Origin of the sequence: Streptomyces sp. NPDC059567 (assembly GCF_042735655.1) — a bacterium.
In the GTDB taxonomy this organism is placed as follows: Bacteria; Actinomycetota; Actinomycetes; order Streptomycetales; family Streptomycetaceae; genus Streptomyces.
The window spans coordinates 1-49,308 of sequence record NZ_JBHWBS010000023.1 but is presented as its reverse complement, the minus strand read 5'-3'; the positions used below and the strand labels follow the sequence as shown (position 1 = coordinate 49,308).

48 protein-coding genes are annotated in these 49,308 nt (G+C 71.0%); 17 read left to right on the top strand and 31 right to left on the bottom strand.

Annotated elements, in window-relative coordinates:
- Positions 1 to 110: 110 nt before the first annotated feature.
- The gene (locus tag ACFVZW_RS13755) at positions 111 to 1,493 is read right to left on the bottom strand and encodes a glycine--tRNA ligase (protein ID WP_384520532.1); all 1,383 of its coding nucleotides are present in this window, start codon (positions 1,491 to 1,493) and stop codon (positions 111 to 113) included.
- 175 nt (positions 1,494 to 1,668) lie between these two features.
- Here ACFVZW_RS13755 and ACFVZW_RS13750 point away from each other — a divergent pair, with 175 nt between their 5' ends.
- The 4 genes from ACFVZW_RS13750 to ACFVZW_RS13735 are packed head-to-tail and all read left to right on the top strand — an operon-like array spanning position 1,669 to position 4,822.
- Positions 1,669 to 2,652 (top strand): metal ABC transporter substrate-binding protein, encoded by a 984-nt coding sequence (locus ACFVZW_RS13750; protein ID WP_384520530.1) that lies wholly within the window; start codon positions 1,669 to 1,671, stop codon positions 2,650 to 2,652.
- 23 nt (positions 2,653 to 2,675) lie between these two features.
- On the top strand, positions 2,676 to 3,437 hold the full coding sequence (locus ACFVZW_RS13745) for a metal ABC transporter ATP-binding protein (protein ID WP_384520529.1): 762 nt from the start codon (positions 2,676 to 2,678) through the stop codon (positions 3,435 to 3,437).
- 10 nt (positions 3,438 to 3,447) lie between these two features.
- A complete protein-coding gene (locus ACFVZW_RS13740; RefSeq protein ID WP_384520594.1) occupies positions 3,448 to 4,365 on the top strand; it encodes a metal ABC transporter permease in 918 nt (305 codons plus the stop codon).
- 46 nt (positions 4,366 to 4,411) lie between these two features.
- Entirely contained in the window at positions 4,412 to 4,822 is a 411-nt protein-coding gene (locus ACFVZW_RS13735) for a transcriptional repressor (RefSeq protein ID WP_361848386.1), read from the top strand.
- Between the two features lie 84 nt (positions 4,823 to 4,906).
- On the opposite strand, the gene ACFVZW_RS13730 is transcribed toward ACFVZW_RS13735, so the two are convergent.
- Positions 4,907 to 5,452 (bottom strand): YcxB family protein, encoded by a 546-nt coding sequence (locus ACFVZW_RS13730; RefSeq protein ID WP_384520527.1) that lies wholly within the window; start codon positions 5,450 to 5,452, stop codon positions 4,907 to 4,909.
- Between the two features lie 105 nt (positions 5,453 to 5,557).
- On the opposite strand from ACFVZW_RS13730, the gene ACFVZW_RS13725 reads away from it, so the two are divergent.
- Positions 5,558 to 6,598 (top strand): helix-turn-helix transcriptional regulator, encoded by a 1,041-nt coding sequence (locus tag ACFVZW_RS13725; protein WP_384520525.1) that lies wholly within the window; start codon positions 5,558 to 5,560, stop codon positions 6,596 to 6,598.
- Positions 6,599 to 6,763: 165 nt separating this feature from the next.
- The gene (locus tag ACFVZW_RS13720) at positions 6,764 to 9,481 is read left to right on the top strand and encodes a M4 family metallopeptidase (RefSeq protein WP_384520524.1); all 2,718 of its coding nucleotides are present in this window, start codon (positions 6,764 to 6,766) and stop codon (positions 9,479 to 9,481) included.
- Between the two features lie 81 nt (positions 9,482 to 9,562).
- Here ACFVZW_RS13720 and ACFVZW_RS13715 read toward each other — a convergent pair whose 3' ends face one another.
- The 4 genes from ACFVZW_RS13715 to ACFVZW_RS13700 all read right to left on the bottom strand — a co-directional run bounded on the left by ACFVZW_RS13715 (position 9,563) and on the right by ACFVZW_RS13700 (position 11,980).
- A complete protein-coding gene (locus ACFVZW_RS13715) occupies positions 9,563 to 10,387 on the bottom strand; it encodes an isoprenyl transferase (protein ID WP_384520592.1) in 825 nt (274 codons plus the stop codon).
- 19 nt (positions 10,388 to 10,406) lie between these two features.
- Positions 10,407 to 11,156, bottom strand: a complete 750-nt coding sequence (recO, locus tag ACFVZW_RS13710) for a DNA repair protein RecO (protein ID WP_352187931.1) — start codon at positions 11,154 to 11,156, stop codon at positions 10,407 to 10,409.
- A 426-nt stretch (positions 11,157 to 11,582) separates the two neighbouring features.
- Entirely contained in the window at positions 11,583 to 11,798 is a 216-nt protein-coding gene (locus ACFVZW_RS13705) for a hypothetical protein (RefSeq protein ID WP_383562527.1), read from the bottom strand.
- The gene (locus ACFVZW_RS13700) at positions 11,795 to 11,980 is read right to left on the bottom strand and encodes a hypothetical protein (protein WP_384520522.1); all 186 of its coding nucleotides are present in this window, start codon (positions 11,978 to 11,980) and stop codon (positions 11,795 to 11,797) included. The genes ACFVZW_RS13705 and ACFVZW_RS13700 overlap by 4 nt, the downstream gene beginning before the upstream one ends.
- Positions 11,981 to 12,151: 171 nt before the next feature.
- Here ACFVZW_RS13700 and ACFVZW_RS13695 point away from each other — a divergent pair, with 171 nt between their 5' ends.
- Both ACFVZW_RS13695 and ACFVZW_RS13690 read left to right on the top strand, forming a co-directional pair.
- Entirely contained in the window at positions 12,152 to 12,985 is an 834-nt protein-coding gene (locus tag ACFVZW_RS13695) for a Scr1 family TA system antitoxin-like transcriptional regulator (RefSeq protein ID WP_384520520.1), read from the top strand.
- Positions 12,967 to 13,236: a DUF397 domain-containing protein gene (locus ACFVZW_RS13690; RefSeq protein ID WP_384520518.1), complete on the top strand. Its 270-nt coding sequence runs from the start codon at positions 12,967 to 12,969 to the stop codon at positions 13,234 to 13,236. The genes ACFVZW_RS13695 and ACFVZW_RS13690 overlap by 19 nt, the downstream gene beginning before the upstream one ends.
- Here the strand turns inward: ACFVZW_RS13690 and ACFVZW_RS13685 are convergent.
- Entirely contained in the window at positions 13,217 to 13,567 is a 351-nt protein-coding gene (locus ACFVZW_RS13685) for a hypothetical protein (protein WP_384520517.1), read from the bottom strand. The two genes, ACFVZW_RS13690 and ACFVZW_RS13685, sit on opposite strands and share 20 nt — an antisense overlap.
- Before the next feature lie 313 nt (positions 13,568 to 13,880).
- On the opposite strand from ACFVZW_RS13685, the gene ACFVZW_RS13680 reads away from it, so the two are divergent.
- Entirely contained in the window at positions 13,881 to 14,702 is an 822-nt protein-coding gene (locus ACFVZW_RS13680; protein WP_384520515.1) for a hypothetical protein, read from the top strand.
- 138 nt (positions 14,703 to 14,840) lie between these two features.
- The gene (locus tag ACFVZW_RS13675) at positions 14,841 to 16,214 is read left to right on the top strand and encodes an FAD-dependent oxidoreductase (RefSeq protein WP_384520513.1); all 1,374 of its coding nucleotides are present in this window, start codon (positions 14,841 to 14,843) and stop codon (positions 16,212 to 16,214) included.
- A gap of 114 nt (positions 16,215 to 16,328) precedes the next feature.
- On the opposite strand, the gene ACFVZW_RS13670 is transcribed toward ACFVZW_RS13675, so the two are convergent.
- The 3 genes from ACFVZW_RS13670 to ACFVZW_RS13660 form a co-directional block, all read right to left on the bottom strand.
- A complete protein-coding gene (locus tag ACFVZW_RS13670) occupies positions 16,329 to 16,985 on the bottom strand; it encodes a response regulator (RefSeq protein WP_384520512.1) in 657 nt (218 codons plus the stop codon).
- Between the two features lie 4 nt (positions 16,986 to 16,989).
- Complete coding sequence (locus tag ACFVZW_RS13665; protein WP_384520510.1) at positions 16,990 to 18,159, bottom strand: sensor histidine kinase; 1,170 nt, start codon at positions 18,157 to 18,159, stop codon at positions 16,990 to 16,992.
- Positions 18,160 to 18,223: 64 nt separating this feature from the next.
- Positions 18,224 to 20,320: an MMPL family transporter gene (locus tag ACFVZW_RS13660; RefSeq protein WP_384520508.1), complete on the bottom strand. Its 2,097-nt coding sequence runs from the start codon at positions 20,318 to 20,320 to the stop codon at positions 18,224 to 18,226.
- Positions 20,321 to 20,594: 274 nt separating this feature from the next.
- On the opposite strand from ACFVZW_RS13660, the gene ACFVZW_RS13655 reads away from it, so the two are divergent.
- The gene (locus ACFVZW_RS13655; RefSeq protein WP_384520506.1) at positions 20,595 to 22,340 is read left to right on the top strand and encodes a response regulator transcription factor; all 1,746 of its coding nucleotides are present in this window, start codon (positions 20,595 to 20,597) and stop codon (positions 22,338 to 22,340) included.
- 112 nt (positions 22,341 to 22,452) lie between these two features.
- Positions 22,453 to 23,835, top strand: coding sequence for an FAD-binding oxidoreductase (locus ACFVZW_RS13650; RefSeq protein WP_384520504.1), 1,383 nt, complete (start codon positions 22,453 to 22,455; stop codon positions 23,833 to 23,835).
- Between the two features lie 67 nt (positions 23,836 to 23,902).
- Here ACFVZW_RS13650 and ACFVZW_RS13645 read toward each other — a convergent pair whose 3' ends face one another.
- Positions 23,903 to 24,595, bottom strand: coding sequence for a TerB family tellurite resistance protein (locus tag ACFVZW_RS13645; protein ID WP_329120750.1), 693 nt, complete (start codon positions 24,593 to 24,595; stop codon positions 23,903 to 23,905).
- Between the two features lie 222 nt (positions 24,596 to 24,817).
- Positions 24,818 to 26,575, bottom strand: a complete 1,758-nt coding sequence (leuA, locus tag ACFVZW_RS13640; protein WP_384520502.1) for a 2-isopropylmalate synthase — start codon at positions 26,573 to 26,575, stop codon at positions 24,818 to 24,820.
- A gap of 330 nt (positions 26,576 to 26,905) precedes the next feature.
- Here leuA and ACFVZW_RS13635 point away from each other — a divergent pair, with 330 nt between their 5' ends.
- Together ACFVZW_RS13635 and ACFVZW_RS13630 are read left to right on the top strand one after the other, a co-directional pair.
- Complete coding sequence (locus ACFVZW_RS13635; RefSeq protein WP_384520501.1) at positions 26,906 to 27,973, top strand: M4 family metallopeptidase; 1,068 nt, start codon at positions 26,906 to 26,908, stop codon at positions 27,971 to 27,973.
- Between the two features lie 180 nt (positions 27,974 to 28,153).
- Complete coding sequence (locus tag ACFVZW_RS13630; protein WP_384520590.1) at positions 28,154 to 28,441, top strand: hypothetical protein; 288 nt, start codon at positions 28,154 to 28,156, stop codon at positions 28,439 to 28,441.
- Here the strand turns inward: ACFVZW_RS13630 and ACFVZW_RS13625 are convergent.
- The 8 genes from ACFVZW_RS13625 to ACFVZW_RS13590 form a co-directional block, all read right to left on the bottom strand.
- The gene (locus ACFVZW_RS13625) at positions 28,438 to 28,728 is read right to left on the bottom strand and encodes a hypothetical protein (RefSeq protein ID WP_384520499.1); all 291 of its coding nucleotides are present in this window, start codon (positions 28,726 to 28,728) and stop codon (positions 28,438 to 28,440) included. The genes ACFVZW_RS13630 and ACFVZW_RS13625 overlap by 4 nt on opposite strands.
- A 229-nt stretch (positions 28,729 to 28,957) precedes the next feature.
- Positions 28,958 to 29,908, bottom strand: a complete 951-nt coding sequence (gene era / locus ACFVZW_RS13620; protein WP_384520498.1) for a GTPase Era — start codon at positions 29,906 to 29,908, stop codon at positions 28,958 to 28,960.
- 29 nt (positions 29,909 to 29,937) lie between these two features.
- A complete protein-coding gene (locus ACFVZW_RS13615; RefSeq protein WP_384520497.1) occupies positions 29,938 to 30,885 on the bottom strand; it encodes a WxL protein peptidoglycan domain-containing protein in 948 nt (315 codons plus the stop codon).
- Positions 30,886 to 30,952: 67 nt separating this feature from the next.
- Positions 30,953 to 32,284, bottom strand: a complete 1,332-nt coding sequence (locus ACFVZW_RS13610) for a beta-xylosidase (protein ID WP_384520495.1) — start codon at positions 32,282 to 32,284, stop codon at positions 30,953 to 30,955.
- A 194-nt stretch (positions 32,285 to 32,478) separates the two neighbouring features.
- The gene (locus ACFVZW_RS13605) at positions 32,479 to 32,952 is read right to left on the bottom strand and encodes a hypothetical protein (RefSeq protein WP_384520494.1); all 474 of its coding nucleotides are present in this window, start codon (positions 32,950 to 32,952) and stop codon (positions 32,479 to 32,481) included.
- A gap of 199 nt (positions 32,953 to 33,151) precedes the next feature.
- Positions 33,152 to 33,514, bottom strand: a complete 363-nt coding sequence (locus tag ACFVZW_RS13600; protein WP_329120733.1) for a cytidine deaminase — start codon at positions 33,512 to 33,514, stop codon at positions 33,152 to 33,154.
- A 27-nt stretch (positions 33,515 to 33,541) separates the two neighbouring features.
- Entirely contained in the window at positions 33,542 to 34,270 is a 729-nt protein-coding gene (locus tag ACFVZW_RS13595) for a hypothetical protein (protein ID WP_384520492.1), read from the bottom strand.
- A 120-nt stretch (positions 34,271 to 34,390) separates the two neighbouring features.
- Positions 34,391 to 35,278 (bottom strand): helix-turn-helix transcriptional regulator, encoded by an 888-nt coding sequence (locus ACFVZW_RS13590; protein WP_384520490.1) that lies wholly within the window; start codon positions 35,276 to 35,278, stop codon positions 34,391 to 34,393.
- A 91-nt stretch (positions 35,279 to 35,369) separates the two neighbouring features.
- On the opposite strand from ACFVZW_RS13590, the gene ACFVZW_RS13585 reads away from it, so the two are divergent.
- Positions 35,370 to 36,758 (top strand): MFS transporter, encoded by a 1,389-nt coding sequence (locus ACFVZW_RS13585; RefSeq protein WP_384520488.1) that lies wholly within the window; start codon positions 35,370 to 35,372, stop codon positions 36,756 to 36,758.
- Positions 36,759 to 36,768: 10 nt separating this feature from the next.
- On the opposite strand, the gene ACFVZW_RS13580 is transcribed toward ACFVZW_RS13585, so the two are convergent.
- The 5 genes from ACFVZW_RS13580 to ACFVZW_RS13560 all read right to left on the bottom strand — a co-directional run bounded on the left by ACFVZW_RS13580 (position 36,769) and on the right by ACFVZW_RS13560 (position 41,166).
- Positions 36,769 to 37,122 (bottom strand): MmcQ/YjbR family DNA-binding protein, encoded by a 354-nt coding sequence (locus ACFVZW_RS13580; RefSeq protein ID WP_384520487.1) that lies wholly within the window; start codon positions 37,120 to 37,122, stop codon positions 36,769 to 36,771.
- Positions 37,119 to 38,405, bottom strand: a complete 1,287-nt coding sequence (locus ACFVZW_RS13575; RefSeq protein WP_384520485.1) for a hemolysin family protein — start codon at positions 38,403 to 38,405, stop codon at positions 37,119 to 37,121. Before ACFVZW_RS13575 ends, ACFVZW_RS13580 begins: the two co-directional genes overlap by 4 nt.
- 7 nt (positions 38,406 to 38,412) lie before the next feature.
- On the bottom strand, positions 38,413 to 38,910 hold the full coding sequence (gene ybeY / locus ACFVZW_RS13570) for an rRNA maturation RNase YbeY (RefSeq protein WP_352187910.1): 498 nt from the start codon (positions 38,908 to 38,910) through the stop codon (positions 38,413 to 38,415).
- 12 nt (positions 38,911 to 38,922) lie between these two features.
- Entirely contained in the window at positions 38,923 to 39,945 is a 1,023-nt protein-coding gene (locus ACFVZW_RS13565; RefSeq protein ID WP_376433743.1) for a PhoH family protein, read from the bottom strand.
- Between the two features lie 105 nt (positions 39,946 to 40,050).
- Positions 40,051 to 41,166 (bottom strand): carbohydrate kinase family protein, encoded by a 1,116-nt coding sequence (locus ACFVZW_RS13560; RefSeq protein WP_384520482.1) that lies wholly within the window; start codon positions 41,164 to 41,166, stop codon positions 40,051 to 40,053.
- Between the two features lie 262 nt (positions 41,167 to 41,428).
- Here ACFVZW_RS13560 and ACFVZW_RS13555 point away from each other — a divergent pair, with 262 nt between their 5' ends.
- Positions 41,429 to 42,877, top strand: coding sequence for an MFS transporter (locus ACFVZW_RS13555; RefSeq protein ID WP_384520481.1), 1,449 nt, complete (start codon positions 41,429 to 41,431; stop codon positions 42,875 to 42,877).
- Between the two features lie 28 nt (positions 42,878 to 42,905).
- Here the strand turns inward: ACFVZW_RS13555 and ACFVZW_RS13550 are convergent, their stop codons facing one another.
- Genes ACFVZW_RS13550 through ACFVZW_RS13525 form a run of 6 tightly spaced genes read right to left on the bottom strand, consistent with a single transcriptional unit; the run spans position 42,906 to position 48,724 of the window.
- Positions 42,906 to 43,904 (bottom strand): adenosine deaminase, encoded by a 999-nt coding sequence (locus ACFVZW_RS13550; protein WP_384520479.1) that lies wholly within the window; start codon positions 43,902 to 43,904, stop codon positions 42,906 to 42,908.
- 4 nt (positions 43,905 to 43,908) lie between these two features.
- Positions 43,909 to 44,811 (bottom strand): ribonuclease Z, encoded by a 903-nt coding sequence (locus tag ACFVZW_RS13545; protein ID WP_384520477.1) that lies wholly within the window; start codon positions 44,809 to 44,811, stop codon positions 43,909 to 43,911.
- Positions 44,812 to 44,814: 3 nt separating this feature from the next.
- Positions 44,815 to 45,174 carry a histidine triad nucleotide-binding protein gene (locus ACFVZW_RS13540; protein WP_376433733.1) on the bottom strand — a complete coding sequence of 120 codons (360 nt, stop codon included), beginning with the start codon at positions 45,172 to 45,174 and terminating at the stop codon, positions 44,815 to 44,817.
- 54 nt (positions 45,175 to 45,228) lie between these two features.
- Positions 45,229 to 46,317 carry a tetratricopeptide repeat protein gene (locus ACFVZW_RS13535; RefSeq protein WP_384520475.1) on the bottom strand — a complete coding sequence of 363 codons (1,089 nt, stop codon included), beginning with the start codon at positions 46,315 to 46,317 and terminating at the stop codon, positions 45,229 to 45,231.
- Positions 46,317 to 47,378: a tetratricopeptide repeat protein gene (locus ACFVZW_RS13530; protein WP_384520473.1), complete on the bottom strand. Its 1,062-nt coding sequence runs from the start codon at positions 47,376 to 47,378 to the stop codon at positions 46,317 to 46,319. Before ACFVZW_RS13530 ends, ACFVZW_RS13535 begins: the two co-directional genes overlap by 1 nt.
- On the bottom strand, positions 47,375 to 48,724 hold the full coding sequence (locus ACFVZW_RS13525) for a tetratricopeptide repeat protein (protein ID WP_384520471.1): 1,350 nt from the start codon (positions 48,722 to 48,724) through the stop codon (positions 47,375 to 47,377). Before ACFVZW_RS13525 ends, ACFVZW_RS13530 begins: the two co-directional genes overlap by 4 nt.
- A 95-nt stretch (positions 48,725 to 48,819) precedes the next feature.
- Here ACFVZW_RS13525 and ACFVZW_RS13520 point away from each other — a divergent pair, with 95 nt between their 5' ends.
- Positions 48,820 to 49,221 carry a hypothetical protein gene (locus ACFVZW_RS13520; protein ID WP_384520470.1) on the top strand — a complete coding sequence of 134 codons (402 nt, stop codon included), beginning with the start codon at positions 48,820 to 48,822 and terminating at the stop codon, positions 49,219 to 49,221.
- Positions 49,222 to 49,308: the final 87 nt, after the last annotated feature.

The following is a 49,308-nucleotide window of genomic DNA, read 5'->3' as shown; positions in this document are numbered from 1 at the left end:
TTCGTGGCTCTGATGCTGCGCTTACTCCCCCCGTTCCACACAACCAACACACGGCAACCCCCCCTTAACCTACAACTGAACCGGGGGCTTTCCCGTGGAAGCGAGCGGGCTCAGCAGCCGAGCAGGCGGCTGCCCAGGTAGCCCTGGATCTGGTCGAGGGAGACGCGCTCCTGCTTCATGGTGTCGCGCTCGCGCACGGTCACCGCGTTGTCGTCCAGGGTGTCGAAGTCGACGGTGACGCAGAACGGCGTACCGATCTCGTCCTGGCGGCGGTAGCGGCGGCCGATGGCGCCCGCGTCGTCGAACTCGATGTTCCAGTTCTGCCGCAGGTCGGCGGCGAGACCCTTGGCCTTCGGCGACAGCTGCGGGTTGCGGGAGAGCGGCAGGACGGCGACCTTGACCGGCGCGATGCGCGGGTCGAGGCGCATCACGGTGCGCTTCTCCATGACGCCCTTGGCGTTCGGGGCCTCGTCCTCGTTGTACGCGTCGAGCAGGAAGGCCAGCATGGTGCGGCCGACGCCGGCGGCGGGCTCGATGACGTACGGGGTCCAGCGCTCCTGCGTCTCCTGGTCGAAGTAGAGCAGGTCGTTGCCGGAGGCCTTGGAGTGCGCCTTCAGGTCGTAGTCGGTGCGGTTGGCGACACCCTCGAGCTCGCCCCACTCGCTGCCGCCGAACTGGAAGCGGTACTCGATGTCGGCGGTGCGCTTCGAGTAGTGGGAGAGCTTCTCCTTCGGGTGCTCGAACCAGCGCATGTTCTCCTCACGGAGACCCAGGCCCGTGTACCAGTTCCAGCGCTGCTCCATCCAGTACTCGTGCCACTGCTCGTCCTCTCCCGGCTTGACGAAGAACTCCATCTCCATCTGCTCGAACTCGCGGGTGCGGAAGATGAAGTTGCCCGGAGTGATCTCGTTCCGGAAGGACTTGCCCATCTGCGCGATGCCGAACGGGGGCTTCTTGCGCGAGGTCTGCAGGACCTGGCCGAAGTTGGTGAAGATGCCCTGCGCGGTCTCGGGGCGCAGGTAGGCGACCGAGCCGGAGTCCTGGGTGGGGCCGAGGTGCGTGGAGAGCAGACCGGAGAACTGCTTGGGCTCGGTGAAGGTGCCCTTGTTGCCACAGTTGGGGCAGTTCAGGTCGGTGAGGCCGTTCTCGGGGAGACGGCCGTGCTTCTCCTCGTACGCCTCCTCCAGGTGGTCGGCGCGGTAGCGCTTGTGACAGGAGGTGCACTCGGTCAGTGGGTCGGTGAAGGTGGCGACGTGACCCGAGGCCTCCCAGACCTCGGTGGCCAGGATCACCGACGAGTCGATGCCGACGACGTCCTCGCGCGCGGTGACCATGTAACGCCACCACTGACGCTTGATGTTCTCCTTGAGTTCGACACCCAGCGGTCCGTAGTCCCAGGCGGCCTTCTGGCCGCCGTAGATCTCACTGCACGGGTAGACGAAGCCACGGCGCTTGCTCAGGCTGACGATGGTGTCGATCTTGTCGGCGGCCACGGTGCTCTCTTCATTACGACGACGAAGTGCGAATGCTTCAGATTACCGGCGCCCGCACCCCCGGTATCAAATCGGCCCGGCCTCCGCGCGCAGGCGGACGCGCCCGGCGGCGCGTGGCCGGGAACACAGGAAGGGCAATTGACAACCGTTTCCAACTTTGTTGAAAATGAGTGTCATGAACGTACGTCGCCTCATACCCTCCACCGCCGTCGCCGGAGCCGTCGCCCTCGGGCTCGTGACCCTGTCCGCTTGCTCCGGAACGTCCGACGCCGCCGACAAGGGCGAGGGCAGGCTCAGCGTGGTGGCGTCGTTCTATCCCATGCAGTACCTGGCCGAGCAGATAGGCGGCGAGCACGTCTCCGTCGAGACGCTCACCGCGCCCGGCGTCGAGCCGCACGACCTGGAGCTCAAGCCGAGGCAGATCGGCTCGCTCGGCGACGCGGACTACATCCTCTATCTCAAGGGCGTCCAGCCCGCCGTCGACGACGCGATCAAGCAGGCGGGCGTCGAGCACACCGTCGACGCCACCACCCTCACGAAGCTCGAAGCGCACGGCACCGAGGGCGGCCACGACCACGGCGCCGAGGAGCACGGCCACGAGGAAGAGGGCCACGACCACGGCCACGAGTCCGAGACCGGTGCCGACCCGCACATCTGGCTCGACCCGGTGAAGTACGCCGAGGTCGCCAAGGGTGTCGGCGCCTCCCTGGAGAAGGCCGACCCGGACCACGCCGCCGACTACAAGAAGAACACCGACGCCCTGGTGAAGAAGCTCGGTGATCTGGACACGGCGTTCGCGACAGGTCTGAAGAACACCACCACCAAGACCTTCATCACCACGCACTCCGCCTTCGGCTACCTCGCCGAGCGCTACGGCCTCGACCAGGAGGGCATCACCGGCCTCGACCCCGAGTCCGAGCCGAGCCCCGCCCGCGTCCAGGAGCTCCAGTCCATCGCGAAGCAGGAGAAGGTCTCCACCGTCTTCTTCGAGACCCTCGCCAGCGACAGGACCGCGAAGACCCTCGCGAAGGACACCGGCCTCAAGACCGACGTCCTGGACCCGCTGGAGGGAATCACGGACGCGTCCAAGGGCGATGACTACATCGAGGTCATGCAGTCCAACCTCGCCGCGCTGAAGAAGGCCCTCGGCGCGAAGTGACCCACGCACAGCAGGAGGCACCCGTGACCGCGCCCGTCATATCCGTCCGCGGAGCCACGGCGACCCTCGGCTCGCGCCCCGTCCTGCGCGGCATCGACCTCGCCGTGAACCCCGGCGAGGTCGTCGCGCTGCTCGGCGCCAACGGCTCCGGAAAGTCCACCGCCGTCCGCGCGGTCATCGGCCAGGTGCCGCTGACCGGCGGCGCGATCTCGCTCTTCGGCACCGAGCAGAAGCGGTTCCGCGAGTGGGCCCGCGTCGGTTACGTACCGCAGCGCACCACCGCCGCCTCCGGCGTCCCCGCCACGATCCGCGAGGTCGTCTCCTCCGGCCGGCTCTCCCGCCGCAGGTTCGGCCCGCTGACCAGGGCCGACCGGGCCGCCGTCGACCGCGCCATCGAGCTCGTCGGCCTCGCCGACCGCGCCAAGGACTCGGTGAGCGCCCTCTCCGGCGGCCAGCACCAGCGCGTCCTGATCGCCCGCGCGCTCGCCTCCGAGCCCGAGCTGCTGATCATGGACGAGCCGATGGCCGGCGTCGACCTCGCCAGCCAGGAGATCCTCGCCGCCACCCTGCGCGAGCAGGTCGCGGGCGGCACCAGCGTCCTGCTCGTCCTGCACGAGCTGGGCCCCCTGGAGCCGCTGATCGACCGGGCCGTGGTCCTCCGTGACGGCTGCGTCGTGCACGACGGCCCGCCGCCGCAGGCCGTCGGTCAGCATGCGCTGCCCGGCCACGACCACGTCCATCCGCACGCGGCCGGTGAGCCGCTCCGCACGGGTCTGCTGACCTGAGGAAGCTGACCTGATCATGGAATTCCTCGAACCCGCCTTCATGCAGCGGGCGCTCCTCGCGGCCGTCCTCGTCGGCATCACCGCGCCCGCCGTCGGTATCTTCCTCGTCCAGCGCCGCCAGGCCCTGATGGGCGACGGCATCGGCCATGTCGCCATGACCGGTGTCGGCCTCGGCTTCCTGCTGAACAGCAGCCCGGTGTGGATGGCCACCCTCGTCGCCGTCGCCGGCGCCGTGCTCATGGAGCTGATCCGGACGTACGGACGCACCCGCGGCGATCTCGCGCTCGCACTGCTCTTCTACGGAGGCATGGCGGGCGGCGTCATGCTGATCCAGGTCGGCGGCGGCTCCAACGCCAACCTGCTCTCGTACCTCTTCGGATCCCTGTCCACGGTGTCGTCCGAGGACGTCACCGCGATCGCCGTGCTCGCCGCCTTCGTCGTCCTCGTCACCATCGGCCTGCGCCGCCAGCTCTTCGCCGTCAGCCAGGACGAGGAGTTCGCCCGCGTCACCGGCCTGCCGGTGCGGGCCCTCAACCTGCTCGTCGCGATCACGGCGGCCGTGACCGTCACGGTCGCGATGCGGGTCGTCGGCCTGCTCCTCGTCAGCGCGCTGATGGTGGTCCCGGTCGCGGCGGCCCATCAGCTGTCCCGCTCCTTCCGTACGACGTTCGTCCTCGCGATCGTCATCGGCACCGGCGTCACACTGACGGGCACCGTCACCACGTACTACCAGGACCTGCCGCCGGGCTCGCTCATCGTGCTGCTGGCGATCGCCGTCTTCATCGTCCTGACGGCGCTCGCCGCGCCCCTGGCCAGGCGCCGCGCCCGGGCGGCGGAGGCCGCGGCCTCCTCCTCGTCCCCGTCCTCGGCGGAGTGCGACATGGCCGTTCCGTCCACGCGGCGACCCACGGACGACGCCAGGGTCTAGCAGCCTGGCAGAATGGCGGGGGCGACGACATCACTAGGAGGCCCCTGTGGCGACGGCAGGACCCCCCGTACGCGGCCGCTCGACCAAGCAGCGGGCCGCGGTGGCGGCGGCACTGAACGAGGTGGACGAGTTCCGCAGTGCCCAGGAGCTGCACGACATGCTCAAGCACCGCGGCGACTCCGTCGGCCTCACGACGGTGTACCGCACGCTCCAGTCCCTCGCGGACGCGGGCGAGGTCGACGCGCTGCGCACCAGCGAGGGCGAGACGGTCTACCGCCGCTGCTCGACGGGCGACCACCACCACCACCTCGTCTGCCGCGTCTGCGGCAAGGCGGTCGAGGTGGAGGGCCCGGCGGTGGAGCAGTGGGCGGAGACGATCGCCTCCCAGCACGGCTACGTGAACGTGGCGCACACGGTCGAGATCTTCGGGACGTGCGCGGAGTGCGCGGCCAAGTAGGCCTTCAGAACATACGGATGGGGCCCGCACCGGAGCGATCCGGTGCGGGCCCCATCCGCTTCCGTGCGGGCGGAGTTCGCCGGGTCAGACCCGGTTGCTGTACCGGTCGAGCGCAGCCCGCAGCCGGTCGACCTCTCCCGGGTCCGCCGCCCCGCGCTTGGGCAGGACGACCATGGCGATGCCGTACCTGTCGGCGGTCAGCGCGACGAACAGGTCGCGTGTCTCGGCGTACCGGGTGAGCATCGTCCACCGGTACGTCGTCTCGCTGTCCCGCGACACCACGCGTATCCCCGCGCCGTCGACGAAGGCCCGGAACTCCCCTTGCGGGCCGATCATCCGGTGCACCTGCCGCCCCTGGAGGGCGGGAACCATCAGGTACAGGCCGGCGATCAGCACCAGCCCGAACGCCCAGAGCCCCGTACCACTCACGGTCGGCCCCTTCGGCCCGATGACGCTGCCGACGAGGACCAGGGCCAGCAGACCCCCGGCGCTCAGCAGGACGGCGTGCTGCAGCCGTCCCGCCGGCGTGGCACGCATGCGGGCGCGGAGCGCCTCCGTGGCGTCCGACACGACGGGCAGATAGGCCAGCTCCACGGTCTCCGGCGTCGTCTCGTACTGCTCTTCGGTCACGGCCCCTCCCGGCCTCCGGCGACAAGAGGCGTGATCGTAGCGGCGCCCGGGCGGCCCGTTTACCCTGGCCCCTCTGGAGGGGCGGCCGGGAGGGGTGGGGTACGGGTGGAATCGGTGTCCGGGGACGCGTCCCTGCTCGCGCTGCTCGGGCTCGACGCCGAACAGGACAGCGTCTACCGGCTTCTGGTGGACCGGCCGGACAGCGACCCCGCCGCGCTCAACCACCCCACGGCGGACCGGGAGACGGTCCTGCGCGCCCTCACCGGGCTCGTCGAGCGCGGGCTCGCCAGCGCCGAGCGGGACGGGGACGACGTGCGGTACCGGGCGGCCTCCCCGGTCCTCGCGCTCGGCCCGCTCCTGGAGTCCCGGCGCACCGCCCTGCACCGCGTCGAGCACTTCGTCACCGAGCTCGCCGAGCGGCACCGCGCCGCCCACACCCGGAGCTCCGGCGCGCCCCTCGAGGTCCTCTCCGGAGCCGCCGCGATCCGGCGCCGGCTCGTCGCGATGCAGCGTGAGGCGCGGTACGAGGTCCGCTCACTGGTCCCGGCGATGTCGGCGCCCGCCGTCATCACCTTCGAGGACAACCTCGACGAGGTCGAGCGGGACTCGATGCGGCGGGGCCTGACCCTGCGGTCCGTCGTGGCACGGTCCTGGCTGGAGGATCCCCACGCCGCGCAATGGCTCGCGAGGCTCGCCGCGGACGGCCAGCAGATCGCGGTCACCGACGAATTGCCGATCAAGCTGATCATCATGGACGGCGAGTGCGCGCTGCTTCCGCTGGACCCCGAGCGGGACGAGACGGAGGAGCCGGTGGCGCTCGTGGTCCACCGCAGCGGGCTGCTCACGGCACTGATCTCGCTCTTCGAGCAGCACTTCGAGAAGGGCTGGCGACTCAGCACGGCCCCCGGGGAAGAGAGCCTCGCGGACGCGGCGGGGCGGCTCGACCCGATCGACCGGCAGATCGTCGCGCTGCTCCATGTCGGCCTCACCGACTCGGCCATCGCCCGCCAGCTGGGCATGGGGCACCGCACGGTGCAACGGCGCCTGCATTCGCTGATGGAGGCCGTGGGCGCGGCGACCCGCTTCCAACTCGGCTGGCACGCGGCCGAGTCGGGCTGGCTGGACGAGCATCCGGCCGGCCGCTGACCCACCCCGGGCGCCCTCAACCCGCCTTCCCGTAGGCGCATTTACGCCTGGGCGGCTTTGCGCCACGTCCGATCCCTTGTATGCGGAACCTTGAATACCGAACCATCGACCCCATCAGTCGCGAGGGCCACCAGCCCTCGCGTACGTGTGTGATGGGGAGACTTCGTGAGAACACAACGGATCCGTCGGATCCTGGCCACCGGCGTCGTCGCCGCGGCAACCGGTTCAGTCCTGTTGACCGTTCCCGCCCAGGCGCAGGAAGTGCCGGAGACCCCGGCCGCGACCCTGCCCACCACCCCGGTCGCGCCCCGCATGACGCAGGGCCTCGACTCCGCGCCCCGCACCGGCACTCCGGCCGAGGCGGCCCGCGCCCACCTCAAGGCGCACGAGACGACCTACCGGGTCCCCGTCGCCGAACTGGCAACGGTGCGCACGACCAGGTCCGGGGCCCAGTCCTCGGTCCGCTTCCAGCAGAAGCGGGGCGGCGTCCCGGTGTTCGGCGCCGAGTACGCCGTACAGACCGAGACGGCCGACGGCGGCGAGCAGGTCGTCTCCGCGACCGGCACGCTCTACCCCGAGCTGACAGTCTCCACCACGCCCACCGTCTCCGAAGCCACCGCCCGGCAGCGGATGTTCACCCTCGACTCCGACCTCTCCGGTGTCGAGGGCGGCGGGACCGAGAGCCACGGTCTGACCGTGCTGCCCGGCTCCGGCGGCGGCCGTCTCGCCTGGCACTTCACCGTCACCGGCGCGAAGGCGGACGGCTCCCCGGTCCGCCAGGAGGTCTTCGTCGACGCGCACGTGGGCGGCATCGCCCTCTCGTACGACAACATCGACGCCGCGGCCGTCTCGCCCGCCCAGGGCACGGGCGTGAAGGTGGACGGCACCGAGGAGCGGATCGAGGTCGACAAGGGGGCCGACGGCTCGTACTCGCTCGTCGACTCCTCGCGCGCGATGTTCGCGAAGACCGGCGGCCAGATCCGTACGTACGACGCGAACCGCAAGAGCTACCTCGAGGTCGCGAACGGCCCGGTCACGGAGGACGTCAAGGTCGTCTCCTCGCCGACCGACCGCTTCGAGTCCACCGCCACCACCTCCGGAGGGGTGGACGCCCACCTCAACGCCGCGAAGGTCTACGAGTACTTCAAGAACGAGATCGGCCGCGACGGCATCGACGGCAAGGGCGGCACGATCCACTCCGTCGTGAACGTCTCCCGGGGCGGCAAGGACTACGCCAACGCGTTCTGGGACGGCACCAAGATGGTGTACGGCCACATGAACGGCGTCCCCCTCTCGGTCGGCCTCGACGTCGTCGGCCACGAGATGACCCACGGCGTGACCGAGCACAGCGCCGGACTCGTCTACCTCAACCAGTCGGGCGCCCTCAACGAAGCGATATCCGACTACTTCGGCAACGCCATGGAGACCGCCGACAAGGGCGTCGCCATGTCCGACCCGACCTCCGGCCTCATCGGCGAGTACCTCTGCAACGGCACCAAGCCGCTCGCCGAGTGCGCGCTGCGCGACATGAACGACGGCCGGGTCGCCGGCGAGGACTACCTCCCCGCGTCGCTGGACATCGACAACGGCGGTGTCCACCTCAACTCCACGATCGTCTCCGGCGCGCTGTGGGACATGCGCAAGACCCTGGACCCGGCGCTCGCGGACAAGATCGTCTACCGGGCCGCGCAGAACTACCTGACCCCGCTCTCCGGCTTCTCGGACATGCGGAACGCGGTCACCCTCGCCGCGAAGTCGCTCAAGGTCTCCCGCGCCGACCGCGAGGCGATCGCGAGGGCCTTCGCCGACCACGGCATCGTGGAGGGCTGGGAGCACAGGTCCGGCACCCACGACGGGAAGACGCTCGCCCGTGACGTCCTGCCCGCGTACGAGGTGTACAGCGGGGTCGACGAGCAGGCGGCGCAGATCAGCGGCGACGTCTACGCGATCGGCCACGGTGACGCGATCGCCTGGGGCGCGAACAGCGCGGACTTCGGCATCACGGTCGGGCGCTTCGGCAAGCACGGGGACGACGACCGGCACGGCGGCTCTCAGCGCGAGCTGGCCCAGAAGGACGCCTATCTCCTCGACCCGTCGCTCGACGACGACCGGATCGTCTTCACCCGGATCGCCGCCGACTCCATCGGCGTCTACACCGCCGGTGACAAGGGCCAGGGCGCGATCCACAAGCTCGTGGACGGCCCGGGCGACGAGATGGAGCCCGTGACCGCCGACGGCCGGCTCGCCTATGTCAACAAGCAGGACGGCGAGTCCGACGTCATGCTGCGGGAGCGCGACGGCACCACGGTCAACCTGACCCCGGCCCCGGGCACCACCGCCGCGCGCCTGGCCATGAAGCACGGCACGGTGGCCTGGCGGGACGGCGACAACGACCACATCAACGTGTACGACATCGCCACCGGCGCCTCGCAGCGCGTGCGGATCCAGTCCTTCGTCTTCGGCGAGGCCACGGACATCCAGCTCACCAAGGACCGGGTCTTCTGGCGCGAGACCACCGCGTTCCTCTTCCGGAGCGACAGCTTCTGGTCGGCGCCGCTCGGCGACCTCACCCAGAAGAAGAGGGTCGGCAGCCCGTCCACGACCTACGGCGGCCAGTTCTCCGTCAACGAGCAGTACTTCGCCTACTCGACGTACGACCCCAACGGCGCCCTCGGCGCCTGGACCGGCAGGATCGGCAAGGTGAACGCGGCCCCGCTCGCGGACGTGGTGAGCGGCACCCCGACGTTCAGCAGGGTCTCCTGCTCCTCCGGTATGCAGCTGTCCCCGCAGCTCGGCGACGGGCAGCGGACGGTCTGGCTGGACACGACGGCCGCCTCGACGGACGTCGTGACCCGGGACTCGTTCGCCGGCACCTGCGCGTAGGAAAGAGCGAAGGCCCGAGCCGTACGGACCTGTCGTCCGTACGGCTCGGGCCTCGTCCGTCCCTCAGGCCCTGTCCGTCCCTCAGCCCTTGTCGAGCACGGCCATGTCCGCCGGGTCCACGCCGCCGAAGCGGCGGTCGCGGGAGGCGTACTCGACGCAGGCACGCCACAGGTCACGGCGGTCGAAGTCCGGCCACAGCACGTCCTGGAAGATCATCTCGGCGTAACTGCTCTGCCAGATCAGGTAGTTCGAGGTGCGCTGCTCACCACTGGGGCGCAGGAACAGGTCGACGTCCGGCATGTCCGGGTAGTAGAGGTACTTCTGGAAGGTCTTCTCGTTGACCTTCGACGGGTCGAGCTTCCCCGCCGCCACGTCCTCCGCGATCTTCTTCGCGGCGTCGGCGACCTCGGCGCGGCCGCCGTAGTTCACACAGAAGTACAGCGTCATCGCGTCGTTGCCGACGGTCTGCTCCTGGGCGACCTGGAGCTCCTGGACGACCGACTTCCACATCTTCGGCATCCGGCCGACCCAGCGGATACGGATGCCCAGCTCGTCCATCTCGTCGCGCCGGCGCCGGATGACGTCCCGGTTGAAGTTCATGAGGAAGCGGACCTCCTCGGGGGAGCGCTTCCAGTTCTCGGTGGAGAAGGCGTAGAGGGAGAGGTTCTTGACGCCCATCTCCAGGCAGCCCTTGAGCACGTCGAGGACCACGCCCTCGCCGACCTTGTGCCCCTCGGTGCGCGGCAGGCCGCGCTCCTGGGCCCAGCGGCCGTTGCCGTCCATCACGCAGGCCACGTGGTTCGGCACCAGCTCGGCGGGGAGCTTCGGCGGACGGGCACCGGAGGGGTGCGGCTCGGGGACCTTGTACTCCCGGCGCTGCCGTCCGAGGATTCCGCGTCGTGCGATGGCCATGGCGATGGATCTCCTAGCTCTTCTCTACATACCGCAGGGAGCGCAGGCCGCGCTCCAGGTGCCAGTGGAGGTAGGCGGACACCAGCCCGCTTCCCTCCCTGACGTGACGCGGCTCGCACGCGTCCGCCGTCGCCCAGTCGCCGGTGAGCAGCGCGCTGAGCAGGCCGATGGCCTCCGGAGAGGGTACGACGCTGCCCGGCACCCGGCAGTCGCCGCATATGACCCCGCCCGCCGCGACCGAAAAGAACCGGTTCGGCCCGTGAAGTCCGCATTTCGCGCAGTCCTCGAAGCTCGGCGCGTAGCCGTTGACGGCGAGGGAGCGCAGGAGGAAGGCATCGAGGATGAGATGCGGCGCGTGCTCGCCCCGGGCGAGCGTCCGCAGACCGCCGACGAGCAGCAGGTACTGCTGCACGGCCGGCTCGCCCTCGTTGTCCGTGAACCGCTCCGCCGTCTCCAGCATCGCCGTCCCGGCGGTGTAGCGGGCGTAGTCGGTGACGATCCCGCCGCCGTACGCGGCGATGGTCTCGCTCTGCGTACAGAGCGGAAGCCCGCGCCCGACGAGATCACTCCCGCGAGCGAAGAACTGCACGTCGACATGGGAGAAGGGTTCGAGCCTGGCCCCGAACTTCGACTTGGTCCGCCGGACCCCGCGCGCTACGGCGCGTACGCGGCCGTGACCGCGCGTGAGGAGCGTGATGATGCGGTCCGCTTCACCCAGCTTCTGGGTGCGCAGCACGATGCCGTCGTCGCGGAACAGACTCATGCGGCCATTCTCGCCTATACGAGAGGCGGTCGTTTGCCATGTGCACGGCAGCAAATCCAGAGTCGCCGCGTCCTTGATCGTTCCCACGGGGGTCACCGAACTCATGCGCCTCACAGCGCTCGTCGCCGCCACCGCGCCGGCCCTGCCGACCCTGACCACGCCGACCGGCCGCGGAGGCGGAAACGGCGACGGTACGAGCCAGGGCACGGGGATCAACGAGGTGCTGGGCACCAACCCGGAGCGCGCCGATCCTGAGTCTCCAGCCGGCACCCTGATGACGCTGAACTGCCACCCGGACTTCACGACCCCGAGCGGGCTACCGCAAGGACGACACCCTGGTGGAGGGCCGCGTCCCGACCCACTCCTACGAGGACCGAGGCACCCGCCGTGGGGCGGGGGCCTCGCCCCCGCCACACGGCGCCCTCTTCACGGCACCTCGCCCCGGCTCCGCGCGTTCGCGTGCGCCGTGGCCGCGCGCAGCCGCTCGGCGGCGGTGGCGGCCCGCACCCGGTCCGGCTCCGCGTCCCACTCCCGCCCGCCGCCGAGCGGCCGCAGCTGGACGTACGGGCCCTCGTGCCCCATGACCGTGCCGACCTTCCCGGTACGGATGTCGACGACGTACGACCCGATGGGCAGTTTCACGACCGGCCCCCTTCTTCCCCCGGCAGTACGACGGCGGCCAGCCGGCGCGCCGTCTCCACCGTGCAGCGTCCCAATTCGATGAGCGGCCGAGGGGGATCGGCGGCGAGGGTGAGAACGTCGAGCCCGAGCGAGGGCAGGACGATTCCGACCCTCGCGAGTGCGTCGCGCAATTCCCCTGCCACCTCCTGAGCCTCTTGAACGGTCCCCGTTGTCGGTCGCTCGTGTTCTTCCTTCACCAACGCAACCCTTTCCGAATCAATTTCCCGCTTACCGCATCCAGGGTGGTGCCGGATCCGTAGAATCGGCAGATGCGCAGGTCCTACAACCGCTCGGTAGGACGAGGGAGTTAATCCATGGCCAAGGGAACGCGACAGGACGCGTGGGAGTTCTTCGGTGCGGAGCTGAAGCGGCGGCGGGAACCCTCGGGAATGACACAGGGGGAACTGGGGAGGCGGGTGTTCGTTTCCGGTGGATACATAGGCCAGTTCGAACAGGCGATTAGAAAACCCCAGTTGGATGTGGCACAGAGGATCGACGAGGCGCTACAAACCGATGGTTTTTTCGAGCGGCTGTGCCAGATGCTCATCGACAAGTCGCCGTACGCGGACTACTTTGCGGCGGTCGCGGAGCTGGAGAAGGTCACAACGGAGCTGTGCGAGTTCGCATCCACGCTGATTCCCGGCCTGCTGCAGACCGCCTCGTACGCACGAGCAGTCACGCTGGCCAGCAACCCTCTGAAGCCCGAGCAGTTCATCGAGCAGAAGGTCGACGCCCGGATGGATCGCGCAGACATCCTCAAGGGCCGCAATCGTCCGGCGTTCTGGGTCATCCTGCATGAGAACGTACTGCGCACTCCGGTCGGCGGGGCGGCCGCCATGGCGGAGCAGCTTGAGCACATCACGGCTGTCGCTTCCGAGAGGAAGGCGCTGATCCAGGTGATCCCGTACGTGGCCGGGGCGTATCCCGAGATGGCCGGGATGCTGAAACTCATGCAGTTCAAGGACGCGCCGCCAACGGCCTATACAGAGGGCTGGTATTCCGGGAACCTGCTGGACGATCCAGCGGTGGTACGACGAGCCAGCGCCTCCTACGATCTACTGAGGGCCGCCGCGCTGTCACCGGAGGCGTCCCGAGCCCTGATCGAGTCGGCGGCTAAGGATTACAGACGATGCACAAGTACGACCTGAGCCATGCTCGTTGGTTCAAGAGCGCCTACAGCGACGGCCACGGCGGCGACTGCGTCGAGGTCTCGTACGACTTCGTCGGTGCCGCCTGGCGTAAAAGCACGCACAGCGACGGCGACGGCGGCAACTGCGTCGAGGTCCTCGACGACGTCCCCGGGGTCGTCCCCGTCCGGGACAGCAAGGACCCCGCCGGTCCCACCCTCATCGTCCCGGCCGCCGCCTGGGCGGCGTTCGTCAGCGGCCTGAAGGGCTGACGGCCCTCCGCTTACGGCGCCAGGTCTGCGCCGGCGCGAGCACCGCGAGTGCGAGAAGGACGATCGCCGTGATCACGTACGCCGTCGTACGCCCCTGGGTCAGCGCATACGCAGCGCCGACCACGCCCCCGACGGCGACGCCCACCGCAGGGGGCCAGCGGTTCGCGGTGAGTCCGGTGCCGACGAGGAAGAACGTCGGCAGATACGACGCGAACATCACCCACCAGCGCAGCCGATGACCGTCCGCCGGGGAACAGCCGCCCCGGGGCCCTCGTACGCAAGCGCCCTCGACGAGCCCGAGACTGCCCCAGGTCGCCGCCGCCACCACCATCGCGACCAGTTCTTCTCATCGAGCGACCACGCACTCCCCCGGAATCGCAACGGCTCATTCGATCACGCCCATGGCGACCTCAAGGACCGTTTCAGGGGGCTTCAGTCGCGGCCGCCCTCCCGGGAACGGGGCCCTGACTTGAACGCCCCAGCGAGCTTCTGGCTCGGCCGCCCTCGCACCAACACCCTCAGAAACCCGAAAACCACAAGAGCCACCCCGCCAGGCCCCTCAGAACCCCAAACCCGCAGCCCCCTCCAGACCCGCCCACGCAACGCCTTCACCAATCCATCACACGCCCTTAAGATCACGCGTCATGTCGATCACTTCCTCCATACCCGTCCTCCAAGGCCGCGGCGGCTCCGTCCTGTACGCCGAGGATCAGGGGCTCGTCCTGGAGCGCCCCGGCGAGGTGGTGACGTTCCTCCCCGGATCGGTCTCCCAGGTCCATGCCGAGGGGCGGAGCGTCACGCTCGAACTGCGGGCCAAGACGGGGGCCACACCGGTCACGTACCGGATCGAGGACGTGAGCGAGGCCGCCGCCGTCGTCTTCGCCGATGGCCTGAACGCGCTGCTGCCCGGCCCGACGGACGACATCGACGGCACCTACTACACCGTCGTGCGGTCCCTCTCCCGCACCTGGCACCAGAGGTTCCTGCGGCGGATCAAGTGGCTGGTGATCGGCTGCCTGGTCACGGTCGTCGCCCTGTGCGTGGTCGTCGCGGTCGCGGGACAGGCGGCGATCATCATCGGCCTCGTGCCGGTCGGCGGCATCACGACGGCGGGGCTCGGCGTCGGCGCGTACGCGGTCGGAAGGTGGCTCCGCGAAAGGCGGCTGCTCAGGCACGGCGTCATGGTCTTCGCGACGCCGGCCGACGCACCGGGTGTGTATCTGTACACGGACAACACCGGCACGACCCGCCCCCTCAAGCACTGGGGCTCCGAGCCGTTCATCCGGGCCGGCTACGACCCCCGCGACCCGTCGGACGCGCTTGTGCCCCAGGCGCCGCTCCTGCGGCGCTCGAACTTCGCCCTGGGGCTCTTCATTCTCTTCTGCGCCCTGAACGGCGTGGCCATGCTCGTCTTCCTGACCGTCGACGCCGTCACCGGTGGTTCCTTCTCCGAAGGAGCGGTCTAGCTCCCCCTTTGAGAAGTCATAAGTTCAGCTTATGGGGCCATAGACGGGGGGCGGGTACCACTCCGCGCGAGGCGTTATTTAGGGTGACCTAAGTGGCGACGGCTATCGTCGCCGCGTCGCTTGCGAAGGGAACCTGACATGCCCCGCCCTCTCCGGGTCGCGATCGTCGGCGCCGGCCCCGCCGGGATCTATGCCGCTGACGCGCTGCTGAAGTCCGAGGCCGCCGCCGAGCCGGGCGTGTCCATCGACATCTTCGAGCGGATGCCGGCGCCCTTCGGCCTCATCCGCTACGGCGTGGCCCCCGACCACCCGCGCATCAAGGGCATCATCACCGCGCTCCACCAGGTCCTCGACAAGCCGCAGGTCCGCCTCTTCGGCAATGTCGACTACGGCACCGACGTGCACCTCGACGACCTGCGCGCCTTCTACGACGCCGTGGTCTTCTCGACCGGCGCCATGGCCGACCGCGAGCTGAAGATCCCCGGTGTCGAGCTGGACGGCTCGTTCGGCGCCGCCGACTTCGCCTCCTGGTACGACGGCCACCCGGACGTCCCGCGCACCTGGGAGCTGGAGGCCGAGAAGGTCGCCGTCCTCGGCGTGGGCAACGTGGCCCTCGACATCGCCCGCATCCTCGCCAAGACCGCGGACGAGCTGCTGCCGACCGAGATCCCGCCGAACGTCTACGACGGTCTCAAGGCCAACAAGGCCGTGGAGATCCATGTCTTCGGCCGCCGCGGCCCGGCCCAGGCCAAGTTCAGCCCCATGGAGCTGCGCGAGCTGGACCACTCCCCCACCATCGAGGTCATCGTCAACCCCGAGGACATCGACTACGACGAGGGCTCGATCGCCGAGCGGCGCAAGAACAAGCAGACCGACATGGTCGCGAAGACCCTGGAGAACTGGGCGATCCGCGACATCGGCGAGCGCCCGCACAAGCTCTTCCTGCACTTCTTCGAGTCCCCCGTCGAGATCCTCGGCGAGGACGGCCAGGTCGTCGGCCTCCGTACCGAGCGCACCGAGCTGGACGGCACCGGCAATGTGAAGGGCACCGGCCAGACCACGGACTGGGACGTCCAGGCCGTCTACCGCGCCGTCGGCTACCTCTCCGACGAGCTGCCCAAGCTCCCCTGGGACACCGCCTCCGGCACCGTCCCGGACGAGGGCGGTCGCGTGATCGAGGAGGGCGGCGAGCACCTCGCCTCCACGTACGTCACCGGCTGGATCCGCCGCGGCCCGGTCGGCCTCATCGGCCACACCAAGGGCGACGCCAACGAGACGGTCGCGAACCTGCTCGACGACTTCGCCAACGGCCGGCTGCTCACTCCCGAGACCCCCGAGACGGACGCGGTCGTGTCCTTCCTCGAGGGCAAGGGCATCACGTACACGACGTGGGAGGGCTGGTACGCCCTCGACGCCGCCGAGAAGGCGCTGGGCGAGCCGCAGGGCCGCGAGCGCGTGAAGATCGTCGAGCGCGAGGACATGCTCCGCGCGAGCGGCGTCGAGCCGGCCTGACGCCGAAGCCAGGCCGCCGAAGCCTGACGCCGAAGCCAGACGCCGAAGCCAGACGCCACAGCCTGGCCTCCCGGGCCCCCACCGGTCACACACCGGCGGGGGCCCGGCCCGTTTTCAACGGCCCGGCGCGACCAGTCCGGACTCGTACGCCACGATGACCAGCTGGGCCCGGTCCCGCGCCCCGAGCTTGCCCATGATCCTGCTGACATGGGTCTTCGCTGTGAGGGGCGAGAGCCCCAACGCCTCCGCGATCTCCGTGTTGTTCATGCCCCTGGCCACCAGCGCGAGCACCTGGCGCTCGCGGTCCGACAGGCCTTCCGGCCCTCCCGTCACCGGCGTGTCCGGGGTCGCGAGGACCCTGGCTATCAGCCGGGCCGTCGGGCCCGGGGAGAGCAGGGACTCCCCCGCCGCCACCGTGCGGATCGCCGCCAGGAGCTCGGCGGGGCGGATGTCCTTGACCACGAAGCCCGAGGCACCCGCCCGCAGCGCCTCCACGATGTGCTCGTCCGTGTCGTACGTCGTCAGGACCAGCACCTTCACCCCGGCCAGGTCCTCGTCCGCGGCGATCAGCCGCGTCGCCCCGATCCCGTCGAGCTCGGGCATCCGGACGTCCATCACCACCAGGTCCGCCCGCGCCGAACGGGCCAGCTCCACCGCCTCCTTGCCGTTGGCCGCCTGGCCCACGACCTCCATGTCGGACGCCGAGTCGACGAGCATCGCGAACGACGCCCGGACGAGCGTCTGGTCGTCCGCGAGCAGCACCCGGATCACGCTGTCACCCCCTCGCCGCGAGCGGCAGCGCCGCCGCGACCTCGAAGCCCCCGCCGGCGCGCGGGCCCGCGCTCAGTGTCCCTCCCACACTCTTCGCCCGCTCCCGCATCCCGAGGATCCCGTACCCCGAGCCACCGGAGCCGCCCGAACCTCCGGAGTCACCCGAGCTGCCCGAACCCCCCGCCGATGCCCCGCCATTGGTCACCCGTACCGTCAACACCTCGTCCGCCAGGCCGACATCGACCCGCACCTCCGCGTCCGCACCCCCGTGCCGTACGGCATTGGTCAGGGACTCCTGCACGATCCGGTACGCCGCCGCCCCCACCGCCGCAGGGACCTTCGCCTCCCCCGTCCGTATCGTCAGGTCCGCGCCCGAGGACCGTACGAGATCGGGCAGCGAGGCGAGATCCGGCAGCGGGCCCTCCGGGGCCGCCCGCAGCACGTCCAGGGTGGTCCGCACCTCGGAGCGGGCCTCCCGGCACGTCTCGGCTATCCTGTCGAGCGCCCGGGCGAGCGCCTCCCGGTCGAGCCGGTCCGGGTCGGCGACCAGGACGTGCGCGGCGACCGACGTCTGCACACCGATCAGGGTGATCGAGTGCGCGAGGAGGTCGTGCAGGTCCCGGGCTATGCGCAGCCGCTCCTCGGCGACCTTCCGCTCCGCCTCGCGCTCCGCCCGCTCGACCAGCCCCGCCACCAGCTGCCGGTAGAGCCGGATGCTCGCGCCGAAGACCAGCATCGCGATCACCCAGCCGGAGACCCGCAGCAACTCCACGATCTCGTGCGGGTTCACGAAGAGCTGCATGGTGAGCGTGACGGACGTGACCGACAGTCCCACGATCAGGGTGCGCTTCGGACGGCCGGTGGCCGCGACCGTGTACAGCGCGGTCATCGAGGCCGGTATCGGCGCCAGATGCATGTAGTCGAGTGCGTGATACGGGGCGACGCAGGCGACGACGGCGAGCAGCACCGGCATCGGCGCCTTGCGCCGCCACGCCAGCGGGATGTGCGCGGCGAGCAGCAGCGCCCAGCCGAGCAGGTCCGGCCGGCGGCCGTCGTCGACGGTGAGCGCGATCACCACCGCGAGCACCGCGAAGACCGCGGCGGCCGTCGCGTCGCACCGCACCGGGTACGGCGCCGCCTGCGGGTCACGGGTCAAGGCCGCTGCGAAGTCCATGAGGTTCATCCTCCCTGCGGGCGGGGGCTCCTGACAGTCCGGGGAGCCCCCCACCCGCCCCTGATCACACCCGTACGGGCTGCCGCTCGGACCCTGAACCGCCCGTTGACGAATCGCCCGTCGACGAACCGTCCGTCGCCGAACCACCCTTCGAGGCGGGCTTCTTGGCCAGCGGTCCCGGCCACCACACCTTCCGGCCGAGCAGCACGCTCGCGCTCGTGACGAGGTACGTACGGACCAGGAAGGTGTCGAGCAGGACGCCGACCGCGATCACGAAGCCCAGCTCCGCCAGTTGCACCATGGGCATGTTGACGAGGACCGCGAAGGTGGCGGCGAGGACGAGCCCCGCTGAGGCGATCACCCCGCCGGTCGTGCGCAGGGCCGTCAGCGCCGCGGCGCCCGGCTCCGCGCCGTTCAGGCACTCCTCGCGCATCCGGTGCATCAGGAAGATGCCGTAGTCGACGCCGAGGGCGACGAGGAAGACGAAGGAGAGCAGTGCCAGGCCCGGGTCGGTCCCCTCGAAGCCGAAGAGGGGCTCGAAGACGAGTCCGCCGATGCCGAGGGCGGCGCCCCAGACGGCGACGACGGCGGCGACCAGGATCAGCGGTGCGACGAGGCTGCGCAGCAGCACGATCAGGACGAGCAGGACGACGACGATGACGAGCGGGACGACGATGTTCCGGTCGCCGGCGTTGGTCTCTGTCATGTCGAGCTGCTCGGCGCTGGGCCCGCCGACGTACACGCCGTCGCCGAGCGCGGTCCGCAGCTCCTTGATGGTCGTGGTCTCGGCCGCCGACTGCGGCGGGTCGGAGGCGACGACGGAGATCTCCGTCCAGCCGTTGCCGCTGCGGCCGCGTTCGGCCTTCGCGACGCCGTCGGTCGCGAGGGCGGTCCGCAGCGCCCCGGGGACCGAGGCGGTCGGGGCGACGACGGTGATGGGCTGGGTCCCCATCTCCGGGTACGCGACGGCGAGCGTCTTCATCGCGGCGACCGCCTCCGGGGTGGAGGTGAAGGAGTCCTCCTGCTTGAGGGCTCCGGGCAGGTTCAGCGCACCGAGCGCGAGCGCGGCCAGTGCGGCGCCGCCCGCGACGAGGACGGCGAGCGGACGGCGGCCGGCCGAGGAGCCCATGGCCGCGAAGAGGGAACGGCGCGCGGCCTTCGGCTCGCTTCCGTACGCCGGGATCAGCGGCCAGAACACCCGTCGGCCGAGGACGACGAGCAGAGCGGGGAGCAGCGTCATCATCGCGACGAGGGCGCAGAGCACCCCGACGGCGGCCGTGGGGCCCATGCCCCGACTGCTGTTCATGTCGGCGGCGAGCAGGCAGAGCATCCCGAGGGCGACGGTGCCGGAGGAGGCGAGGACGGCGGGCCCGCAGCCGCGCAGGGCGGTGACCATGGCGTCGTACGGACGGGGGGTGCGGCGCAGTTCCTCGCGGTAGCGGGAGACGAGGAGGAGGGCGTAGTCGGTGCCCGCGCCGAAGACGAGGATCGTCATGACGCCGGTGCTCTGACCGGAGACGCTGATGTCGAAGCCCTGGTGCAGGACGTAGGTGACGGCCATGGAGAGGTAGTCGGCGACGCCGGCGACGACCAGGGGGACGAGCCAGAGGAAGGGGCTGCGGTAGATGATGATCAGCAGGATGGCGACGACGGCGACGGTCGTGTAGAGCAGCGGGCCGTCGAGGGAGTTGTAGACCTCGCTCGCGTCGGTCGCGAGGGCGCCGGGTCCGCCGACCTCGCCGCTGACCGTCTCGCGGATGTCGAGGACGAAGGCGTCCCTGGCCGTTTCGTCCGTACCGGGCTCGGTACTGGACACGGCGTACAAGAGGGTGGTGCCGTCCTCGGAGGGAACGGGTCGCGGGGGCGCGGTGAGCGGGTGCTCGGCGGCGACCTGCGCCACCTCCCGGGCGGCGGTGGCCTTGTCGGCGGCGGTCAGTCCTCCGTCGCGGTGGTAGACGAGCACGAGGTCGGTGGAGTCTCCGCCGGGCAACTGCTCGGTGATCTTCGCGACCTGGGTCGAGTCGGCGCTCGCGGGCAGGTAGTCGACGGCGCGGTCGCGCTGTACGTCGCCGAGCTTTCCTGCGAGGGGTGCGGCGAGGGCGATCAGGATCGCCCACAGGGCCAGCACCCCCCAGCCGATGGTCCTCTTACGGCCCTCCATGGCGGGGGCTCCCTCCGGTCGGTGCGGTCATCTGGGCCGATCGGACCGAGTCGGTCGGATCGGGTCGTTCGGGTCGATCCCAGATTCCCGCCGCCCGAACGCGGATTCGTCGCGCCGAAGGCCGAGTTGGGGGCTACTGCCCGGGGCGGTACGGGGGCCCGGTTACTCCCGCGGGAGTACGGGCGGCCGTACGCGCCACGCGCTCGTGTGCCGTACGCGCCACGCGCTCATACCCTGGAAGGACCGGCAGCGCCGGGAAGGGAAGTGAGCGGCGATGGCCGTCCCCGTCGAAGAGGCCCCCGTCGTCGAGCGGGCGCGGGACGCGGCGGCCCGGGAGTCGTGGGCCGAGGTGTACGTCCTGCTGCGCGAGGCCGACCTGCACCCCTCCGTCGCGCTGGGCCCGGACGACTTGGACCTCCTCGCGGACGCCGCCTGGTGGGCGGGGCACGTGGACGAGTCGGTCGCGGCGCGGCTGCGGGCCCATGCCGGGTACGTGGCGGCGGGCGACCACCGCGGGGCGGGCCAGGTGGCCTGGTGGCTGCACTTCGAGTACCGCTGCCTGGGGCGACCCGCGGCAGCCGCGGGCTGGCTGCACCGTTCCCGGCACCACCTGGAGGACGTACCGGACTGTCCCGAGCAGTGCTTCCTCGCCTGGACGGACGCGGAGGAGGCGCAGGAGCACCACGACCCGGAAGCGGCGCTCGCCGCGGCGCGGCGCATGGAGCTCCTCGCCCGTGACTCCGGCAGCCCGGACCTGATCGCCCTGAGCCGCCAGGCCCACGCGGCGATTCTGCTGGCGAACGGCCGCCGGGAGGAGGGCCTGGCCCTCCTCGACGACGCGATGTGTTCGGTCACGGCGGGCGAGCTGAGCGGCATGTTCACGGGCTGGCTCTTCTGTCTGGCGCTGACGCAGTGCATGGAGGCGGCGGACTTCGGCCGCGCGGTGGAGTGGACGGACGCGGCGATGGTCTGGTGCGAGGTCCCCTGGTCCCAGCACGTCCGCCCGCCGGGCCCGGGCGGCGAGGACGAGGGAGCCGCCGCCGAGCCCGCCGCCCCCGAGCCGGCCGCCGGCTCCCCAGGGACCCCCGACAACCCCTTCCGCGGACTGTGCCGGATCCATCACGTCGAGGTGCTCGATCTGCTCGGTGCCTGGACGCTCGCCGAGGCCGAGGCCGAGCGGGTGTGTTCCGAGGTGGCGGTGGACAGCCTGGACATCGCCGCCGGGGCGTACTACGCGGCCGGGGAGATCCGGCGCCGTCAGGGGCGGCTCGACGAGGCCGCCGTCTCGTACGGGCACGCCCATGAGCTCGGCCGGATCCCGCAGCCGGGTCTCGCTCTGCTGCGGCTCGCCCAGGGCAAGGCCGACGCCGCCGTGACGGGCCTGAAGCTGGCCCTGGCCTGTCAGAGCGACCCGAGTCACGATCTCCTCGGCAAGGCCCGGCTGCTCGCGGCGCAGACGGAGGTCGCGCTGGCCGTCGGGGACCCGGACACCGCCGCGGAGGCAGTCGCGGAGCTGGCGGCGCTCGCCGCCGAGGCACCGCTCCTGAGCGCCATGGCCGACACCGCATCCGGCGCCCTCGCGCTGGCCAGGAACGAGTCGGCCCTGCGGCCGCTGCGCCGCGCGCTGGCGGGCTGGCTGGCGCTGCGCGTGCCGTACGAGGCCGCGCAGGTACGGATGCTGCTCGCGGCCGCCGACCGGGCCGCGGGTGACGAGGAGGCGGCGCGACTGGAGCTGGCGGCCGCCCGTGCGGCGTTCGAGCGGCTCGGCGCCATGCCCGACGCCCGGCGCGCGGCGGCCCTGCTGTCGGGGCGCCACCGCCCGCTGCCCGGCGGTCTGACCGGCCGGGAGGCGGAGGTGCTGCGGCTGGTCGCCGAGGGCGGCACCAACAGGGACATCGCTCAGGCCCTGGTGATCAGCGAACACACGGTCGCCCGGCACCTGAACAACATCTTCGCCAAACTGGGCGTGACCTCCCGCACCGCGGCCACGGCCTACGCCTACTCCCACCGCCTGGCATAGGCGGCTCTCCCCCACCGCCCCGCATAGGCTGTTCCGCCCATGCCGGGCCGGTGGTCCGATGTGGGTGGTTCGGGCGATGCCCGGGGGCGCGCTCGCGGCCTAGAACGGGTTCATGAACACCACGACGCTCAGCACAGATGCTTCGCTCGACACCCTGCGCGGCGCCGTCCGTGGCGATGTGGTCGTCCCCGGCGATCCGTCGTACGACGAGGCGCGCCGTGTCTACAACGCCATCCACGACCGCCACCCGGCCGTCGTGGTCCGCGCCGTGGACGCCGGGGACGTGATCGCCGGTGTCCTCTTCGCCCGCGACAACGGGCTGCCGCTCGCGGTCCGTGGTGGCAGCCACGCCGTCGCCGGGTACGGCACCGTCGACGACGGACTCGTCGTCGACCTGTCCCGGCTGCGCTCGGTCCGCGTGGACCCCGAGACCCGTACCGCCCGCGCCGAGGGCGGCTGCACCTGGGGCGACTTCAACCACGCCACGCACGCCTTCGGCCTGGCCACGACCGGCGGGGTCGTCTCCACCACCGGCATCGCCGGGCTCACTCTCGGCGGCGGGATGGGCAATCTGGCCCGCCGTTACGGTCTGAGCTGCGACAACCTCGTACAGGCCGATGTCGTCACCGCCGAGGGCACCCTCGTCACCTGCGACGCCGAGCGCCATCCGGAGCTGTTCTGGGCGCTGCGCGGCGGCGGAGGCAACTTCGGCGTGGTCACCTCGCTCGTCTACCGACTGCACCCGGTCTCCGACGTCCTCGGCGGTGTGGTCTGCTTCCCGCTCGACGCGGAGGTGGCCCGGCGCTGGCGCGACATGATCACCGACGCGCCCGAGGAGCTCAATGCGATCTTCGTCATGATGCTGGGCCCGGACATGCCGTTCCTGCCGGAGCGCTGGCACGGCCGTCCGATCTGCGGCCTGGTGACCTGCTTCAGCGGCCCCGCGAGCGAGGACGAGAAGGTGCTCGGCCTCCTCGACGAGCTGGGCCCCGTCGTCGGCAGGTTCGTGGAGCGGATGCCGTATCCGGTGGTCAACACGCTCTTCGACGAGGAGCTGCCGCCGGGGCTGTACCACTACTGGAAGGGGAACTTCAGCCGCGATCTCAGCGACGGCGCCATCGATGTGCACATGCGCTACGGGGAGACGCTTCCCTCGATGGAGAGCGACACGGCCATCTTCCCGATCGACGGCGCATGCCACCGCGTCGGCCCCGAGGACACCGCGTTCGCGTACCGCGACGCCTCGTTCTCGGCCGCGTTCGGCACGACGCACACGGACCCCGCGGACAACGAGGCGAACATCGCCTGGACCAGGGAGTACGACCGGGACCTGCGGCCGCACACCGAGGAGGCCGGGTACATCAACTTCATGGACACCGACGACCAGGACCGGGTGCGTGCGAACTACCGGCAGAACTACGACCGCCTGCGGGCGGTGAAGCGCCGCTACGACCCCGGCAATCTGTTCCGCCTGAACCACAACATCGCGCCGTGAGGCGCCGCGAGGAGCGCCGTACGAGGCCCTGTGAGGCCCTGGGAGGCCCTGGGAGCCCTTCGGGCGCCTACAGCAGCGTCCTCGCGGTGGCGAGCAGCCGGGCGGTGTCGTCGGCGCAGAGCGCCAGCGCGTTGCCGACCGTGTTGAGCACGTCCCGCTCGGCCGGGCTGTACGCCCCGTCCGCGAGGGCGATCCTGGCGCCCTGGAGCAGGATCGACTCGCGGCCGGAGGCGGCGAGGTGCGGGGCGAGCGGCTCCAGGGCCTCGTGGAGCTCGATGGCCAGGGCGGCGCCCCCGCTGCCCTCGTCGGGCAGGAAGCGGCCGGTGTCGGCCGCCAGCGCCTCGACGAGGTCGGTGAGCTGGATGGCGGTGCACTCGTCGAATCCGGCGGCGCGGACCGCCCCGACCGCGGTGTCCACGGCCGTACGGGAGGAGGTCCCGCCGGCCGCGAGGACGGCGAGGGCGACGGTGTGGACGGCGTCCCGCAGCATCGCGGAGAAGCGGCTCGTCGTCGGGTGGTCGAGGACGTCGGTGCCGAAGTGGGTGTGGCAGGCGGCGCATTCGACGACCGGTCCGGCGTGGCCGCGGGGCAGCACGGGAACGCCCAGGACGGCGAAGCGTCGACGGCCGGTCCGGCGGCGGTAGTTGCGGTCGCCGCCGCACTCCTCGCAGAAGAACTCGCCGTCCCCTACGGTGTTCCAAGAAGTGCGAATGCCGCAGATGCCCACTTTTCGACTACGTGACTCCCGGGCAGACCGCATCCCGCACCTCCCTTAACGAACCGGCAACATTGCCGACGTGGGCGTGATGTTAACCACATCCGTGATGCGGCGTCAGCACCTCGTCCACAGAACGCCACGGACATGGCCGAGACACGACACCCGCCGGGAGATGCGGAAGAGGGCTCGCCCGATCGGACGAGCCCCCTCGCGGCGCTACCCCTCAAGTCGACCTGAAAGGGTGACGGGGACGAACGCGGCTGGTCAGCGCGCGGCGCGGTTGACGGCCGAGATGACGGCCTTCAGCGAGGCGCGGGTGGTGTTGGCGTCGATGCCGATGCCCCACAGGACCTTGCCGTCGATCGCGCACTCGATGTACGAGGCGGCCTGCGCGGAGGCGCCCTCGCTCATCGTGTGCTCCTGGTAGTCCAGCAGGCGGGCGTCCACGCCGATCGCCTGCAGGGCGGCGAAGAAGGCCGAGATCGGACCGTTGCCGGAGCCGCTCAGGACGGTGTCGGCGCCGTCCACGACCGCCTCGACGGTCAGCGTGTCCGTGCCGTCCGTGTCGGAGGTGGTCTGGCCGGAACGCAGCTGGATACGGCCCCAGGCGTTGTCCGGGTTCGGCAGGTACTCGTCCTGGAAGACGGACCAGATCGCGGCGGGGGTGACCTCGCCGCCCTCGGTGTCGGTCTTCTGCTGGATGATCTTCGAGAACTCGATCTGCATCCGGCGCGGCAGGTCCAGCTTGTGGTCGTTCTTCAGGACGTACGCGATACCGCCCTTGCCGGACTGCGAGTTGACCCGGATCACGGCTTCGTAGGAGCGGCCGACGTCCTTCGGGTCGATGGGCAGGTACGGCACCGCCCACTCGATGTCGTCCACGGTCTTGCCGGCGGTGGCCGCGTCGGCCTCCATGGCGTCGAAGCCCTTCTTGATGGCGTCCTGGTGGGAGCCGGAGAAGGCGGTGTAGACCAGGTCGCCCGCGTAGGGGTGGCGCGGGTGGACCTCCATCTGGTTGCAGTACTCGGAGGTGCGACGGATCTCGTCGATCTGCGAGAAGTCGATCTGCGGGTCGACGCCCTGCGAGAACAGGTTCATGCCCAGCGTCACCAGGTCGACGTTGCCGGTGCGCTCGCCCTGGCCGAACAGACAGCCCTCGATGCGGTCGGCGCCGGCCATGATGGCCAGCTCGGCGGCAGCCACCGCCGTACCGCGGTCGTTGTGCGGGTGGACGGACAGGCAGACGTACGCGCGACGGGTCAGGTTCCGGGACATCCACTCGAACCGGTCCGCGTGCGTGGACGGCGTCGAACGCTCCACGGTGGCGGGCAGGTTGAGGATGATCTCGCGGCCCTCCTCGGGCTGCCAGACGTCACAGACCGCCTCGCAGACCTCCAGGGCGAAGTCCAGCTCGGTGTCGGTGAAGATCTCCGGGCTGTACTGGTAGCCGAAGATCGTCTCGTCGCCCAGCAGCTTGTCCGCGTACTCCATGACCAGCCGCGTGCCGTCGACGGCGATCTGCTTGATGTCCTCCTTCGAGCCGCGGAAGACGACCCGGCGGAAGGTGGGCGCGGTGGCGTTGTACAGGTGGACGGTGGCGCGCTTGGCGCCGACCAGGGACTCCACGGTCCGCTCGATCAGGTCCTCGCGGGCCTGGGTCAGTACGGAGATGGTGACGTCGTCCGGGATCGCGCCCTCTTCGATGATGGAGCGCACGAAGTTGAAGTCGGTCTCGCCGGAGGACGGGAAGCCGACCTCGATCTCCTTGTAGCCCATGCGCACCAGCAGGTCGAACATCTCGCGCTTGCGGGCGGGGCTCATCGGGTCGATCAGCGCCTGGTTGCCGTCGCGCAGATCGGTCGACAGCCAGCGGGGAGCCTTGGTGATGCGCTGCTCGGGCCAGGTGCGGTCGGGGATCCGCACGGCCTCGTACCGGCCGTACTTGTGGATCGGCATCCCGGACGGCTTCTGCAGCTGGGTGGCGTTGGTGATGGGCGTCGGGCGGCCAACGGGCTGGGACATTGCGTAGGGCTCCTCGGGTCCAGCGGGAGTGGGGGTCCCCCTGCTCGAGCGAAGTCGAGAGCTTGGGGGAGGCCGACTGGTCGAACGCAACACCAGATCCCGCGGGGAGGGGGTCGGCCTACGACTACAGGCCCTCGCCGCGGCAGCTAAGGAGAAGCAGCCCGAAACGCATGATGTGCCGCAGCCTAGCTCAGGTCCGCCGAGGGCGGACGTCCGTTTCAGTATGCGGGACGACCGGCCCGTCAATACGAAAGGGTGACGAATCACTCCATTTCGCGGATCATGGTCGCCTCTAGTGACAGGGGCGTGACCCAGTGCCACATTGCTGGCATGACCTCCCACGCGTACGTACCCACCCACCCGGTCTTCTGCACGATCGTGCCGCCCCACCTTCTGGAGCACCTCGCCGCCTCCACGAACCCGGCCGTCGCGGCGGTCGCCCGGCGCACGCTGGTCGCCGACGCCATGAACCGGACCAGCCGTGTCCTCTCGCTGCCCGGCGCGGCCGCGGCCGTGGCGCCCACGGAGCCGGCCCGCCCACGGCGCACGGTGTACGACGCCCAGGGCGGCACGGAGCTGCCGGGTGTCGAGGTCCGCGGCGAGGGCCAGGAGGCCACCGGGGACGCCACGGTCAACCGCGCGTACGCCGGCCTGGGCGCCACCTTCGACCTCTTCCTCAAGGCCTTCGAACGGGACTCGATCGACGGCGCGGGGCTGCCGCTCCTGGCGACGGTCCACTACGACCGGAACTACGGCAACGCGTTCTGGAACGGCGAGCAGATGGTGTTCGGCGACGGCGACGACGAGATCTTCCTCGACTTCACCCTCCCCGTGGACGTGATCGGCCACGAGCTGGCCCACGGCTTCACGCAGTACACGGCGAACCTGGAGTACTTCAGCCAGTCCGGCGCGCTCAACGAGTCCGTCTCGGACGTCTTCGGCTCCCTGGTGAAGCAGTACACGCTGGGCCAGAGCGCGCAGGACGCCGACTGGCTGATCGGCGAGGGCCTCTTCCACCCGAACGTGGAGGGGACGGCGCTGCGCTCGATGAAGGCGCCCGGCACGGCGTACGACGACGACGTCCTCGGCAAGGACCCGCAGCCGGGCCACATGGACGACTACGTCCGCACGAGCCGGGACAACGGCGGGGTACACATCAACTCGGGCATCCCGAACCACGCGTTCTACCTGGCGGCGACCGAGCTGGGCGGCAAGGCGTGGGAGCGGGCCGGCCAGATCTGGTACGACGTGATGACGGGTGGGGTGCTCACTCCCGAGACCCGGTTCTCCGAGTTCGCGGCGGCCACGGTGGCGGCGGCGAAGGCGCGGTACGGGGACGGGGAGGAGATCCAGGCCGTGCTGAAGGCATGGGCGGCCGTCGGCGTACCGACGGACTGATAGACCTGCGGTATGCGTATTCGAGTGCGGCGCACCGGCGGTTTCGCGGGCATCGAGCGGTCGGCCGAGGTGGACACGTCCGGCCGGCCGGACGCCGGGGACTGGCACACCCTGGCCGGGGGGGGGGGCCGCGGGGGGGGGGGGGGGGGGGGCCGGGGGGGGGGGGGGGGGGGGGTCGAGGTGGCAGACTCGACTCTCGACGGAGGGCCGCCGGCGGCCCCCCCCCGGGGTGTTGCGGGGTCTGTGGGCGGGCGGGCGGGGTCGCACCCCCCCCCCGGGCCCCCCGCGGGGCCCGGCCACACCCGGGCCGTCGCCGTCCTCCGGGAGGGCGACGGCGACGTCAGAGGTGTGCCGGACGGCTTCTCGTACGAGATCACGGTCGACGGCGAGACGGTCCGCTGCGGCGACCCCCGCCTGACGGACTCGCAGCGCGCGCTGATCGCGAGGGTCCTGAAGGAAGGGGCCTAGGGGGGTGTCTTCCCGGAGAGCAGGTTGGCCACGCGCTCCGGATTCGACTCGCTGAGCATGACCACGTCCGGCTCGACCGCGGCGATGGTGTCGGCTATGCCCGCGCGGCCGCCTTCGACCCGGCTGCCGCCGAGCCAGATGTTGAACTGCAGGACCCTGAGCGTGCGGTGCGAGGGCCGGTGGCGATCCTCGCCGCCCTGGGACGCGGCATGCGCGGTCCCCGCCCCCAGCACTCCCGCCCCGACCGTTGCGCCGACCATCCCGAGCAGCTCACGACGCCTGACCATGCACGACCTCCACGAATCAACGAGAGAACTCGTCCGCGCACCGCAGTGACACGGATGGCACGAAGCCTGGACGCCCACCCCGAACGACGGGTGAATGTGGGGGAAAGTCTGCGCATTGATCGCGTAGCCGCACAAGAGAAAACAACAAACAACAACAGTTGCCGCCGGGCACGCAGGCGGAAGCCAACGCCGTTCCGACCGAACGGCGTTGGCGGGAGCGGCGTCGCCGCTAGAAGCCGAGCTTCCGGAGCTGCTTGGGGTCCCGCTGCCAGTCCTTGGCGACCTTGACGTGGAGGTCGAGGAAGACCGGGGTCCCCAGCAGCGCCTCGATGTGCTTGCGGGACTTCATCCCGACCTCCTTCAGGCGGCTGCCCTTCGGGCCGATGATGATCCCCTTCTGGCTGGGGCGCTCGATGTAGACGTTCGCGTGGATGTCGAGCAGCGGCTTGTCCGCCGGGCGGTCCTCGCGCGGGATCATCTCCTCGACGACGACGGCGATCGAGTGCGGCAGTTCGTCCCGTACGCCTTCCAGCGCGGCCTCGCGGATCAGCTCCGCGACCATCACCTGCTCCGGCTCGTCCGTGAGGTCGCCCTCGGGGTAGAGCGGCGGGGACTCGGGCAGGAGCGGGATCAGCAGGTCAGCGACGAGCTGGACCTGCTTGTCGCCGACCGCGGAGACGGGGACGATCTGCTGCCACTCGAAGCCCAGCTCCTTGCCGAGCTGGTCGACGGCGATGAGCTGCTCGGCGAGCGTCTTGGAGTCGACCAGGTCGGTCTTGGTGATGATCGCGACCTTCGGGGTCTTCTTGATCCCGGCGAGCTCCTTGGCGATGAAGCGGTCGCCGGGGCCGAGCTTCTGGTCGGCCGGCAGGCAGAAGCCGATCACGTCGACCTCGGCCCACGTCGTGCGCACGACGTCGTTGAGGCGCTCGCCCAGGAGGGTGCGCGGCTTGTGGAGGCCGGGCGTGTCCACCAGGATCAGCTGCGCGTCCGGGCGGTGCACGATGCCGCGGACGGTGTGCCGGGTGGTCTGGGGCCGGTTGGAGGTGATCGCCACCTTCTGGCCGACCAGAGCGTTCGTGAGGGTGGACTTGCCCGCGTTGGGGCGGCCGACGAAGCAGGCGAAGCCGGCCCGGTGGACGGCTTCGGATTCTTGATTGCGAGCGCTCATGGGGGCCATTCTCCCCGATGCGGGACGTCGTCACGTACTCAGTGCCCGCCGGGGGCCCTGCGACGCCTGACCCGCAGCCCGATCAGCGCCGCCACTCCTCCGGCGATCACCGCCGCGGCGGCGAGCCAGGGCAGGGCGAGGAAGGAGGCGCGCCCGGACTCCCGGACGTGCTTCGCGGTGGCCGTGAGGGTCACCTCGCCCCAGTCGAACTGCGGCGATCCCGTCCAGCGCTCGGTGAGCCGGATCTTCTGCCGGGGCAGCAGCTCGGAGGGGATCTTCGCCAGATCCCGGGCGAGCAGGGTCCGGCCGAAGACTCCCTCGGCGCGCAGGGCGACCTTGGGGTTGAGGGTCACGTTGCCGCGGTTGTGCAGGGTGTACGAGATGAGGGCGGTGCTCGCGCCCGCGCCGGGGACGAGCGGCCGGTCCTGGTCGAGGGTGACGTCCTCGACGGCGAGGGCCGGGACGGTGGGGCCGTTGACCCGGAGGTAGACCCTGGCTCCGACGGCGCGCTGCACGCCGACCGCGACGGAGCCCTTGCCGCCGGCCTCCACGCGCTCGTCGAGGGCGACGACGGCGCCGGGGTGGTCACCGGGCTCGGCGTCCTCGGGGACGGCGAGGGTGTAGGGCACGGTGACGGAGGAGCGGGGCGGGACCGTGACGCGGGTCCGTTCGGGCGTGATCCAGGCGCCGGCGCCGGTCTGCTTCTCCTGGCTGGTGCGGACGGCGAAGCCGCCGTCGCGTTCGGTGTTGTAGGCGTCGGCCCCGTAGATGCGGAAGGTGAGCGGCGCGCCCGTCTTGTTGGTGACGGTGACCCGGTCGGTCAGGGTCGTGCCGGGGTCGGCCGCGAGGTAGAAGTACGGCCGGCTGCCGAGCTGGGAGGCGGCCGGGTAGACCGCCCACTCGCCGTTCTCGGCGGCTTGGGCGGCGGGCGCGCCGAGCAGCACGAGGGCTGCCGCGACGAGGAGGACGTACAGCTTGGTGCGCACGGTGCGGAACCCCCGGGGTCGGAGCGGGCCGACCGGGTGCGCGCCCGGCCCGCTGTTTCGCTGTGGATCAGCTGAGCGTGAGCGTCAGGACGCCCGCGTACGAGCCGGGCGCGGTGAACGCCGGGACGTCGAGGGAGACCTTGGCGTCGACGGTGAACTCACCGCCGGTGACCGTGCCGTTCGGGGTCGAGGCGAGGGTCGCCCCGCCACTGCCGACCGTGCCCGCCGAGCCGGGGACGCAGGTGCTGGGGCTGCCGGCCTTGGTGGTGCAGGCAGGGGTCCAGCTGAGCTTTCCGGCGCCGATGGAGCCGCCGGGGCCGGTGAAGTCGGTGACCTTGCCGGTCAGGGACCAGCCCGCGGGGCCGCCGCGGAAGTCCTTGACCGTCACCGTCTTCAGATCGCCGGTCGCCGCACCGCCCTGTCCGAAGTCGACGGACGACAGCTGGACCGTGTCACCGGCCTGGGTCATCGACAGTTCGCCCGCCGTGACGGCCGCCGTGAGCTTCTGGCTGTTCGGCGGTTGCGGGGTGTCGTCGATGACGGTGTACGCGGCCGGTCCGGCGCCCTTCTCCGGGTCCCAGGCCGTCCCCTCGTACGCCACGACCCCGGTGGTCGCCTTGTCGTTGACCATCAGACGGGCGGTGAAGCCGCCCTGGCTGTCGGTCGTGACGGTCATCCGGTCGGCGGTCTCCGCCGCGCCGGAGCGGCCGACGACGGTGACCTCGGCGAGCGGGGTGAACTTGGCGCCGGTCACGGTGACCCGGACGCCCGGTGCGCCGGAGGGCGTGCCGAGCGAGATGTTGCGCTCGTTGGCACCCGGCTGCGCGCTCGCCGTGATCGTCTCGGAGACGGGGGCGGGCGGGTTGGTGACCGTACAGGGGGTGTCCAGCTCCATGATGTAGCTGGTGTGGATGTTGTAGTCGCCGGGCGAGAGGGTGATCGAGCCGGGCGCGGTGACCGTGAACGTGCCGGTCATCGAGAACGGCGGGAACGCGCCCTTGCCGGGGACCGGGTCGTTCTTCTTGGGCCCGGTGACGGTGATCGCGCCGGACTGGGCGCCGCCGAGGACGACCTTGCCGCTCGGGGTCATGATGTCGGCCGGGAGGGCCAGGTCGACCGGGTTGGACGCGGCCGGCTTGGTGACCTTGTAGGTGACCGTGACCGTGTCGCCGACCTTGGGCGTGGGCTTGTCCACCGTGATCTCGGCGGTCGTGGTGCCGTCGATGGGCGGGATACCGGCGATCGGCGGCGGGACGCAGTGCGTGGGGAAGTCCACCGCCTGGGACGCGGCCGCCAGTGCGCCGGCCGGAGCGGCCAGCGCGCCGCTTGCGACCGCGAGCGCGGCGACGCCGAGGGCGGCGGTCCAACGCCGTCTTCGGGTCGGGTTTCTCAGTGCCATGTGTGCCCCCTCCTGAGGGATGAGAGGGCGCCATTGACGGCCGCGCGTGAGGAGAAGTCAATGGAATCGAAATGCACCGACTGATGGGCCATCAGATACTGTCAAGATCGATGTTTTGCCTGGTCAGACGCGTATGCAACACAGGTACCGGCGCCGCCTGAGGCGACGCCGGTGAAGGGTGCGACGGGGGCCCGTCAGAAGACGAACGGCCCCGGCGACTGCGAGGTGACCGCATCGCAGTTCACGGTCACCCCGAAGATCGTCATGGTGAGCGCGGTGCCCGCGAAGTACGAGTCGAGACTGTCACCGACGGCCACGGTCCCACTGAGCGGACCGATGGTGACGGACTGGTTCGCGGCGAGCGCCGGGTTCTTCTGGCCGCTGAAGACCCGGGTGCCGCCACCGCCCTTGGCCATCGTCAGCTGGGCGTTGATGGTGTCGGCGCCGACCGCGACCGGCGTCTTGACGGCCGAGGTGAGGGTGATCGTCGCGGCGGTGCCGCTCTGCGTGGCCTGGAGGGTGGCGAGTCCGCCGCCCCAGATCCCGCAGTCGTACGTGGCCGTGGCGGTCCCCGGAGTGACGGCGGCCGCCGCCGGGGCGAAGGCGAGTCCGGTCACGGCGAGCGCGCCCGCGAGGACCGCACCGATTCCTAAGTTGCTGCCTCTCATGAGGTCGTACCCCTTCCCGATGAAGCACGCAGGGGTGCGGACGCTGCGTGAAGGCGTAGATCTGACGGCCCGTCGGACGGACCGCTGTCATTGACGCGCAACGCACCGGGGAAGACAAGAGAGGGTTCGTTGATTCTTCACAAACACACAAAGAGGGCCCGGCGTATCGCCGGACCCCCTCCGTATCTCCCGTCGGACCTCAGCCCGCCGTGACCGCCGCGCGCAGCTGCCCGTCGGGGCCGGCGAGCAGCACCGGGGTCTCGGGCCCACCGAGGTCGCGCACCGCCGCGCGGTCCTCGTCGGAGGCGGCGTCGGCGGTCGAGACGACGGCCGCGGCCTCCAGGGACTGGGCTCCGCTGGCCACGGCCATCGCGACCGCGGTCCGCAGCGCGCTCAGCTTGAGCGACTCCAGGGCCACGGTCCCTGCCACGTACGTGCGGCCGGTCTCGTCCCGTACCGCCGCGCCCTCGGGCACACCGTTGCGGGCGCGGGCGCTGCGCGCCAGCGTGATGATCTTGAGGTCCTCGGCGCCGAGGTCGCCGTGGTCGGGGTTGAGTGTCATGCCCCGAGCATAGGTCGGGGCACCGACTCAGCTCTGCGCGCCCTTGACGAACTTGTCGGTGGCGAGCTTCGCGAGGGCGTCGAAGTCCTTCTTGGCGGTGGCGGCGTCGGCGAGGTGCAGGAACCGCATCACACCGGTGCCCTGACGGACGACGATGAGGTTCGGCTCGATCTTCATGCCGGGCGCGACCTCCAGCGACAGCTGGAAGGCGAGCGCCTCCTCGGCACCCTGCGGAGCGGTGATCTTCTTCACCGCCATCTTCATCTTGTTGCCCTCGGCCTCTGCGGTGAAGTCGGGGCAGGCGTCCAGGGCGCTGCCGAGCTTCTTGATGTAGTCCGCGGCGCCGTCGCCTTCGAAGGTCACGACCTCCTCGGCGATCTCGGAATCGTTGTTACCCACGGCGAAATCGCCGGTCGCGCCCTTGGTGGCGTCGGCTATGTCGCCACCAAGCATGGGGGCGAGCGGCTCGCACGCGGGCTTGTCGACCTTGTAGACCGTCGAGGTCTCCTCGTGCTTGGTGGTCTTCCAGCCGGACGGCAGGTCCTTCACCTCAAGGACCGCGGCCTTCATCTGCGCGGCCGTCAGCGGCGTGGCCGGCTTCGCGGCCGGCGCGGAGGAGGTCTGCTCGGCAGCCGGCTTGTCGGCCGCCTTGTCCTTGCCGGCATCGTCCGAGGCACCGCCGCCGCACGCGGCGGTGAGGGAGAGCGCGGAGACGGTGAGGGCCGCGGCGAGGCCGTGACGAAGGCGAGTGCGCATGAGGAAGTGCCCCTTGGGAGTACGAGGGTGAGCGGAATGTCCCGTACACCGCATCGCGATGATCGGATCGCGTGGAGGATATAGGGAGGGTGTGACGTTTCCGTGTACGGGCCCCCCGGATCAGCCCGCGATCGGGTACATCGCCCCGCGCCGCCCCTCCGGGGAGACCAGCCACTCCAGCTTCGCGGCCGTGTCGCCCAGCGGCAGCGGGGTGTGCATGATGATCGTCAGGTCGGGGCGGGCCGGCACCCGCAACTGCGTGGACTCCACGTGCAGGACGCCGACGAGCGGGTGCTCGATCTCCTTGCGGATCTGGCCGCCCGGGGAGACGTCCCGCCGCTCCCACAGCTCGGCGAACTCCTCGCTCGCCGCCTTCGCCTCCTCCACCACCGCACGGAACCCCTCGTCGTCGGGGCACTCCGAGCAGGCGGCCCTGAACTGGGCGACGACCTGCGGCGCGAGCCGCCGCCAGTCGGTCGACCGGGAGCGGTAGATCGGGTCGGTGAAGAACGAGACGAGGCAGTTCTGCGAGATCTCGGGACGCATCCCGAGGACGACGGCCGCCGACTCGTTGTACATGATCGTGTTCCAGTACGCGTCCATGATGTGCGCCGGGAACGGCATCCACGCGTCGATCAGCCGGCGCAGCCCCGCGCACATGTCCCGTGCCTCCGGATCGACCTCCGGCGCGGGCGGGTTGAGTCCGGCGAGGACGTACAGGTGACGCCGCTCCGCCCCGCTGAGCCGCAGCACCCGCGCCACCGAGTCGAGCACCTGCGGCGAGACCGTGATGTCCCGGCCCTGCTCCAGCCATTGGTACCAGGAGACCCCGACGCCCGCGAGGACGGCGACCTCCTCACGGCGCAGGCCGGGCGTACGGCGACGGGCGCCGCCGTCCGGCAGGCCGGCGTCGGCCGGGGTGACCCGGGCCCGACGGCTCATCAGGAACTCGCGCAGTTCGGCCAGTCGGTGCCCCTTGGCGTCCGTGCTCTCGACCGCTGTGGCCACGTGTGCTTCTCCCCCGGGATGCCTGGTGGTGCGACCAACAGGATAAGTTCCCGCTCCCCACGGTTGTTCCCGCGCGCCGAGGGTGGTCGCCATGGCAACGACCCTCGCTCCCCCGAACCCGACCCAGCCGGCCCTGACCGGCCGCTCCCGGCTCATCCTCTTCGTGCTGTGCGCCGCCCAGTTCATGGTCGCCCTGGACTTCTCCGTACTGAACGTGGCGCTGCCCGTGCTCGGCGCCGATCTCGGTCTCGACGCGTCCGCGCTGCAGTGGGCGGTGACCGCGTTCGCCCTGCCGTCCGGCGGGTTCCTGCTCCTGTTCGGCCGCATCGGCGACCTCTACGGGCGCAAGAAGCTGTTCCTCGCGGGACTCGCGCTCTTCGGCGCGGCCTCGCTGCTCGCCACCTTCGCCTGGGACCCCGCCTCGTTCCTCGCCGGGCGCGCCCTGCAGGGCCTGGGCGCGGCGGCGATCGTGCCGACCGGCATGTCCCTGCTGACCACCACGTTCCCGGAGGGCCCGCAGCGCGACCGGGCGCTCGGCATCTCGGGCACCCTGCTCTCGCTCGGCTTCACGATCGGCATGGTCCTCGGCGGTGTCATGACCGACACCCTCGGCTGGCGCTCGACGATGGGCCTGCTCGCCCTGTTCACGCTGATCGTGCTGCCGCTGGCACCGGGCCTGCTGCCCGAGTCGCGCACCCCCGACCGGCCCCGGCTCGACGTGCCGGGCGCGGTGACCGTGACGGGCGGTCTGCTCGCCCTGATCTACGCCCTGTCGACGGCGGCCGAGCGCGGCTTCGGCGGCGCTGACGTCCTGGTGACGCTGGTGGCCGGGGTGCTGCTGCTCGGCGCGTTCGTGGTCGTCGAGTCGAGGCACGCCGCCCCGCTGGTCTCGCTGCCGATGCTGCGCCGGCGCACGATCGCGTTCGGCAACCTGGGCGGTCTGATCACCTTCTCGATGATGTCCGCCGTCATCTTCGTGCTGACCCTGTACCTGCAGGAGACGCTGGGGCTCTCGGCCTTCGCCACCGGCCTGGTCTTCGGTGTGCAGGGCGTCGTGTCCGTGTTCGCCGGGACGATCGCCCCGAAGGTGATCGGCCGGTTCGGCGCGCGACGCGTCCTGGTCCTCTCGCTCGCGGGGCAGGGACTGTTCGTGGCGACGCTGCTCGCCATCGGCACGGAGTCGGGCGCGATCCTCGCGGGGGTCGGCGTCTCGCTGGCGTCCATATGCCACCTGGGCGCGATCATCTCGTACGGGGTGACCGTCACCTCCGGCGTCCCGGACGAGGAGCAGGGCCTGGCGACCGGCCTGGTCACCACCACCCAACAGATCGGCCTCACCGTCGGGATCCCGCTGCTCGGGGTGCTCGCCACGACAGGCGGGGACCTGTACGGAGGAGTCCGCACGGTCCTCGCCCTGGACGCGGCGATCGTGCTCGTGACGGCGGCGCTGATCGGCCTGGGACTGCGGCGGCAGTCCTGAACCAAGGGGGCTACGGCCGGTCGAGGCGGAGCCGTACCGCCTTCGGCAGGCCCGCGACCACCAGGTCGTAGGAGTCCTCGATGAGCTCCCGGACCATCCGGTCCGGGAGCCCGCCGACCGTCACGGTGTTCCAGTGGCGCTTGTTCATGTGATAGCCGGGGGCGACGGCCGGATACTCCTCGCGGAGCCGTACGGCCTCCTCCGGCTCGCACTTGAGGTTGACGCTCAGCGGCCGGCCGTCGAGCGAGGCCAGCGCGAACATCTTCCCGGCGACCTTGAAGACGGAGGTGTCCGGCCCGAAGGGGAACTCCTCCGTCGCGTCGTTGAAGTCCAGGCAGAAGGCACGCAGCTGGTCGGGGGTCATTCCGGCTTCTCCTCCGGTTCCACGAGTACGGTGACGATCTTGTTCCGCCGGCCTGCCGGGGACTCGGCCGTCAGCCGCAGCGTGCGGCCGTCCGGCAGTTGCACCTTCGCCTTCGCACCCGCGATCGGCACCCGGCCCAGCGCCTTGGCCAGGAGTCCGCCGACGGTCTCCACGTCCTCGTCGTCGTACTCGTCCGGGCCGAAGCCGTACAGCTCGCCGAGGTCCCCGATGTCGAGGCGGGCGGTGACGCGGTAGCGGTCGTCGCCCAGCTCCTCGACCGGCGGCAGCTCACGGTCGTACTCGTCGGTGATCTCGCCGACGATCTCCTCCAGGATGTCCTCGATCGTGACGATCCCGGCCGTGCCGCCGTACTCGTCGATGACGACGGCGACGTGGTTGCGCTCCTGCTGCATCTCGCGCAGCAGATCGCCCGCGTTCTTGGTGTCCGGCACGAAGGCGGCGGCGCGCATCGCCGTGGAGACGAGGTCGGCCTCGGCATCGCGGTTGATGTGCGTCTTGCGGACCAGGTCCTTCAGATACACGATGCCGACGATGTCGTCCTCGTTCTCCCCCGTGACGGGGATCCGCGAGAAGCCGGAGCGCAGTGCGAGCGTGAGCGCCTGACGGACCGTCTTGAACCGCTCGATGCAGATCAGGTCCGTGCGGGGCACCATGACCTCCCGTACGAGCGTGTCGCCGAGCTCGAAGACGGAGTGCACCATCCGGCGCTCCTCGTCCTCGATCAGCGACTCCTGCTCGGCGAGGTCCACCATCGCCCGCAGCTCGGCCTCCGAGGCGAAGGGGCCCTTGCGGAAGCCCTTGCCGGGGGTGAGCGCGTTGCCGATGAGGATCAGCAACTGCGGGATCGGGCCCATGATCCGGGCCAGCGGCAGCAGGACGTACGCGGAGGCGGTCGCCGTGTTCAGCGGGTGCTGCCGGCCGATGGTGCGCGGCGAGACGCCGACGGCCACGTACGACACCAGCACCATCACCGCGATGGCGACGAGCAGCGCCTCCCAGGTCTCGGAGAACTCCTCCAGACAGGCGTACGTGACGAGGACCCCGGCCGCCATCTCGCAGGAGACGCGCACGAGCAGCGCCACGTTGAGGTAGCGGGTGGGGTCGGAGGCGACCTGCGCGAGCTTCTCGGCGCCGCGCCGCCCCGACCGGACGGCCTCGTCGGCGCGGAAGCTGGAGACGCGCGCGATACCGGCCTCGGCACACGCGGCCAGCCAGGCGACGATCACCAGGCCGACCGCGCCGAGAATCAGCGATGCGTTCATCGGGGGCTCAGGAGACGGTCGGCGCGGGGGACGGGCCGGTGAGGCCCTTCTCCGCGCGCCAGCCGTCGACGATGGCCGCCTGGAGGCCGAACATCTCGGCCTTCTCGTCGGGCTCCTCGTGGTCGTAGCCGAGCAGGTGCAGCACCCCGTGAACGGTGAGGAGCTGGAGCTCCTCGTCCATGGAGTGCTGCGTCGGCGCGTCCTTGCCCTGCTGGGTGGCGACCTCGGGGCAGAGCACGATGTCGCCGAGGAGCCCCTGCGGGGGCTCCTCGTCGTCCTTCGTCGGCGGGCGCAGCTCGTCCATCGGGAAGGACATGACGTCCGTCGGGCCCGGCAGGTCCATCCACTGGATGTGGAGCTGCTCCATCGCCTCCGCGTCCACGACGATCACCGAGAGCTCGGAGAGCGGGTGGATGCGCATCCGCGCGAGGGCGTAGCGGGCGATGTCGAGGATCGCCTGCTCGTCGACCTCGGTTCCGGACTCGTTGTTGACGTCGATCGACATGGTGCTTCTGCGCTACTTCCCGTTGCGGCTGTCGTACTGCTCGTACGCGTCGACGATACGGCCGACGAGCTTGTGCCGGACGACATCCTGCGACGTGAGCATCGAGAAGTGGACGTCCTGGACTCCGTCGAGGATGTCCCGGACCTGACGCAGACCGCTCTTCGTACCGCCGGGGAGGTCGACCTGGGTGATGTCACCGGTGATGACGATCTTCGATTCGAAGCCGAGGCGGGTGAGGAACATCTTCATCTGCTCGGGGTTCGTGTTCTGCGCCTCGTCGAGGATGATGAACGCGTCGTTGAGCGTCCGTCCTCGCATGTAGGCCAGCGGCGCGACCTCGATCGTGCCCGAGGCCATCAGCTTCGGGATCGAGTCGGGATCGAGCATGTCGTGCAGCGCGTCGTACAGCGGCCGCAGATACGGGTCGATCTTCTCGTAGAGCGTGCCGGGCAGGAAGCCGAGCCGCTCGCCCGCCTCGACGGCGGGCCGGGTCAGGATGATCCTGGTGACCTGCTTGGACTGCAGGGCCTGGACCGCCTTGGCCATGGCCAGATACGTCTTGCCGGTGCCCGCGGGGCCGATGCCGAAGACGATCGTGTGCTTGTCGATCGCGTCGACGTACCGCTTCTGGTTGAGGGTCTTGGGGCGGATGGTGCGGCCGCGGCTGGAGAGGATGTTCTGGGTGAGCACCTCGGCCGGGGTCTCCTGGCCTGCCTCCGCCTTGCCGTTCTCGCTCGCCCTGAGCATGGCGATCGAGCGTTCCACTGCGTCCTCCGTCATCGGCTGTCCGGTGCGGAGCACCAGCATCATCTCGTCGAACAGGCGCTGGATCAGAGCGACTTCCGCCGCCTCGCCCACCGCGCTGACCTGGTTGCCCCGGACATGGATGTCGGCCTTCGGGAACGCCTTCTCGATCACGCGCAGGAGGGCGTCACCGGAGCCGAGAACGGTCACCATCGGATGCTTGGCGGGGACGGTGAAGTGGGCGCGGGTCTCGCCCGGCGCACCATTGGGGGCTGTGGGTGTCTGAGTCATGGGCCGGCACTGTGGCCTGCACATACCTCCCGTTGCAGGGTTCTCGCTGCTCGACAACCTCTGGGCTACAAGCCTACGACTTGTCACTGACAAGGCCGAAGGCTTTTACGAGTGCGCTGCCCGGAACCCGATGGTCGGCACCGCCCGGCGCAGCGGCCAGGGACGGGAGCCCGCGGGGAGGAGGGGTTCCAGGAAGGCGTAGCGGCCGCGCAGGGCCTCCGGGTCCTGGCAGACGTGTTCCTGGACGTGCTCCCACCAGGCGGCGACCTCGCCCCAGCCGGGCGCGGAGAGCGAGCCGCCGAACTCCTGCACCGACAGCGCCGCGATGAGCCCGGCGAAGGCCAGCCGGTCGGCGAGCGGCCAGCCCGCGAGCGTCCCGGTGACGAAACCGGCCACGAAGACGTCGCCGGCGCCGGTCGGGTCGAGGGCGGAGACCTCGATGGCCGGCACCTCGGCGGTCTCTCCGGTGGCCCCGTCGACCGCGTAGGCACCCTCCGCACCCAGGGTGACCACCGCGTAACGGACCTTGTCCGCGAGCGCGCGGGCGGCGGCCCGGGGGCAGTCGGTGCGGGTGTACCGCATCGCCTCCTGCGCGTTGGGCAGGAACGCCTCGCAGTGCTCCAGGTCGCCCAGGCCGTTCAGGTCCCAGCGGCCGGTGTCGTCCCAGCCGACGTCGGCGAAGACCTTCGCGCCGCCGCGTGCGGCCTGCGCGACCCACTCCTCGCCGCGCCCGGGGACGAGCGAGGCGACCGCGGCGCGGGCATGCGGCGGGTAGGCGGGCAGGGCGCCGTCCAGGGGCGGGGCCTCGTGTCCGTGGGAGACCATCGTGCGTTCGCCCTCGTACGCCATGGAGACGGTGACCGGGGAGTGCCAGCCGGGCACGGTCCGGGAGAGCGAGAGATCGATGCCCTCGCCCTGCTCCAGGGCGTCCCAGCAGTACTCGCCGTAGTGGTCGTCGCCGAAGGCGGCGGCGAGCGAGGTGCGCAGGCCGAGGCGGGCGAGGGCGGTGGCCATGTTGGCGACGCCGCCGGGGCTGGAGCCCATGCCGCGGGCCCACGACTCGGTGCCGCGGACGGGGGCGCTGTCGAGGCCGGTGAAGATGATGTCGAGGAACACCGTGCCGGTGAGGAAGACGTCGCATTGCGGGTCGGTGGGCTCGCGCAGGCACACCAACGGGTCGACCCCGACGTCGCGTTGCTGGTCTCCCCTTGCTGTGGTCACGGCGACCTCCCCGAACGTGGTGCGGATCAGGTCAGTGTGCCTGATGGGGGTCGGGTGGCGGGGGTGACGCAGTCAGGAAAGCGGGCGCATCTACCCGGGGAATCCGACCCCAAACCCATAGTGACCCACATCACAGGAAGAAGGGGCGGATTTCGGCCTGTCCGGGCTTCTCCGGGCCCTCGGTTGCTTGATACATATGTCCCGCGATCCCGTGCAACACCGGGCGCTCCTCCCCCCCTCTCCTTTGTTCCCTGGAACGCCCATGTTGTCGCGCCCGCGTGCCCTGGGGCCCCTCGTCGTCCTGTTCACGGCCGGTTATCTCGCCCCGTACCTGCTTCCGACCGTCGTCGGCCGGCTCTCCGCCGGACTCGGTCTCACCCCGGCCCAGGCGGGCCTGGTGGGATCGGTTCTCCTCCTCGCCTCCGCCGCGGCCGGCTTCACCCTGGCCGCGCGCGTGGAGCGGTTCGGGCCGCGCCGGGCGGCACGGGCCGGGCTGCTCGCCATGTGCGTCGGCTACGGCGCGGCGGCGCTCACCGCGAGCGTTCCGCTGGTGATCGGCGGCGCGGTGGTGGGCGGATTCGGCTCGGGTACGACGCTGGCGGTGGCCGCGGCGGGCATCGCGGCGCAGCAGGACCCGCACCGGGCCTCGACGCTGGGCCTGCTCTCGGTCTCGGCCACGGCCGGCGCGCTCTACCTCACCCTCCCCAACCTCGGCGGCGGCCACGCGCTGCCGTTCGCGTCGATCGCACTGGCGGCGGCACTGGTGTGGCCCCTGACGGGCGGCTTGGCGGGCGGGACCGGAGGGGCGGGGCAGTCTTCGGGGACGGCAGGTAAGGCCAGCCGCCACACGGAGACGCTGAGCAGGGACGACCGCCCCGCGGAGACGCCGAGCTGGGCCGATCGGCACGTCGAGGCGCCGAGCAGGACCGACCACCGCGTCGAGACGCCGGGCAAGGGCTCGCCGCTCCCCCACCGGCGTTCCGGCCTCGTCCTCGCCGCCGCGATCCTGCTCTGGTCCATGGCGCAGAACGCCCTCTGGGGCGTGAGCGGCCGGATCGGCATCACCCAGGCCGGACTCGGCGAGGTCACCGTCGGCGCGATCTTCGCCGTGGCGCTGGGTGCCGGACTCGCGGGCGTCACGGCGGCCGGGGCGCTCGGCTCGCGGCTGGGCCGCGCGGTCCCGATCGGGGCCGGTACGGCGATCATCGCCGGTTGCGTCCTGGTCAGTTCGAGCGCCGGGAGCCTGCCCGCCTTCGCGACGGGCGAGATCCTCTGGAACCTCTTCTACCCGGTCGTCCTGTCCTATCTGCTGGGCCTCGCCGCCTCCCTGGACCCGCGCGGCCGCTGGGCCGTTCTCGTCGGCTCGGCGTCCTCCCTGGGCGTGGCCTGCGGCCCGGTCGTCGGCAGCGTCCTGTCGGAGCAGGCGGGGTACCCGGGCATGGGCGTGGCGCTCTGCGCCCTGCTCCTGCTGGTCGCGGGCCCGATGACCGCGGTCGCCCTGCACACCTCGGGCCGCCCGCTGGTCCCCGGCTCCGTCCGGCGCCGCGGCGGCGCCCCGGCCGCGGTGCTCGCGGGTACGACGACCGCCGCGACGGGTCTGGTCCCGCAGATGGGAGCCCCGGAGCAGGAGGTCACCGAGATCCCGCTCCGCGCGCGCCGCCGCGCCGACCGCCGAGCCTTCCGCCTGGCCCGCCCGAGCGACCGCGGCTGACGGCGCGTTCCTTTCCCTGCCCCGCCCCCTACTCCCCGTCGAAGTCGTACGCCTCCACCTCGGCGAGGTACCGAGCCCGCCGCTCCTCTTCGTCGTCGAGGAACGACGCCTCGAAGGAGTTGCGGGCCAGCGTCCGGAGCTGCTCCCGGTCCAGCCCCAGCGCACCCCGCACCGCGTCGAACGTGTCGCCCACGTAGCCGCCGAAGTACGCCGGGTCGTCGGAGTTGACCGTCGCCATGAGCCCGGCGGCCAGCATCGACGCCAGCGGGTGGTCCTCCAGGACGTCGATCGCCCGCAGGCGGACGTTCGACAGCGGGCAGAGCGTGAGCGGTACCCGCTCGCGCACGAGACGTGACACCAGCTCGGGGTCCTCCATGCAGCGCAGCCCGTGGTCGACCCGCTCCACGCCGAGGACGTCCAGGGCCTCACGGATGTACGCCGGCGGGCCCTCCTCGCCCGCGTGGGCGACCTTGCGCAGACCGAGCGCCTCCGCCGCCGCGTACACCTCGCGGAACTTCGACGGCGGGTGGCCGACCTCCGCCGAGTCCAGGCCGACACCGGTGATCCGGTGCAGATACGGCTTCGCGGCCTCCAGCGTCGCCATCGCCGACTCGGCGGACTCGTCACGCAGGAAGCACATGATCAGCCGCGTCGAGACGCCGTGCCGCTGCTCGGCCCGGTCGAGGGCGCGGGCCAGCCCCTCGATCACCGTCCCGATGGGGATCCCGCGGGCCGTGTGCGCCTGCGGGTCGAAGAAGATCTCCGCGTGCCGCACGCCCTGCGCCGCCGCGCGCGCCAGGTACGCGTCGGCGAGCTCGGTGAAGTCGTCGGCGGTGTGCAGGACGGCCATCAGCCCGTAGTACAGGTCCAGGAACGACTGCAGATCGCTGAAGAGGTACGCCTTGCGCAGCTCCTCGGTGTCCGCGTACGGCAGGGTCACGCCGTTTCGGGCGGCGAGCGCGAACGCCAGCTCGGGTTCGAGGGTGCCTTCGATGTGGAGGTGGAGTTCGGCCTTGGGGAGGGGCATGGATCTATCTTTTCGGTAGGGGGACCCTCATGAGGTCCTGGGCAATGCTCAGCTCGCCGTCGAACCCGGCCGCCCGCGCCTGTCGTTCGAACTCCGCGGGATCGCTGTACCGCTGCGAGAAGTGGGTCAGGACCAGGTGCCGCACCCCCGCGTCGCGGGCGACGGCGGCGGCCTGTCCGGCCGTCAGATGGCCGTGGTCGGCGGCGAGCCGGACGTCCTCGTCGAGGAAGGTCGACTCGATGACGAGCATGTCGGCGCCCTCGGCGAGCGCATGCACACCGTCGCAGAGCCGGGTGTCCATGACGAACGCGAACCGCTGCCCGCGCCGGACCTCGCTGACCTCCTCCAGCGTCACGCCGTTCAGGACGCCCTCGCGCTGGATCAGGCCGACGTCCGGACCCTTGATGCCGTGCGCGGCGAGCCGTTCGGGCAGGATGCGGCGCCCGTCGGGCTCGGTGAGCCGGTAGCCGTACGACTCCACCGGGTGCGAGAGCTTGTACGCGTCGAGGGTGTACGCCTCGGTGGCGGCGAGGATGCCGTCGACGGCCACCGGGGCCTCCGTCAGCTTCACCGTCTCGCGGTAGGCCGTCGCGTACCGCAGTCGCTCGAAGAAGCGCTGCCCGCTCGCCGGGTAGTGCGCGGTGACCGGGTGCGGGACCTGGTCGAGGTTGATCCGCTGGATCACACCCGCCAGGCCCAGGGAGTGGTCTCCGTGGAAGTGCGTGATGCAGATCCGGTCGATGTCGTGGGCGGCCACCCCGGCGCGCAACATCTGGCGCTGAGTGCCCTCGCCCGGGTCGAAGAGGACGCCCTGTCCGTCCCAGCGCAGCAGATAGCCGTTGTGGTTGCGGTGCCGGGTCGGGACCTGGCTGGCGGTCCCGAGCACGACGAGTTCACGTAGGGACACGTCTTATCCGGGGGGCCAGTTGAGACCGCGGCCGCCGAGGACGTGCGCGTGGGCGTGGAAGACGGTCTGGCCCGCGCCGGCCCCGGTGTTGAAGACGATCCGGAAGCCGCTGCCGTCGACCTTCTCCTGCGCGGCGATCTCGCCGGCCTCGCGCAGCACGTCGGCGGCGATGGTCGGCGCCGCGGTGGCGAGCGTGGCGGCGTCGGGGTAGTGGACGCGCGGGATGACGAGCACGTGCGTGGGTGCCTGCGGGTTGATGTCCCGGAAGGCGACGGTCGTCTCCGTCTCGCGCACGATCGTGGCCGGGACCTCCCCGTCCGCGATCTTGCAGAACAGGCAGTCGCTCTGCGGCTCTCCGGCCATGGCCCGGGCCTCCTCGCCTTGGTGATCAGTCACCCGGGCATCGTATCGGCCGTGTCACCGGCCGCGCTCGGCCGTGGGGGCGCGGCGCTGCAGGGCGGAGCGGCTGACCCAGTAGGTGATGATCACGATCCAGAACAGCGGATAGCCGAGCGCCCCGACGACGGACGCGTCCAGCGTCCACAGCGCCATCGAGACCAGCGAGTGCAGGCCGAGCAGTCCGACGGCGAGCGCCATGGCCAGCACGGGCCGGCAGTTGCGTGCCACGAGGAGCAGGGGGCGGCGCAGCCGCTGCGGTACGCGCCGGGTGATCCACACCGCCCAGCCGGCCCAGTGGCCGACGAGGACGACCGCGCCGATCGCGTACGGGACGAAGGCCTCTGCGCCCGACGAGCCGGTCCGCAGCGACGCCGAGCCGATGGCGGCGGCGACGAAGCCGAGCAGGGCCACCCAGCGGGCTCCGGCGGCGGTGCCCCAGGCCATGGTCTCCAGGTTGTAGCGGGCCTGCCGGTCGTTCATGTCGAGGGCGGCCGACTCGACGAAGCCCTCGGCGGCCTTCGTCCAGGACCCGGGCCTCAGCCAGCGGCGGCGCAGATGCAGCAGGGAGAGGTTGTTGTGGGCCTCGCTGCTCTGCGGGTCGAGTCGCAGCGCCGTCTCGTAAGCCTGCTTGGCGATGTCGTGGTTGCCGGTGCGCTGCGCGGTGAGCCCGACGAGGAAGTGCGCGTCGCTCTCCTCCGGGGCGAGAGCGACGGCGGTCCGGGCCGCTTCGTACGCCTCGCGCCGGCGCTCGGTGCGGACGGACCGGTCGAGGACGGTGCCGAGGGCGTAGTGGCTTCCCCAGTACTGCGGGGCGAGTTCGACGGAGTGCCGGGCGGCCCGCTCCGCCTCCTCGTACCTCTTCAGCGCGAGCAGGATGTGTGTACGCATCAGCCAGGCCGGCAGCGAGTCGGGTTCGGCGCGCAGGGCCTCTTCGACGGCGTCGAACGCCTCCTGCTCGCGGCCCAGGCGGTGCCTGCAGCGGGCCAGCAGGACCAGCGCGGCGGCGTCCTGCGGGTCGGTGGCCAGGTGCTGGGCGACGAGGGCGGCCGCCTGCTCGTACCGACCGACGTCGAAGAGCGCGTCGGCCCTGTCCAGGGGTTGGCTCATCAGACGTTGTTCCGGTCGTGGGTGATGCTGAGCAGGTTCGGTACGAGTCCGAGCCAGAACAGGACCTGGGGGACCGTCCGGTCGGTCCACGGCACGAGGACGATCAGCAGGGCGCAGAGCGTGGCGAGGACGGCCTGCCCGAGGACCACGCGGGGCCAGAACAGCCGCCGTACGAGGTCGCGTACCGTCAGCTTCGCGCCGGTGCGCATCCGCAGATAGCGGCGCAGGGCGCCGAAGCCCCACACGGCCGCCATCAGCGCGAGTGCCCAGAGCCGGGTGCCGAGGTGGATCGGGAGGTCCTTCGGCTCCTCGCCGTCGGTGGGGAAGACGTCGAGGGTGACGCCCGCCATCACCAGGCAGAGCAGGGCGAGCCAGCGGGTGCCGCGCAGCATCCGGTAGACGGCCTTGTCGAGGTTCGTGCGCAGGGCGTCGGAGTCGGGGGCCGCGGCGAGTCCGCTCGCGTACATGTCGGCGGCCTCGGCGGCGGACGTGCCGGGTCTCGCGGCCTCGCGCTCGGTGCTCACGGTGACGGCGAGGGAGTGCGTGGGGTCGATTCGGATGAGTTCCCGGACGGCCTCGTCGGCCAGCTCGGTCCGCTCGTGGAACGAGGCGACCTTGTACATGGTCTGCCATGTGTAGGTCACGTCCGGCCCGATCCGCACCGCCGCGTGGGCCTGTTCCAGTGCCTCCTCCGGTCGTTCCGGGACCAGTTCGAGGAGCAGTTCGGCGAGGTGCCGACGCGGACCCCAGGCGTACGGGTCGATCCGGATCGCCTCACGCTGGGCCGTCTCGGCGTCCTTCAGCCGCCCGAGATGGCGCAGCGCCACGCCGCGTACGAAGTGGGCCTCGAGGTACAGGGGTTCGAGCCGGAGCGACTCGACGGCGGCGGCGAGGGCCTCTGAGGGCCGCCCGAGGCCGATCAGGCACTGGCCCAGCACGGACCACGCGTGGTGGTCGTCGGGGTCCTCGGCGAGGCGGCGGCCGATCAGCTCGTAGGCCTCCTCGTCCCGCGCCATCTCGTAGAGCAGGCTGGCCCGTTGGACCTGCGGATGGGGGCTCACAGCTTCCGCTTCTTCTTGAGGTAGGCGACCAGGTCGTCGTACATGCCGCCGTCGTTGGCGAACATCGCCACGTTGCGGGCGGAGGCGAACCACGACTCGCTGGACGGCTTGATCTGCTTCGCCGCGCCCAGCAGGTCCTTCATGTTGATCAGGCGCACGGTGCCGGTGCGGGCGGAGTCGAGGAGCGCGGACTCGGCGGCCGTCTCGCAGAGATGGGCGAGGTCGGCGCCGGAGAAGTCCTCGGTGGCCTTGACGAGTTTGCCGAGGTCGACCGATTCGATGGGGCGCTCGCGCAGGTGGTAGCGGAGGATCGCCTCGCGGGCGGGGGCGTCGGGCGGCAGCACGAGCAGGGTGCGGTCGAGGCGGCCGGGGCGGCGCAGCGCGAGGTCCACGTCCCAGGGGACGTTGGTGGCGGCGAGCACGAAGACGCCTTCGTTCTCGGCCCCGTCGATGCCGTCGAGCTCGGTGAGGAGCTGGTTGACGACGTTGCGCAGTCCGCTGTGGTGGGTACGGGAGCGCTTGGCGCCGAGGGCGTCGAGCTCGTCGAGGAAGACGACGCAGGGGGCCTGGGCGCGGGCGGTCTCGAAGATGTCGTGGACGTTCTTCTCGGACGAGCCGATGTACATGTCCAGGATGTCCGAGAGCGAGATCGACATGAAGCTCGCGCCCAGCTCACCGGCGACGGCGCGGGCGATGAACGTCTTGCCGCAGCCGGGCGGACCGTAGAGCAGCAGGCCGCCGCGGAGTGACTTGCCGTACAGCTTGCGGAGTTCGGGGTTGCGCATGGGGGCGAGGAAGGCGGCCTCCAGGCGGTCCTTGACCTCCCGCATCCCGCCGACGTCGGCAAGGCGTACGGAGCCGGGGGCGTCGATGTCCCAGGCGGAGGCGTCCCCGGGGTCGCCGCTGCCGTCGGCCGTCAGCGGCTGCTCCAGATCACCACCGGTGCCGCTCTCGACGAACCGGGGCCCGACGAGGTCCCCGACCTCCTGCTCGGCCTTGTCCCAGTCGAAGCCGGAGGGCTGGGTGGGGGTCACGGGGGCTGCCGGGTCCGCGGGGGCTGTGCGGGCCGCGGGCGCCGAGGCGGCTTCGGGGGCCGCGGGGGCTTCGGCGGCCGATGTGGGGGCTGCCGGGGCGACGGCGGGCAGTCCCATCGCGCGGACCATCAGCGCACGTGCCGCCTCGTCACCCGGCGCGCGCTGGAGCGCGACGGCAGCCTCGGTGACGGCCTCGTCCCCGCGGCCCTCGGCGAGGAGCAGTTCGGCGAAGTGGAGCCGCAGGGGCACGTCTTCGGGCGCGGCGGCGACCGCGGCGCGCAGACTACGGATCAGGGGAGACTCGTCGGACATGCGGCCAGCCTATGAAGGAACCCGGCGCCCGCGTCCACCGGGTTCCCGAACAATCGGCTTCCCGAACCACCGGGTTCCCGAACTACTGTGGGCCGATGCGACGAAAACGCGCACCGCGCCGACTGGTGGTGGACGACGCGGTCTGGGTCTGGACGGTCGGGCATCTCCATCCGCCCTGTCGGGAACTGCTCACGCTGCGGCGCGCCGACATCCCGCACGGCCTCCTGCGCCTGGTGTTCCAGGAGGGCCCGGGCCGGGTGACGCAGGGCGGGACGATGGGCCAGGGCCAGGTCGCGGACACCAAAGACGGCTACCTCAACCTCAACAAGCCCGGGGTGGTACGCCGTTTCGTGGACGAGGCCACGGCTCGCGGCCTCCTCCCCACCACTCCCGGCGTACGCGAGATCGACGGCTGGCCGCTGTTCGACGCGCTGGTGGCGCAGGAGAACGGGGTGGACCGGGGCGTGTCCGACCCTGATCCGCCGGACACGCCCTAGTAGTGCTTCGTTAGGTTCTGAGTCTGGTTCTGTTGCGGGGCAGGCGTCGGCCGCAGGTGGTGCAGGTGCCGGTCCAGCACTGCAGCA

Bases quoted from the DNA above. Each gene is read 5' to 3' on its own strand.
- ACFVZW_RS13750 (WP_384520530.1), top strand. From the start codon at position 1,669: ATGAACGTACGTCGCCTCATACCCTCCACCGCCGTCGCCGGAGCCGTC.
- recO (WP_352187931.1), bottom strand. From the start codon at position 11,156: ATGAGTCTGTTCCGCGACGACGGCATCGTGCTGCGCACCCAGAAGCTG.
- ACFVZW_RS13695 (WP_384520520.1), top strand. From the start codon at position 12,152: ATGGCCAAGGGAACGCGACAGGACGCGTGGGAGTTCTTCGGTGCGGAG.
- ACFVZW_RS13690 (WP_384520518.1), top strand. From the start codon at position 12,967: ATGCACAAGTACGACCTGAGCCATGCTCGTTGGTTCAAGAGCGCCTAC.
- ACFVZW_RS13685 (WP_384520517.1), bottom strand. From the start codon at position 13,567: ATGGTGGTGGCGGCGGCGACCTGGGGCAGTCTCGGGCTCGTCGAGGGC.
- ACFVZW_RS13680 (WP_384520515.1), top strand. From the start codon at position 13,881: ATGTCGATCACTTCCTCCATACCCGTCCTCCAAGGCCGCGGCGGCTCC.
- ACFVZW_RS13675 (WP_384520513.1), top strand. From the start codon at position 14,841: ATGCCCCGCCCTCTCCGGGTCGCGATCGTCGGCGCCGGCCCCGCCGGG.
- ACFVZW_RS13665 (WP_384520510.1), bottom strand. From the start codon at position 18,159: ATGGACTTCGCAGCGGCCTTGACCCGTGACCCGCAGGCGGCGCCGTAC.
- ACFVZW_RS13660 (WP_384520508.1), bottom strand. From the start codon at position 20,320: ATGGAGGGCCGTAAGAGGACCATCGGCTGGGGGGTGCTGGCCCTGTGG.
- ACFVZW_RS13655 (WP_384520506.1), top strand. From the start codon at position 20,595: ATGGCCGTCCCCGTCGAAGAGGCCCCCGTCGTCGAGCGGGCGCGGGAC.
- ACFVZW_RS13650 (WP_384520504.1), top strand. From the start codon at position 22,453: ATGAACACCACGACGCTCAGCACAGATGCTTCGCTCGACACCCTGCGC.
- ACFVZW_RS13645 (WP_329120750.1), bottom strand. From the start codon at position 24,595: ATGCGGTCTGCCCGGGAGTCACGTAGTCGAAAAGTGGGCATCTGCGGC.
- leuA (WP_384520502.1), bottom strand. From the start codon at position 26,575: ATGTCCCAGCCCGTTGGCCGCCCGACGCCCATCACCAACGCCACCCAG.
- ACFVZW_RS13635 (WP_384520501.1), top strand. From the start codon at position 26,906: ATGACCTCCCACGCGTACGTACCCACCCACCCGGTCTTCTGCACGATC.
- ACFVZW_RS13625 (WP_384520499.1), bottom strand. From the start codon at position 28,728: ATGGTCAGGCGTCGTGAGCTGCTCGGGATGGTCGGCGCAACGGTCGGG.
- era (WP_384520498.1), bottom strand. From the start codon at position 29,908: ATGGCCCCCATGAGCGCTCGCAATCAAGAATCCGAAGCCGTCCACCGG.
- ACFVZW_RS13610 (WP_384520495.1), bottom strand. From the start codon at position 32,284: ATGGCACTGAGAAACCCGACCCGAAGACGGCGTTGGACCGCCGCCCTC.
- ACFVZW_RS13605 (WP_384520494.1), bottom strand. From the start codon at position 32,952: ATGAGAGGCAGCAACTTAGGAATCGGTGCGGTCCTCGCGGGCGCGCTC.
- ACFVZW_RS13600 (WP_329120733.1), bottom strand. From the start codon at position 33,514: ATGACACTCAACCCCGACCACGGCGACCTCGGCGCCGAGGACCTCAAG.
- ACFVZW_RS13595 (WP_384520492.1), bottom strand. From the start codon at position 34,270: ATGCGCACTCGCCTTCGTCACGGCCTCGCCGCGGCCCTCACCGTCTCC.
- ACFVZW_RS13585 (WP_384520488.1), top strand. From the start codon at position 35,370: ATGGCAACGACCCTCGCTCCCCCGAACCCGACCCAGCCGGCCCTGACC.
- ACFVZW_RS13580 (WP_384520487.1), bottom strand. From the start codon at position 37,122: ATGACCCCCGACCAGCTGCGTGCCTTCTGCCTGGACTTCAACGACGCG.
- ACFVZW_RS13575 (WP_384520485.1), bottom strand. From the start codon at position 38,405: ATGAACGCATCGCTGATTCTCGGCGCGGTCGGCCTGGTGATCGTCGCC.
- ybeY (WP_352187910.1), bottom strand. From the start codon at position 38,910: ATGTCGATCGACGTCAACAACGAGTCCGGAACCGAGGTCGACGAGCAG.
- ACFVZW_RS13565 (WP_376433743.1), bottom strand. From the start codon at position 39,945: ATGACTCAGACACCCACAGCCCCCAATGGTGCGCCGGGCGAGACCCGC.
- ACFVZW_RS13555 (WP_384520481.1), top strand. From the start codon at position 41,429: ATGTTGTCGCGCCCGCGTGCCCTGGGGCCCCTCGTCGTCCTGTTCACG.
- ACFVZW_RS13550 (WP_384520479.1), bottom strand. From the start codon at position 43,904: ATGCCCCTCCCCAAGGCCGAACTCCACCTCCACATCGAAGGCACCCTC.
- ACFVZW_RS13540 (WP_376433733.1), bottom strand. From the start codon at position 45,174: ATGGCCGGAGAGCCGCAGAGCGACTGCCTGTTCTGCAAGATCGCGGAC.
- ACFVZW_RS13535 (WP_384520475.1), bottom strand. From the start codon at position 46,317: ATGAGCCAACCCCTGGACAGGGCCGACGCGCTCTTCGACGTCGGTCGG.
- ACFVZW_RS13525 (WP_384520471.1), bottom strand. From the start codon at position 48,724: ATGTCCGACGAGTCTCCCCTGATCCGTAGTCTGCGCGCCGCGGTCGCC.
- ACFVZW_RS13520 (WP_384520470.1), top strand. From the start codon at position 48,820: ATGCGACGAAAACGCGCACCGCGCCGACTGGTGGTGGACGACGCGGTC.